The organism is Paenibacillus faecis, assembly GCF_008084145.1.
GTDB classification, from domain to species: domain Bacteria; phylum Bacillota; class Bacilli; order Paenibacillales; family Paenibacillaceae; genus Fontibacillus; species Fontibacillus faecis.
Genome location: NZ_VSDO01000007.1, coordinates 1 through 56206 on the forward strand (window position 1 = coordinate 1; position 56206 = coordinate 56206).

Here is a 56206-nt window from a genome sequence, read left to right on the forward strand (position 1 = left end):
CCTCCAGCGCCGATGGTACTTGGACCGAAGGGTCCTGGGAGAGTAGGACGCCGCCAAGCAACTGAGAAAGAGCACTACCGTATGATGCGGTAGCGCTCTTTTTCTATGCTCACAGAAGTATGCTCTATAAAATACCTGCAAATCTGCAGGAATTTCCGAGCGTTTCAGCCTCGAAAAGTGAAAAAGATGCAAAAGTGCAGGAATTTTCGGCCCGTCCGCCCGAATGGAGCCCCTGCAGCAAAAAAGCCTGCAGATTTGCAGGAATTTCGCTTAGCAGGGGCTATCTCCCCAAAATTTCCTGCATATTTGCAGGAATTCACATTTTACAGGAAGTTCTATATAACAGAGTGAGGACGAATAAGCTACTTTTACGGGGCATCCAAACACCGAATCGTTCCCTCTTGGCAAATCGGGAAAATGTGTTATAATGAATTTAAAGTCAAAGAAAGTCAAAGTCAACATATCATGACCATCCCATATTCAAACCGTCGCATACGGTTAATACTATTCATACATGTGAAGCATAGTCACTGCGGATCCTGTTAACGGTGGCGCGGTATGTTGCAACGATTAAGTAATGGAGGATGGGTGATGCGCAATATCTCCGACATTATCGAGAAATACCTTAAGAGCATTTTGCATGAAAGCCCTGAAGGGGCGATAGAAATACAGCGTAACGAACTCGCCGAGCAATTTTCCTGCGTTCCTTCCCAAATTAATTACGTTATTAGTACGCGCTTTACGTTGGAAAAGGGGTATTTGGTGGAGAGCAAGCGTGGCGGAGGCGGGTACGTTCGCATCAGGCGAATCGAATTGCCGGGTGCCAATAGCCTGCATACGTACCTCCATCAGATGATAAGTGACGAAATCGGCCAGACTGCTGCTGAAGGACTTATTTATCAACTGGAGGAGGCTCGTTTTCTAAGTAGGAGGGAAGCGGCGCTGATGAGGGCGGCGATTTCCAGGGAAGCGCTGATGGTGAAGCTGCCTTACCGGGATCAGATCCGCGCCAGAATTATGAAGGCGATGCTGATTTCCTTACTCGGCTAATGACAGCAAGCGACGAAACCAAGGCAATCCATTGTTGGAGGAGGGACAACTATGCAATGCCAAGAATGCGGTAAACGCCCTGCTACACTACATTTTACAAAAATCGTCAACGGCGAGAAGACCGAGTTTCACATCTGTGAGGCATGTGCGCGGGAGAAGGGAGAGATGATCCCGGGTACGAGCGGAGGCTTCTCGATCCATAACCTGCTCTCGGGATTAATGGATTTCCATCCTGGCATCCCCGGAGCCGCAGCGGCGGCGAAACCGAAAGAGAGTATCCGTTGTGAGGAATGCGGCCTGACGTATTCTCAGTTCAGTAAAATCGGGCGGTTTGGCTGCAGCTCCTGCTATAAATATTTTAACGACCGTCTGGATCCTCTGTTCAAAAGAGTGCACGGCAACACGGTCCATGTCGGGAAAGTGCCGAAACGGGCCGGAGGCCACATCCAAGTGAAGCGGAAGCTGGATGACCTTCGACGCGAGCTGCAATATCGGATTTTGCAGGAGGAGTTCGAAGAAGCGGCCGCGCTTCGGGATCAAATTCGCGAGCTAGAGAAGCAAATTTCCGCAGAGTAGGAGGAGTGCAGAATGCCTAATATTCGTTTTACACAGCAACCGTTAAGCGAATGGATGAGCCGGGGCGGCAAGGAATCGGAGATCGTGATCAGTACCCGCGTGCGCATCGCCCGCAACCTGATTCATCATCCTTTTCCGATGCTGGCGACCAACCAGCAATCCGAAGAGGTGCTCAGACTGCTGCAGGGCGCATTAAGCGACGAGCGTCTGCTGGGCTACGGCAAGCTGCATCCGGTGCTGCTGGCGGATTTGGATGAGCTCGACAAGAAAATTCTGGTGGAGAAGCATCTGATCAGTCCGAACCTGGCGGGGGAATCCCGGAAAGGGGCCGCCTTCATCAGCGAGGATGAGAGCTTGAGCATTATGGTCAATGAAGAGGATCATTTGCGAATTCAGTGCCTGTATCCGGGACTTCAAGTTCAGGAGGCTTGGGAAAAAGCTACCGCGATCGACGATATTTTCGAGGATCATGTCGATTATGCGTTCGACGCCAACCGGGGCTTTTTGACCAGTTGTCCGACCAATGTAGGGACGGGGCTTCGGGCTTCGGTCATGATGCACCTGCCCGCTCTGGTGCTGACGCAGCAGATCAACCGGATTCTCTCCGCCGTGTCTCAAGTGGGATTGACGGTGCGGGGGATTTACGGTGAAGGCAGCGAAGCGATGGGCAACTTGTTTCAAATCTCAAATCAGATTACACTAGGACAAAGCGAGGCGGAAATTATTGAGAATTTGTATGGCGTGGTCCTGCAAATTATCGAACATGAGAAGAACGCCCGCAACAAGCTGCTTACCGAATCCCGGCTGCGGATGACCGACCGGGTGATGCGATCGTACGGGATATTGTCCTATGCGTCGATCATGGATTCAAAGGAAGCGGCACAGCGGCTGTCGGATGTTCGGCTTGGGGTGGATCTCGGGTTAATAGATAACGTGCCTCCCCAAGTGCTCAATGAACTTAACGTCATGACCCAGCCCGGCTTTTTGCAAAAGATGTTCGGCGAGAACCTTTCGCCTGGGGAGCGGGATATGTACCGCGCCAAGCTGATTCGCGAGAAAGTGGGTAAATAACGGAAGCGGACTTAATTTATGGAGGTGCAGAAGACATGATGTTTGGAAGATTTACGGAGCGTGCCCAGAAAGTACTGGCCTTGGCTCAAGAAGAAGCCGTTAGATTGGGGCACAACAATATCGGAACGGAACATATTTTGCTCGGTCTCATTCGGGAAGGCGAAGGGATTGCCGCTAAAGCGCTGATCGGTTTGGGATTGGGCCTGGAAAAAATCCAGGACGAAGTGGAAACGCTGATCGGCCGCGGCCAGGAGCAGCCTTCCAATATCGCTTATACGCCCCGTGCCAAGAAAGTCATCGAATTGTCGATGGATGAAGCCCGGAAGTTGGGTCATACCTATGTCGGCACCGAGCATATCCTGCTTGGCCTGATCCGGGAAGGCGAAGGCGTCGCTGCCCGTGTGCTGAACAACCTCGGCATCAGCCTGAACAAGGCGCGCCAGCAAGTGCTCCAACTGCTCGGCAGCAGTGAAGCCGTCTCGAGCCACCATGGGGCGCCCGCCAATGTGAACACACCGACCCTGGACAGCCTGGCCCGCGACTTGACTGCCTCGGCCAAGGAAGGCAATCTGGATCCGGTAATCGGACGCAGCAAGGAAATCGAACGGGTCATCCAGGTGCTCAGCCGCCGGACGAAGAACAATCCGGTGCTGATCGGGGAACCGGGCGTCGGGAAAACCGCGATCGCCGAAGGGCTGGCCCAGAAGATCATCAACAACGAAATTCCGGAGACGCTGCGGGATAAACGAGTCATGACGCTGGATATGGGTTCGGTGGTAGCCGGAACGAAATACCGCGGTGAATTCGAAGACCGTTTGAAGAAAATCATGGATGAAATCCGCCAAGCGGGGAACATCATCCTTTTCATCGACGAGCTGCACACCTTGATCGGTGCCGGCGGCGCGGAAGGCGCGATCGACGCCTCCAACATTCTGAAGCCGGCTTTGGCCCGCGGTGAGCTTCAGTGCATCGGGGCGACGACTCTGGACGAATACCGGAAGTACATCGAGAAGGATGCCGCACTGGAACGCCGCTTCCAGCCGATTACGGTTGACCAGCCGTCGGTGGACGAAGCGATCCAAATCCTGCACGGGCTGCGCGACCGCTACGAAGCGCATCACCGGGTGAAGATCACCGACGAGGCGATTGAGCAGGCGGTGAAGCTGTCGGACCGCTACATTCAGGACCGGTTCCTGCCGGATAAAGCGATCGACCTGATCGACGAGGCGGGCTCCAAAGTAAGGCTGAACTCTTACACGGTACCGCCGAATCTGAAGCAACTGGAGAGCCGCCTGGAGGATATCCGCAAAGAGAAGGATGCCGCGGTGCAAAGCCAGGAATTCGAAAAAGCGGCCGCCCTGCGCGACACGGAGCAAAAGATCCGCGAAGAGCTGGACGTCACCAAGAACCAGTGGAAAGAAAAACAGGGCCGGACCGACTCGGAAGTAACGCCGGAGGATATCGCCCAGGTCGTTGCGAGCTGGACGGGAATCCCGGTGAGCAAGCTGAAGGAAGAAGAGACCGAACGCCTGCTGAATATGGAGCAAATTCTGCATGAGCGCGTCATCGGCCAAGATGAAGCCGTCAAGGCGGTCAGCCGGGCGATTCGCCGGGCGCGTGCCGGCCTTAAGGATCCGAAGCGGCCGATGGGCTCGTTCATCTTCCTTGGACCAACCGGGGTAGGTAAGACGGAGTTGGCCCGCGCCCTCGCCGAATCGATGTTCGGCGACGAGAACGCCGTGATTCGCATCGACATGTCGGAATACATGGAGAAGCATTCCACGGCCCGGCTCGTCGGCGCGCCTCCGGGATACGTGGGGTATGAGGAAGGCGGCCAACTGACCGAGAAAGTACGCCGCAAACCTTACTCCGTCGTGCTCCTCGACGAAATTGAAAAGGCGCATCCGGAAGTGTTCAACATCCTTCTGCAAGTGTTGGAGGACGGCCGTTTGACCGACTCCAAAGGCAGGGTCGTCGACTTCCGCAATACGCTGATCATCCTGACCTCCAACGTGGGGGCCGACGCGATCAAGCGGAATACGCGGCTCGGCTTTACCGCCGTGGACGACGCCGGGGCGGATTACGACAACATGAAGGGCAAAGTGATGGAAGAACTGAAGAAGAGCTTCCGTCCGGAATTCCTCAACCGGATCGATGAAATCATCGTCTTCCACTCGCTCGAGGAAGCGCATATCGGTCAAATCGTGACCCTCATGTCCGAGGAGCTTCGCAAGCGGCTGCGCGAGTACGATGTCGATTTCGAGCTGACCGACAAGGCTAAAGCCTTCCTGGCCAAAGAAGGATTCGACCCGGCCTACGGGGCGCGTCCGCTCCGCCGGGCGATTCAGAAGCATATCGAGGACCGTTTGTCCGAGGAGCTGCTGACCGGCCACGTGAAGAAAGGCGATTCGCTCACAATCGACGAGCAGGATGGCTCGCTGACCGTGGAGAGAACCGGAACCTTTTCAAAGAACGCCTAATGCCGCAAGGCTATAAAATTTGGATACGGACCTGCCATTGCCGCAGGTCCGTTTTTATTTTCGAGCGATTTCAACACGGTTTTGCAGCAAACGCGGAGGAAAGGAAGCCTTTTTGACGAAATGGTATGATAGTGATCAAGGAGGCTTGTTTGTTGTGAGAGAAAAGATACTTTTGGTAGATGACGAGAAAGAGATTATCAAGCTAATGGAAATCTATATGCGGAACGAAGGCTATGAACTGCTGACGGCCTCGGACGGCCAGGAAGCGCTGGAACTGCTTCAGTCTCACGAGGTGGACCTGATCATCCTTGACGTGATGATGCCGAGACTAGACGGACTTGAAGCTTGCATGCGTATTCGCGAAGCGCGCGACACCCCGATCATCATGTTGTCGGCCAAGAGTCAGGATATGGATAAAATTGCCGGGCTCAGCATCGGGGCGGACGATTATGTCACCAAGCCGTTTAATCCGTTGGAGTTGATTGCCCGGGTGAAATCGCAGCTCAGGCGCTACAACCGATTTGCCAAACAAGCCTGGCCTCCGGCACAAGACGAGATTGTGATCGATGATCTGGTGATCAATACCGCCATGCACAAAGTAACGGTGGATCAGAAGGAAATCAAGTTGACGCCGCGGGAATTCGAGGTTCTGAAGCTGCTGGCCTCCAATCGGGGCATCGTGCTTAGCATGGACCGAATCTATGAGGAAGTATGGAAGGAACAATATATGGAGTCAAAAAATACAGTCATGGTGCATATCCGCAGGCTGCGCGAAAAAATCGAACAGGATCCGCAGCATCCCCGATTCATCAAAACGATTTGGGGCATCGGTTACAAGATGGAAAACCTTGAGTAGGCAGGGGTCCGGACGATGAACATGAAACGCTTGATGTCGCTGCGTTTGAAGTTTTTGCTGGTTGCCGTGGGCAGTTTTTTGCTTACGGTGTCCACGCTGTTCATATGCCATCAATTGGCGGCGTACATTCTTGAACTGCCGGAGTCCCCGTTCGTTTCGCCATTCCGCTGGGCGATCCGTGAAGTGATCCGGCAAATCGGATCCGTGTCGGCCATGGCCATCGTAGGTATCGTGGTATTCGTTATGATCTATATGTGGTTAACGCGGGGAACGACCCGATATTTAAAGGAGCTTGACCAGACTTTAGTGGAAGTCGGCCTGGGCCGTTTCGATGTGCGAATCCCGGTGCGTACCTCCGATGAGTTGGGGAATATGGCAGAAAATTTGAACAGGGCGATGGAAGGGCTCCATTCGTCGCTGCGGGAAATAACTAGCGGGCTTGAGGAAATCGCCGAAGGGCGGCTGGACCGAAAAATCCCCCTTCAGACCGGAGAGCTGGCCAGGGTTGCCGAGAGCATCAACCATATGGCGGATCGGCTCAACCGCTCCATCGAGGAGGAGCGTCTGGCGGAGCGATCCAAGAACGACCTGATCACGGGAGTTTCCCATGATCTTCGGACGCCTCTTACTTCAATCCTGGGATTTCTCAAAGCGATTGAAGAAGACCGCTACAAGGATGAGACCGAACTGCGTTACTATGTCAACATTGCCTATGAGAAATCGCTGGATCTTAAAAAGCTGATCGACCAGCTGTTCGAGTACACCCGGATCCGAAACGGGCTGCCGCTGAAGCTATCGGAGCTGGATCTGGTCGGGTTCATCTGCCAGCTTGCCGAAGAATTTGTACCCAGTCTGGAACAGGCGGGGATGGTCTGCCGAGTTACGGTGGACCGGATGGAAGTGCCCATTCTGGCCGACGGCGATTTGCTGGTTCGTGCCTTCGAAAACCTGATGAGCAACGCCATTCAATACGGGGCCGAGGGAAAATACGTCGACGTTCAGGTCGATGCGGCGGAGGGATGGGCCAGCGTCAAGTTTACCAATTACGGGGAAGAGATCCCCTCCAGCAGCCTGCCTTTTCTGTTTGACCGCTTCTACCGCGTCGAAGGCTCACGCTCGAAATCGACGGGTGGAACGGGGCTGGGGCTGGCCATCGCCAAGAGCATCGTCGAAGTTCATGAAGGACAAATTTCGGTAACGAGCAACCCTCAACGCACCGTGTTCGAGGCACGTTTTCCCTTAGCCGGGGTGTAATTTATGAAAAAAAAGCGTTCGGGGTGTTAGGAAAAGCGTTATAATAGAATGCGGTCACCGCAATCGTCAGGAATGCGAATTAGCGGGTTTGCTAACCTTTTAAGCAGCTTGTCCGTCTAATTCTATGGAGAGGGATAAAAGAAGATATCGCCGTTTTTTATATCACAAGCAAATTGTAAGAGTTTATTAAGATTTGCTGTAAAGAATGTTAAGCTTCCTCTTTTATACTTCTCCTCGGGTGTCTAAAGATAGAGGGGAGCTACGAAGTACTATGGTTTTTTCAAGCTTGATTTTTTTGTATCTGTTCCTGCCAATTCTATTGGCGGCTTACTTTATCTCCAAACATGCGGGATACCGGATTTGGGTATTGATTATATTCTCCTATGTTTTTTATGCGTGGGGAGAACCGCTTTGGGTCATTTTGCTGCTATTGGCCTCATTGATCGGGTACGTGTTTGCGCTCGGCATCGAGCGGACGAGAGGGACTTGGGCGTCCAAAGGGCTCTATGTCGCCTCTATCGTCGTGAACATAGGTTTGCTGGGATTTTTTAAATACGCCGGGTTCCTGGTTGATAACTTGAATCTGTTGCTGCCGGTGGACATTCCGGTTCCTGAAGTGAAGCTGCCGATCGGCATCTCCTTCTTTACCTTTGAATTGATTTGTTATTTGACCGACGTCTATAAAGGAACGATCAGCGCTCCACGATCGCCGAAAAAAGTGCTTTTTTATGTTTCCTTCTTTCCGCATCTGGTAGCCGGCCCGATTATTCGTTATACGGATATCGAAAAACAGATCGAGCGTCCGCAAGTCACCCTGGCGGGATTCAGCGCGGGGATATCCCGTTTCATGGTGGGACTGGGGAAAAAGGTGCTGCTGGCCAATCTGCTTGGGGAGACGGCCGCGCAGCTGCTAACCCCGAGTTCGGCGTCATCTTCCGTGCTGGGCATATGGTTCGGAATCATTCTTTTCGCCTTGCAGATTTATTTTGATTTCTCGGGCTATTCGGATATGGCGATCGGTCTGGGCAAAATGTTCGGCTTTAATCTGAGGGAAAATTTCAATTATCCCTATGTCTCCAAGTCCGCGGGGGAATTCTGGCGGCGCTGGAACATGTCTTTGGGAGGATTTTTCCGCGATTATGTGTATATCCCGTTGGGCGGGAACCAGAGGTTTTATCTGCGCAACCTGTTTGTCGTATGGTTTCTGACCGGTTTCTGGCACGGGGCGAGCTGGAATTTTATCATTTGGGGACTTTATTTCGGGATGTTGATTTATATCGAGCGCCAATTTCTCGGAAAATGGCTGGCCCGCATTCCTGCGTTTTTCTCCCATATTTATGCGGTCATCGTGATATTGGTGGGCTGGGTATGGTTTTATTTCACCGACCTTTCCCAGGGGATTCAGGCGCTTCTGACGATGTTCGGACTCAACCACCGGGATTTCGCCAATCTGGAGTTGGAATTTTATATCCGCGACAATCTGCTGCTGGTTCTCGCAGCAATCCTGCTTTCGACGCCGTTGGTTGCACGGGGACTTGAAAAGCTGGCGGCCTCTTCCTCAAAACTCGGGAGGGGACTGGTCGTCGCCGGAAGCCAGGTGTTTAATGTGGCGGTTTTGATTCTCGCCACGATTTTACTTGTCGGAAGTTCGTATAATCCGTTTCTATACTACCGGTTTTGACGAGGAGGATCAGGATGAAATTTCGTTATATTTGGAATACTCTTTTCTTTTTGCTGGTCATCTTCGGCTTAGGTATCCTCAATCTGGCTTATCCCCAATCCGGGGACGTATCCTCGTTGGAACAGCGGACGCTGACGAAGTGGCCCGCTTTTTCATGGGAAAGATTTTTTTCGGGAGAATTCACGAGGGAATTCGATGATTATTTCTCGGATCATTTCGCGTTTCGCACGCCGATGGCCAAAGCTGGCGCAGCTCTTGTGGAATATAAAGGACTGCCGGACAATGAGGCGAAGATTATTCAGCAGGGCGGCGATAACACGGCCCAGAAGCTGGATACAGCGGCTAAGGATGGCAGTGCGGCCGCCGGGGCGGGGCAAGAGGTGCAATATTTGATTTATAAGGATCGGGCTTACACGCTTTTCGCATATTCTCAAGAAGCGGCCGAGGCGTACGCCAAGGCGTTAAACCGCTTTAAGGCGGCGGTGGATCCGAAGGTTGGGGTGTATTCCATGCTGGCGCCTACCTCGTCCGAATTTATCGGGAAGGCGTCTTACCAGAAGCTTTCCGATTCGCAAAAGAACGCTTTCCATCACGTTAATGCATCGCTGGATCCCGAGATCCGCCGGATAGACGTTTACGGAGCGTTGGATCGGCACAAACAGGAAGAGATTTACTTTGGGACCGACCATCACTGGACGGCCTTGGGCGCCTATTATGCGTATGCCGAGCTGATGAAAGAGCTGGGTGAAACTCCCGTGCCGCTCGATTCCTACGCCAAAGGGCGGATAGAAGGCTTTTTGGGCACGGCCTACAAGGCTACGTTAAGCCCTAAACTAAAAGCACATCCCGACACCATTGAATATTATGAACCCGGTTCAAAATACGAATACACCCGATACTCCACCAAGGGGCAGCCTCTTCCGGGAAAAATCGTCGATCCGCGTTACGCCAAGGCGAGCGGCGGATATGCCGTTTTTTTGGGAGGGGACTTTCCCTGGGGCGAGATTCAAACGGAACGGAACAACGGCCGAAAAATCGCCGTGATTAAAGACTCCTATGCCAATGCCTTCATTCCGTTTCTGATCCCGCATTTTGAATCGATTTATTACATCGATCCCCGTTTCTATACGGGGAGTCTGACCGAGTTTGTGAAGGAGCACGAAATTACCGATGTCCTGTTCCTGAACAACTCGACGGTCGCCCGAAGCACGGGGATCGCTCAACTGATCGATAAGCAAATGTAAAATGGAAAAAACAAAAGTGCCCCGATTGCTACAAAATTCCAACGTTTTCGCCGATGAATAGGGTAAAGGCAGCTTGCAAAGCTTGTGCTTTGGGCTGCTTTTTTCCGCTTTATAACCTTTCCCGATCTGCCCGGAAATGCTTCCAGTTCACCTCAAAGAATGGTAAACTTTTAATATCGCCTCTGCGGCGCGGCCTGCAAGGTTTGTCAAATTTTGCAGTGCGGAGAAGGAGAGATAAATGGTTAAAGTAAAAACAAAGTTTTTCTGTACCGAATGCGGTTACGAATCGCCGAAATGGTACGGAAAATGCCCGGGCTGCGGGTCTTGGAACACGATGGTGGAGGAAACGGAGAAAGTGGTGAAAACCCAGGGCCTTACTTCGGGTTTATTTCATACGAAAGAAAAACCGCTTCCGATCATAAATATAGAGAGCGGCCAAGAGCCGCGGATCCAAACCGGGATAGCCGAGCTGAACCGCGTACTGGGCGGTGGAGTGGTCCCCGGATCCTTGATTTTGGTAGGCGGGGATCCGGGGATCGGGAAATCCACGCTTTTGCTGCAGACATCCCATGAAATGGCGAAGGCGGGGCTGCGGGTGCTGTATATCTCCGGGGAGGAATCGACCCGGCAGACCAAGCTGCGGGCGGAACGGCTCGGGGCGCTGTCTCCCGAGCTTTACGTGCTTTGCGAAAGCAGCATGGACGGGATCGAGGAGGCCATCGATCAGGTGAAACCCGATTTTCTGGTCATCGACTCGATTCAAACGGTTTATTTGCCGGAAGTGACGAGTGCGCCCGGCAGTGTTTCACAAGTACGGGAATGCACCGCCCGTTTTATGCGCATCTCCAAAGGGCAGGGGATCGCCACGGTATTGGTAGGTCACGTTACCAAAGAAGGGGCGATCGCCGGTCCGCGTATGCTGGAGCACATGGTGGATTCCGTTCTGTATTTCGAAGGAGAGCGGCATCATTCTTACCGTTTGCTGCGCGCCGTGAAGAACCGCTTCGGATCGACCAATGAAATCGGGATCTTTGAAATGAAAGAAGCGGGGCTGGATGAGGTGGCGAACCCGTCCGAATTGTTCCTGTCCGAACGCCCTCTGGGCGTCGCGGGATCTACGGTGGTGGCTTCGATGGAGGGAACCCGGCCGATGCTGGTGGAACTCCAGGCGTTGATCGCCTCAACCCAATTCCCTTCCCCGCGGAGAATGGCTACCGGAGTGGATCACCACCGGATGAATCTGATTATTGCGGTATTGGAGAAGCGGATGGGCATGTTCCTGCAAAATCAGGATGCCTACGTGAATCTGGCCGGAGGCGTCAAACTGGATGAGCCGGCCGTCGATTTGGCGATTGCCGTCAGCATCGCTTCCAGTTTCCGCGATCTGCCGACCAAGCCGTTCGATGTCTTTTTCGGCGAGGTGGGGCTCACCGGTGAAGTCCGGGCCGTATCCCGGGCGGAACAGCGGGTGAAGGAAGCGGCCAAACTGGGCTTCAAACGGGTCATCCTTCCCGAGAAGAGCATGAAGGGCTGGAAGGGGCCCAAGGAAATTCAATTAATCGGTGTGAATACCGTTGCAGATGCGCTAGCGGTTGCGTTAGATTAGGGGGCACTAAATGATGAAAGAATCAACCCAAGCGGAGAAAATGAATGAACTGCTTAGGCTCGTTGCGCCGGGTACCGCTTTTCGCGACGGGCTTGAGAACGTGCTTCGGGCCAAGACGGGCGGTCTGATCGTCGTCGGTTACAGCCCGGAAGTGATGGAGGTCGTCGAAGGCGGATTCTCCATCAACTGCGATTTCTCGCCAAACTACTTGTATGAGCTTGCCAAAATGGACGGGGCAATCATCCTGAGCGAGGACTTGAAACGGATTTTATACGCGAACACTCAATTGATCCCCGATTCCTCCATCTCTTCGTCGGAGACCGGCATTCGCCACCGGACGGCCGAACGGGTAGCGAAGCAGACCGGGAAACTGGTCGTTTCGATTTCCCAACGCCGGAACATCATCACGTTATATCAGGGCGGGTTAAGATACGCGCTCAAAGAAATCGGCGTCATTCTGACGAAAGCGAATCAGGCGATTCAAACGCTGGAGAAATATAGGGCGGTTCTCAATCAAACCCTGACCAATTTGACTGCGTCAGAGTTCGAAGAACTGGTTACAATACCGGAAGTCATCAATGTCATTCAGCGGGTGGAAATGGTCATCCGCATCAAGATGGAAATCAAACGGTTTATTAACGAACTGGGTACCGAAGGACGGCTGATCAGCATGCAGATGGAAGAGCTGGTCAGCAACATGGAAGAAGAGGCCTGGCTGCTCTATAAGGATTATGCGAAGGATGACAGCGATGAAGCGATCCGTGAAATCATCCTGGGACTTAAACGTTCCACCGACGACGAACTGCTGGACGATAACCATATTACGCGGCTGCTCGGTTATCCCACTTCGGCGGCTACATCGGAAGAGCTGATTTCTCCACGGGGATATCGGGTGCTGAACAAGATCCCCCGCCTTCCGAATGTCATCATTCATAACCTGGTGGAGCGATTCGGCGAACTGCCGAACATCCTGACGGCTACGATCGAGGAACTGGATGAAGTCGACGGCATCGGCGAGGTGCGTGCCCGGGCAATCAAGGAAGGATTGAAGCGGCTTCAAGAACAGGTATTCATTGACAGGCAAATTTAATTCTCCTACAATCAATGGATGTATGTTAGAGCAATATCAATTGAGGTGAAAAAATGATCACGAAATCAATTCCGAACCTGTTTACCTTGGGTAACCTGTTTCTCGGAATGTTGGCCATGATGCTTGCGCTTGACGGTAGATACAGCTTGGCTGCGATCATGGTCATTGTCGCCATGCTGCTTGACGGATTGGATGGCCGGGTCGCCAGAGCGCTGAATTGTCAGAGCGAATTCGGCAAGCAGTTGGACTCCTTATCGGATATCATTTCTTTCGGCATTGCGCCCGCACTTATCATGTATGTGATTTCCTTCCACAGCTTGCCGCAAACGGGATTGGCCTGGGCGGTCACCGCGATTTTTCCGATGTGCGGGGCACTGAGGCTGGCCCGATTCAACGTACAAAAAGGGATCCCCGGCTATTTCATCGGTTTGCCCATTCCGGCCGCCGGCGGAGTCGTGGCGACGCTGTCTTTGTTCCATAAGGATATTACGGCACCTTACTTCATCATTTCCATGCTGCTGTTATCCTACCTGATGGTCAGCTCGGTCAGATACCCGAACTTCAAGAAGCTCGGCCTTCCGAAGAAAGCCGTGATCGCGACTCCTTTTGTCGTCGTTCTTGCGGTCGTGATCGCCGTTCTTTTTCCGGATGAAACCTCCAAGCTGATCTTCGTCCCCCTGGTGATCTATGCGGGATACGGTTTGAAACAGAATATCGACAGGCTGCTGCGCCGGAAACGGCGGGAAGAGGACGACTCCGAAAGGCTGTTCGGGCCCAAAAGATAACCGCCTAAACCATAAAGAGCACTGCATTCCACAAAGGAATGGCAGTGCTCTTTGGCGTTATGGGCGTAAAAAGAGATCAAGACATATTGAACAGCCCCAGGGTGGAGCATTTCTGCGACTCCTTTTCCAGGACTTCCTCCAGTTGAATTCCCAGCAAATTGCAAAGCGCGGACGTATAAAATAAGCTGCGTCCAAGTTCGTTGCTGATGACATCGCGGCAGTTCTCGCACAATTCCCCTTGGACGTGCCGGCCGATTCGTTCTTTGGCCTCTTCGAGGCTTAAACCCGGTTCGAATTCCTGCTTGGTGGCGTGAAGTTCAATACAGCCGCATTCCGTGATCGCCTTGGTTACGGAGCGGACGGCTGCGGCGTTGGTTTGTCCCAATTTCGACATGACATCCAGCAGACTGCGGTGACGGAGCAACAGTTCGGAAACTTGGTCTTGAAAAGATTGAAGGCTTGGTGCGCTCATTTTCCATCCACCTCAATATTATGAATTGAATTCATTATATGCCACCTTTTCCCCGGGATCAACCAGAAATGCCGCACCACACGGCTTCTCTCCGGGTTTGGATGGGATTTCCATACTGAAAAAAAGTTGACGTTCCCCCGATTACGCCGCCAAAAATTGGATCATACTGGATAAAGAGGATATCTATCAGGAGGTGAAGAGCGTCATGCTAAAAAAATGGTTATTGATCGTGGCGGGGCTTTGCGGCGCATGGTTCGGGTACACGACGAAAGGGGCGTCAGGCGCATTTCCCGAACCGCTGCGGAGCTGGATTGACGGAATGGGTCCGGTCGCGGGTTCGCTGCTGCTGGCCGCTGCGGGTGCGGGTCTGTTTCTGCTCGCATTCTCGCTTGCCGCGGATGCCGTCTCCGCCAGAGTGCGGAAATGGATTGCTTCCTTAACCCAAATCCCTATGAAGGACATGGCGGCCGGAGCGGCCGGACTGACTGCAGGACTTCTTCTTTCTTTAATGGTCTACCCCGTTTTGTCCTGGCTTGGCTCTTTGGAGAGCTTTGCCCGGTTTGCGGTTTCCACCCTGCTCGGCTATATCGGGTTGTATGTGGCTCTGGAGAAAAAAGAAGAGCTCTCTTCCATGTGGGTTTCGGGAAAATGGGCGACCGGCGGCAAGGAGGAAGAACGCCGTCTGGAGGAGCACAAAATTTTGGACACCAGCGTCATTATCGACGGCCGGATCGCCGACATATGCAAAACCGGGTTTATCGAGGGAACGGTCGTGATCCCCGAATTTGTGCTTGAGGAGCTTCAGCATATCGCGGATTCCTCGGATCTGTTGAAACGGAACCGCGGCCGGCGGGGGCTGGACATTCTGAACAAAATCCAAAAAGAGCTCGACGTTAAAGTGCTGATCTATGAAGGGGATTTCGAGGAAATCTCCGAGGTCGACAGCAAACTGGTCAAGCTGGCCAAAGTGCTGCAGGGAAAAGTCGTCACCAACGACTTTAACCTGAACAAAGTATGCGAGCTCCAAGGGGTCTCGGTACTGAACATCAACGATTTGGCCAATGCGGTCAAACCGGTGGTCCTGCCGGGCGAGGAAATTATGGTTCAGGTGATCAAGGACGGGAAGGAACATGGACAGGGCGTCGCTTATCTGGATGACGGCACGATGATCGTCGTCGAGGGGGGGCGCGATTTTATCGGCAGCGTCACCGAAGTGCTCGTCACGAGCGTCCTGCAGACTTCGGCGGGCCGCATGATCTTCGCCAAACCGAAACTGTTGGAAAAAGCCCAGTAAATTCGGTATGATGGGAATACATGGGGCGAAAAAGAACGGGAGTTGACCCCTATTTTCCTTATCGGGGTGAGGCAGAACTTATGGAGACAACGACCATCCCGGACGCCGGGGTGATTATCGTGGCGGCAGGCCGGGGGACGCGCATGGGGACGAAGGAGAGCAAGCAGTTTCTCTCGCTTCGGGACAAGCCGATTATCGTTCACACGCTGGAGGTCTTCGACCGCCATCCTTTGATTCGCGAAATGGTGCTGGTGACCGGGGAGCAGGATGTGGAACGGTGCCGAGCCTGGATCGACGAGTACGGCATAACGAAAAAGGTAAAAGTCATACCGGGCGGGGCGGAACGTCAGCATTCGGTATACCGGGGATTGCGGGAAATCGGCACGCCCTGGGTACTGGTGCATGACGGCGTCCGCCCTTTTGTCACGAGCGGGCAGGTGACCTCCTGCTATGAGGCGGCCGTCCGGCACGGGGCGGCGATTTTGGCCGTATCGGTGAAGGACACGATCAAGCAGGTTGATGCGCGGGGACAGGTTACGGGCACGCCGGATCGTACGAGCTTGTGGGCCGTACAGACGCCCCAGGCTTTCCGGCGGTCGGACCTGCTGCGGGCGCATGAGGATGCGGAAGCCGACGGGTTCATCGGGACGGACGATGCGATGTTGATCGAACGGCTCGGCCTTCCCGTGTTCGTTGCGGAGGGCAGCTATCGCAATATCAAAATCACCACGCCGGAAGATCTGGATGTGGCGGAAATTTTCATCAAACGACAAGAAATCCAGGGGAGAGATAATTCATGATCGCGGTTGGACAAGGATTTGATGTGCATCAGTTGGTAGAGGGCAGGCCCTGCATCATCGGCGGCGTCACCATCCCGTACGAGAAAGGACTGCTCGGCCATTCGGACGCCGACGTGCTGCTGCATGCGGTGAGCGACGCTATTCTGGGGGCGCTCGCGCTGGGCGATATCGGCCGGCATTTCCCGGACACGGACCCGGCCTTTAAGGACGCCGACAGCCTTGTGCTGCTGCGCCGCGTATGGGACATGGCCGGCGAGCGCGGATACCGGCTCGGCAATCTCGACGCGACCATCATCGCGCAGGCGCCTAAAATGGCGCCGCACATTCCGCGGATGGTGGAAATTATCGCGGAAGCGCTGGGAGCGGACGCACGGCGGGTCAATGTGAAGGCGACGACGACCGAGCATCTCGGATTTGCCGGGCGCGGCGAGGGGATTGCGGCGCAATGTATTGTATGCCTGGTCTCCGATGTGCTATCATCATAGGATTGTAAGGGTATCTCTGATGCCGGAAGAAGGATAAATACGGGAGGGGATTGCAATGACGGAGGTTCGCGTGCGTTATGCGCCGAGTCCTACGGGGCATTTACATATCGGCAATGCCAGAACGGCGTTGTTTAATTACTTGTTTGCCAGACATCACGGAGGCAAATTCATCATCCGTATCGAGGATACGGACGTAAAGCGGAATATCGCCGGCGGGGAAGAGAGCCAGTTGACCTATTTGAAATGGCTCGGCATCGACTGGGATGAGAGCGTGGACGTCGGCGGGGAGTACGGGCCGTACCGCCAGACGGAACGCCTGGAGATTTACCGCAAATACTGGCAGGATCTGCTCGACCGCGGTCTGGCCTATCGTTGTTACTGTACGGAAGAAGAGCTGGAACAAGAGCGCGAGGAGCAGATCGCCCGCGGCGAAACGCCGCGTTATTCCGGGAAGCACCGGGATTTGACGCCGGAGCAATGCGCCGCTTTCGAGGCGGAGGGCCGGGTGCCGAGCATCCGTTTCCGCGTTCCGGAAGGCCGCACTTACACGTTCGATGATTTGGTCAAAGGACCGATCACCTTCGAATCGGATATCAGCGGCGACTTCGTTATCGTCAAAAAAGACGGCATCCCGACTTATAATTTCGCGGTGGCGCTCGATGACCATTTGATGAAAATCACGCATGTGCTCCGGGGGGAAGACCATGTCTCGAACACCCCGCGCCAGCTGATGATTTACGAGGCTTTCGGCTGGGAGCCGCCGCGGTTCGGGCACATGACCCTGATCGTCGGGGAGAACCATAAGAAACTGAGCAAACGCGACGAATCGGTGATCCAGTTTATCGAGCAATACGATAAGCTGGGCTATTTGCCGGAAGCGATGTTTAACTTTATCGCGCTGCTGGGCTGGTCGCCGGAAGGGGAAGAGGAAATCTTCTCCCGTGAAGAGCTGATTTCGATCTTTGACGCGAATCGCCTGTCGCGCAGCCCGGCGGTCTTCGACAAGCATAAGCTGGCTCACCTCAACAATCATTACATCAAAAACGCCGATCCGGAACGGGTGGCCGCTCTGGCCATTCCGCACCTTCAGTCGGCGTCCCGCCTGCCGGCGGAATTGACGCCGGAGCAGGAAACCTGGGCGAAGGCGCTCGTCGCCCTGTACCAGGAGCAGATGACGGCGGCTTCGGACATCGTGGAGCTGTCGGATCTCTTCTTCCGCACCCATCTGGAGATGGATGCGGAGGCCGCCGCCGTACTGGCGGAGCCGCAAGTGCCGGAAGTCATGAACGCTTTCCTGGGCAAGGTGGAGGCTTCCTCCGCCGCCGAGTTCAAGCCTGAGCAAATCGCCGCCTGGATCAAGGAAGTACAGAAAGAAACCGGCGCCAAGGGCAAAGGGCTCTTTATGCCGATCCGCGTGGCCTTGACCGGACAAACGCATGGCCGCGATTTGAATCAGACGATTTATTTGCTCGGCCGCGACCGCGTCATCGACCGGTTAAAAGCGCAAATCCGCGGGGCGTAGCATGAAATCTTTATTGTCAGTTTTACAGGCAATCATGTAAGATAAGGACAAAGGCAGAGATCGGGAGAAGTACGCATCGCGTACGTATTGGCCAGAGAGGATAACCGGAAGCCGCGCTTAAGGCGCGGCCGAGGCTGAGAGTTATCCCAATACGCGCGGCGGAAATGCACCCGTGAGCCGCAGCGTCGAGCGCGCCATTATTGGGGCGGGTAGAGGCTGACGTATCGTCCGCGTTAAGGGCGAGAGTGAGGGATAGAACCCGGGAATCCGCGTTCGGCATGCCGGACGAAGCGACAGACCGCGGGAAGACGCCGGCATATTGTCGGCGGAACCAAGCCACGCGGGCAGATCTGCGGCATATTTCAAGCCGCTCGATCCAAGCGGGGGCTCCGGTCAAACCGTCTATCCGAAGCAGAGTGGAACCACGCACATAAGCCGGCGTCTCTGCAGCGAAAGCTGCAGGGGCGCTTTTTTGTCGAAGAAAACCCCCAGTTTGACTGGGGGTTCAGGAAAGCTTATAGCTATGAGTAAAAATCCCTTGACCTTTATGATAAAATGATAGCCGGTCTGCCAACCGCATCATGAAATCAAGGAGGACAAGGGAAATGGATAAGAGCAGTCTAGCACATACACGCTGGAACTGCAAATACCATATCGTATTTGCGCCAAAGTACAGACGACAAGTGATCTATGGGAAATTAAAAAGAGAAATCGGAAAAATCATTCGAGAGCTATGTGAGAGAAAAGGTGTGGAGATTCATGAGGCGGAGGCATGCCCAGACCATATTCACATGCTGGTAAGTATCCCTCCTAAGTTAAGTGTGTCGGAATTTATGGGATACTTGAAGGGAAAAAGTTCGCTGATGATCTTCGATAAGTTTGCGAATCTAAAGTATCGGTACGGAAATCGACAGTTTTGGTGTAGAGGATACTTTGTGGATACGGTAGGACGTAACAGGAAAGTGATCGCCGAATACATTCGGAATCAGCTAACAGAAGATAAGAACTACGAACAACTCACGATGAAAGAACTGTTCGACCCGTTTACGGGTGAGTCGGTAGGAAAGGGCAAGTAAAAAAGCCCCTTTAAGGGGCATGCCCGAGACCGCTCGCGGTTGGCAGACTTTCAGTGCGCCTTCTTAGGCGCTTGCTAGTACCATGCCCTTATAGGGCTGATGGAAGCCACCGGCTAAGCCGGTGGTTATGACTTGTAGGCGGCAAATTCCAGGAATCCGGCTTTTGCCGGGGATGACCGGGATGACCGAGATGACCGAGGGCCGGGCTGAGTACCGGGATAACGGATTCAGGCAAATACCGGGAGGAATCCGTGCGAATAGAGACAAGGGGTAAGACCGGCCCGGCGCGTACGACGGGCCGCGGGGGAAATTTGCAGGCGTCGGCGACGCCGCCCCTTAGCAGAGTAGGAGCCAGGGCAGGGCGGCGAGCTTCGATAGCCAGCCAGCTTCCGTCGGAAGCCAGTCAGGTGAATAAGGGTCTTTTAAGGCGCTATTTTGTCGAATTTGGCTTTTCGGTGTGAAATAGAGGTCATTTGGGGCCTTATTTTAGAGAAAGTCGGGCAAAAACCGGATTTTTGAGCTCACGCCAGAGAAATAAGGCCGTTTTTGACCGCTATTATGCCCGTGGAGCCGAATCGGGCCCAAATAACGGCCCAAAAGACCGCTAATGCGGCCGAGGAGTTTCCTCAACTTACCGGGGTGGGGGTTAGCGTTACACGGACCAGGAAAAGACGTAAGCAGAAAGAGGGGGAACGCTTATGTTTAAAAGAATGAAATCCGATATCCAGGCGGTATTCGAAAACGATCCCGCGGCCAGAAGCTGGTTTGAGGTGGTGTTCACCTACTCCGGCCTGCACGCCATCTGGAGCCACCGGATCGCTCACGCCTTGTACCGCAGGCGGTGGTTTACGCTGGCTCGCATCGTTTCCCAGGTCAGCCGGTTTTTCACGGGTATCGAAATTCACCCTGGTGCCCAAATCGGGAACAGGCTGTTCATCGACCACGGCATGGGTGTGGTCATCGGGGAGACCTGTGAAATCGGCGATGATGTGGTGATTTATCAGGGGGTTACGCTGGGCGGGAGCGGCAAAGAGAAAGGCAAGCGCCATCCGACCATCGGCAACAACGTCGTGATCGGGTCCGGAGCGAAGATACTGGGCTCGTTTAAGGTGGGAGATCAGAGCAATATCGGAGCCAATTCGGTCGTTTTGAAGGAAGTCCCCGCCGACAGCACGGTCGTCGGCATCCCGGGCAAAGTGGTCCGGCAGGGCGGTAAACGTCTGGACCGCCTCAGCCACCAGCTTCCGGATCCGGTCGTCGATGCGCTGCGCTCGCTTCAATTGGAGATCGAACGGCTCCAGAGTGAAGTGGAGCGCCTGCGGGGAGAACGGCAGGGTGAGCACAGCGGGATCTATGGGACGAAGGAGATGCATAAGGAGCCGGAGCAACAAGAGCAACCAGAGCAACAAGAGAAGCAAGAGAAGCCGGAAGAAGCGCTGGAGAGAAAACGCTAGTCTTGAATTCAGCTCGGGCGGCCGACAGAACGGCGGTGCCAGCAGGGAATCCAGGGTATAATAACTATAACCATAGGAACTTAATGCGGAAAGGAATCGTGATTATGGCGCTGCAAATCTATAACACGCTGACGCGAATGAAGGAGAATTTCGTCCCGCGGGAACCGGGAAAGGCCAGCATGTATGTGTGCGGCCCGACCGTATACGGGTATATCCATATCGGTAACGCGCGGCCGGTGATTTTTTTCGACGTCGTTCGCAGCTATTTGGAAAATCAAAACTATGAGGTCAATTACGTGGTCAATTTCACGGATGTGGATGACAAATTGATCCGAAAAGCCGAAGAAATGAAATTGACCGTACCTGAGGTCGCCTCGCTGTTTATCGATGCCTACTATGAAGATCTGGAGGGGCTCGGCATTCCCAAAGCGACGGCCAACCCGCGGGTTACGGAGAACATGGATCTGATCATCGCGTTTATCCGGGAGCTGGAAAGCAAAGGCTATGCTTATGAAAGCGGCGGGGACGTCTTTTTCCGGACCAAAAAATTCGACGGATACGGCAAGCTCTCGGGCCAAAACATCGAGGAATTGCAGTTCGGCATCCGCATCGAAGTGGACGAACGCAAAGAAAATCCGGAGGACTTCGTACTTTGGAAAGCCGCGAAACCGGGGGAAATTCATTGGGACAGCCCTTGGGGCAAAGGACGGCCGGGATGGCATATCGAATGCTCGGCGATGGCGCGCCACCATTTGGGGGAGACGATGGATATCCACGGCGGCGGACAGGACCTGCAGTTCCCGCATCATGAATGCGAGGTGGCCCAATCGGAGGCGTTGACCGGCAAGCCTCTGGCCAGCTATTGGATGCATAACGGCTACGTTAACATCGGCGGGGAAAAAATGTCGAAGTCGCTCGGCAACGGCGTTCTGGTCAAGGACCTCCGCGGGCGCTACAAACGCGAAGCGATCCGTTACTTCATGCTGTCGAACCACTACCGCAATCCGCTGAACTTCTCGGATGAAGCGATGCTGCAAGCCGAGCGGAGCGTGGAGCGGATCGAAAACGCCCTGAACAACTTGCGCTACCGGATGAAAGAGTCCGCAGACGCGCAGGACGGCGGTGCAGCGACTCCGGAATGGGAGAAGAAGCTGCGCGAAATCTGGCTGACGTTCCACGCCAAGATGCAGGACGACTTCAATACGCCGGACGCCATTACGGCGGTGTTTGAATGGGTGAGCGAGGTCAACGCCTTGCTGCAGCGACAGGAGGTGTCCCGCGCCGATCTGGAGGCGGCGCACAAGCTGTTCGCGGAGATGAACGGCGTGCTGCGCATCGCCGGGGAAGCGGAGCAGGAGCTGCTCGACGAGGACATCGATGCGCTGATCGCGGAGCGGGCGGAAGCGCGGAAGAACAAAAATTGGGCCCGGGCCGACGAAATCCGCGATCTGCTGAACGAGCAGGGCATCCTGCTCGAGGATACGCCGCAGGGCATGAGATGGCGGCGCAAATGACGGGCCCGGGACCAACCGGCGGCGAGCCGGAGCGGTCCGCCGCCGCAGGCCCCGGCGCCCCGGCGGATGCGCAGCCGGCCGCGCCCGAACCGGCGGCGCTCTGGTTCCCGGAGCCGCCGGCTAAGCCGGCCCGGCTGCTGCCGCCGCTCGCGCTGGCTTATATCGGCGACGCCGTCTATGAGGTCGCCGTCCGCCAGCATGTGATGGCCCGGCCGAATCTCCGGCCTCACCACCTGCACGGGCAGTCGACCAAATACGTCTCCGCCAAGGCCCAGGCCAAGCTGCTGGCCCTGCTGGAGCCGCAGCTGACCGAGGAGGAAAGGGACGTTGTCCGGCAGGGCCGCAACGCCAAATCCGGCACCGTTCCCAAAAACGCGAACGTGCAGGATTACCGGCACGCGACCGCCTTGGAATGCCTGGTCGGATATCTGTACTACACGGGAGCGCATGACCGCATGCGGGATTTGCTTGCACAGGGCTTTGCCAAGCTGGAGCAGGATCGAACTTGAGCGGGTTAACATATTTTTTGCACAGGAGGATACGGTTATGGAGGATCAGGAATGGATCGCCGGCAAGCATTCGCTGCTTGAAGCGCTGAGGGCGGGACGAACAATCAACAAAATTTGGGTGGCCGAGGGTGCCCAGAAGCATTTGACCCAGCCGATTCTGGCCGAAGCCAAAAACCGCGGCATCGTGGTTCAGTTTGTGGACAAGCGGAAGCTGGACCAAATGGCGCCGGGCATGCAGCATCAGGGCGTAGTGGCCCAAGCGGCCCCTTATGCCTATGTCGAGGTGGAGGAGCTGCTGGCTAAGGCCGCCGAGCGGGAGGAGCCACCGTTTTTGCTGATTTTGGACGAAATCGAGGATCCGCATAATTTGGGCTCGATTTTGCGGACGGCGGAATGCACCGGGGTGCATGGCGTTATTATCCCTAAACGGCGTTCGGCTGCCGTGACGGCCACCGTCTCCAAAACCTCCGCCGGGGCCGTTGAATACGTCCCGGTTGCGAGGGTGACCAATCTGGTTCAGACGATGGAGCAGTTGAAAGAGGCGGGGGTCTGGATCGTCGGCACCGACGTTGCGGCCAAGGAAGAAATCTATGGCGGCGGCGATATTTTGTCAGGCTCGGTAGCGGTGGTCATCGGGAACGAAAACCAGGGGATGGGCCGGCTGGTTCGTGAAAATTGCGATGTGCTGCTGAAACTTCCGATGAACGGAAAGCTGAATTCCCTGAACGCCTCGGTCGCCGCGGGCGTTGTGATGTATGAAGTGCTGCGCAGACGCCGGGCGCAGGGATAAACACTTATGCGCGATATGCGCGACGTTCTTCTGGTGGACGGGTACAACATGATCGGCGGGTGGCCCGAGTTGGCCGCTTTGTCCAAAAACGATTTGGAGGAGGCCAGGAATCGCCTGCTGGCGAGGCTCGCCGATTATCAAGCCTTTTCGGGGAGAAAGGTGATTGTGGTATTTGACGCCTACCGGGTACCCGGCCTCGGAAAATCGTTCGCTCAATACAAAATCGATATCTATTACACCAAAGAGAAAGAGACGGCGGACGAATGCATTGAGCGGCTGGTGGGCGAACTTTGGCACCGCCGCAGGCAAATTTATGTGGCTACGAGCGATATGGTGGAGCAGCACGTGATTTTTGGACAAGGAGCTCTGCGGATTTCGGCAAGGGAATTGTTGACGCAAGTCGAACAAAGCGAGAAAGAGATTCAGACGAAATTGACGGAACGCAGCAGTAATACCGCCCGCAATACGCTGGACGGAAAGCTAAGCCCGGAGATGCGCCAGATGTTCGAGAGATGGCGAAGGGAATAGGCGAGAATTCTGTCGGATTCCTCCTAAATGCCCTTGACAAAGTTCGACTTTACATCTTTTGGTACTTTTTTTGTTGACGCTCATATGCGGCATCATATATACTGTTCGTATTACTTGACTGAGTGACGGGGCACCGTGCGTTGCAGCCGGAGGGATTTGTGGTGAGTGTCAACCTCGAGACATGGGTTAGATCCGACTATGAGGTTTTAAATGACGAAGACATTGTCGAAGCCGTGCGTAACGGTGACAGTGAAGCTCTGGAGTACTTGATCAACAAGTACCGCAGTTTTGTGCGGGCCAAAGCTAGATCTTATTTCCTGATTGGGGCTGACCGCGAGGATATTATCCAGGAAGGCATGATCGGTCTTTACAAATCGATCCGGGATTTTCGGGGAGACAAGCTGGCTTCGTTCAAGGCATTCGCCGAGATTTGCATCACGCGGCAGATTATTACCGCGATCAAGACGGCGACGAGGCAGAAGCATATTCCGTTAAATTCCTATGTTTCTTTGGACAAGCCGATTTACGACGAAGATTCCGATCGTACGCTGCTGGATGTGATCTGCGGTTCCCGGGTTTGCGACCCCGAAGAGCTGATCATCAACCAGGAGGAATTTACCGGCCTTGAAGACAAGATGTCCGAGATCCTAAGCGATCTCGAACGCAAGGTTTTGATGCTCTATTTGGATGGCCGCTCTTATCAGGAGATTGCGGTAGATCTGAAGCGGCACGTCAAATCCATCGATAATGCGCTGCAGCGGGTTAAGAGAAAGCTGGAACGTTATCTGGAAGTGCGTGACGGAGGAATTTGAAATTTTGGTTTCTCTATTATTCCACGGAAACAAGGGACGAGGGCTTGCGGTCGTCCTTTTTTGCTATTCCGGGAACTCTTCCATATGCGGCGGGAAGGAAGTTTATCCTTCGAGAAGTTGAGCAATACTAGAACAAGTACGCATTCGATTCCAGCACTTTCCTGGCGACCCATTTTTGACTCGGATCCCTCGGTAAATTACCTCAATTTAACGACGCGAGAAGCTTGTTTGGCTCGTTGACACGGGTATTGGCATGTGATAAAGTGTTTTAGGTAGGCCTAAATTTGCGTTTTTTTGAATTTCAGGTCAATTCATGAGACTTTCTCATAAAAGAAATGTCTTCGGGAGGTGCACATCATGCGGGTAATTATTACGTTGGCTTGTACGAATTGCAAACAAAGAAACTACACGACAACGAAAAACAAGCGTAACCACCCCGACCGCATGGAGATGAAGAAATTTTGCAAGTTTTGTAACGAGCAAGTTCCTCATCGCGAAACCAGATAGTCTTTGGAGGTGTAGTCGCGGATGAAACGAAGTTTCAAGTCGTTGTTCTCTTTTTTCTCTGAAAGCTGGGCTGAGCTTAAAAAGGTTCGCTGGCCTAATCGTAAAGAGCTGACCAATTATACGCTGATTGTGCTGGGTACAATTGTGGCTGTCGCGATTTATTTTTGGGTTCTTGATATCGGCATCTCTGCTGTGATCGAAGCGATAATTTAAGAAGGGTCCTTAGGTGGCTTGATATGGAGAAAAGATGGTATGTAGTTCATACCTATTCCGGGTATGAGAACAAAGTCAAAGCCAATTTGGAGAAGCGTGTCGAGTCCATGGGCATGGAAGACAAGATATTTCGCGTTCTTGTTCCGATGGAAGAAGAAGTGGTAAACAAAGACGGCAAGAAGAAAACCGTCATGCGTAAAGTTTACCCGGGATATGTCTTGGTCGAGATGATCCAAACCGACGATTCTTGGTATGTTGTCCGCAACACGCCGGGCGTCACTGGATTTGTCGGCTCTACGGGATCGGGATCCAAACCTACGCCTCTGCTCCCTGAAGAAGTGGAACAGATTTTGCAGCATATGGGCATGGAAGAACCGAAGCCGGTTATCGAGTTCGATCTGAAAGAATCCGTACGCATCAAGGTTGGTCCGTTTGCCAATTTTGTCGGGTCGATTGAAGAAATTCTGGTCGACAAAAGCAAGCTTAAGGTTCACGTCAACATGTTTGGACGAGAAACCCCGCTTGAGCTGGACTACACTCAAGTGGAAAAGATATAGGTTTCTTAGGGTTTCTAAGTGGGAGGAGCCAAGCTCCGTCTACCACCATTAGGGCAAGGAGGTGTTTTACATGGCGAAAAAGGTTATCAAAGTGGTAAAACTGCAAATTCCTGCAGGGAAAGCGAATCCTGCGCCTCCGGTAGGTCCGGCATTGGGTCAAGCGGGTGTCAATATCATGGCATTCTGTAAAGAATTCAACGCTCGTACTGCCGATCAAGCAGGTTTGATCATTCCGGTTGAACTTTCGGTGTTTGAAGACCGTTCTTTTACTTTCATCACCAAAACTCCTCCGGCAGCCGTTCTGCTTCGCGTTGCCGCGAAGATCGAGAAAGGTTCCGGCGAACCGAACAAGAAGAAAGTGGCTACCGTGAAGCGCGACGTCGTTCGTCAAATCGCGGAGCAAAAAATGCCTGACCTGAACGCGGCTTCCGTTGAATCGGCGATGCGTATGGTTGAAGGTACGGCCCGCAGCATGGGCATCACGATCCAAGACTAATTCTTGGGCGTGTACAAGCGATGGAGTTGCATGACAGCTAAGAATGACTAGACATTAAGCAACTGAAGTTGCCTTTGATTCACAAGCTAGCCTTAGGGTAACTGGTGAATCAAAGACCAGTGGGAGGATATTCCGCTAATACCACAAAGGAGGAACAATTTCATGGCTAAACACGGTAAGAAATACCTGGAAGCCGCTAAGCTGATTGACAGCGAAGCGACATATGAGCCTTCTGAAGCCGTTGAACTGGTGAAGAAGGCAGCGACTGCGAAATTCGACGAAACCGTTGAAGCTGCAGTTCGTTTGGGTGTTGACCCTCGTAAACAAGACCAAGCCGTTCGTGGTGTCGTTGTCCTGCCTCATGGCACGGGTAAGACGCAACGCGTTCTGGTATTCGCCAAAGGCGAAAAAGCTAAGGAAGCGGAAGCTGCCGGTGCTGATTACGTCGGCGATCAAGATATGATCAACAAAATCCAACAAGGCTGGTTCGAGTTCGATGTCTGCGTAGCGACTCCGGACATGATGAGCGAAGTTGGTAAACTGGGTCGTCTGCTCGGTGGTAAAGGCCTCATGCCTAACCCTAAAGCAGGTACGGTTACGTTTGACGTAGCCAAGGCCGTTCAAGAAATCAAAGCGGGTAAAATCGAGTATCGTCTGGATAAAGCAGGTCAAATCCATGCGCCGATCGGTAAAGTTTCCTTCACTGCGGAGCAGTTGAACGAGAACTTGAAAGCTCTGATCGACGCGTTGAACCGGGCTAAACCGGCTGCCGCCAAAGGCGTATACTTGAAGAATATCGCCATTTCTTCGACGATGGGCCCTAGCGCTCGCGTGAATACAGCCGTTTACAGATAATACCGCCGTCTTTGACGGAGAAAGAGATTGACTTGAGGTTGATCTCCTGGTAAACTAAACGAGTTGTTTCCACAGCGAAGTATTAAATTTGAATATGCTTACCGTAGACAGTAGGTGCCGAAGAGGCTTAATTTCCTACCGAGGTGTTGTGATAGAATATCAGTGTACTGCAGGTTTTCTGTGGTTGATGATTCATCAGGCCTTCGTGATTCTACGGAGGCTTTTTTCATGGACATGAAGAGAGCCGAGTAAATCTATCAGGAGGTGTACAGGTTGGCAAACGCAAAAGTGATTCAAGCAAAACAAGAAGCCGTTGATGTCGTAACTGCGAAATTGCGCGAAAGCGCGACGACTGTAGTAGCGGACTATCGCGGTCTGAACGTTGCACAAGTTACGGAATTGCGCAAACAGCTTCGTGAAGCTGGCGTCGAATTCCAAGTGCTGAAGAACACGCTCGTTCGTCGTGCTACGGCGGCTGCTGAACTGACTGAGCTGGACGAAGTATTGACCGGTCCTACGGCAATCGCGTTCAGTGCGGAAGATGCGGTAGCACCAGCTAAAATTCTGAGCGATTTCGCGAAGAAGAACGATGCGTTGAAAGTGAAAGGTGGCGTGGTTGAAGGTCGCGTTGTAGGCGTGGACCAAATCAAAGCGCTGGCGGATCTTCCTTCCCGCGAAGGTCTCCTTTCGATGCTCCTCAGCGTGCTTCAAGCTCCGGTTCGCAACTTTGCTTTGGCTGTCAAAGCCGTTGCAGAGAAAGAAGAAGGCAGCGCAAGCGCGTAAGACTTTCTTCAAACCAGTCATTTAAAAACAATCAAATTCAAATAATGGAGGTTCTACCATGAGTAAAGAACAAATCTTGGAAGCAATTAAAGGCATGACCGTTCTTGAACTGAACGATCTGGTTAAAGCAATTGAAGAAGAATTCGGCGTAACTGCTGCGGCTCCTGTAGTTGTAGCTGGTGGCGGCGGTGGCGCAGCCGAAGCGGCTGAGCAAACTGAGTTCGATGTAATTCTGACTAACGCTGGCGCATCCAAAATTAACGTTATCAAAGTGGTTCGCGAAATCACTGGCCTCGGCTTGAAAGAAGCCAAAGACCTGGTTGACAACGCACCAAAACCGCTGAAAGAAAAAGTAGGCAAAGAAGAAGCCGATTCCGTAAAAGCAAAATTGGAAGAAGCAGGCGCAACTGTAGAAGTGAAGTAATTCCCTTCCGGCAAAAAGCAAACCCCTTGAATATGATTCAAGGGGTTTCTTTTAACCTTGGGTTATGAATGGGAGTATGCGTTTTTGGGCCTGGTGCTCTTTTGCTCGCGGACCCGATGGTAAGATAGATTGGCAAGGGAACCCCAGTCCCAAAAGCACTTTAATAGCCTTTAACGGAGGTAGTTCTGGAACGATGCCTGATCACTATTACACGAATGAACCAACTGCGGCGCATGATCGAAAAACGTGGGAGACTACGCTGCGCGGACAATCCTTCCGGTTTACGAGCGACGCGGGCGTTTTCGCCAAAGGCGGCGTTGATTTCGGAAGCCGCACATTGATCGAAGCGATGGATATTCCGAAAGAGGCCCAAGTGCTGGATGTCGGTTGCGGTTACGGACCGATCGGGCTTGCGGCGGCTAGACTGGCGAGTCAGGGGCATGTCACGATGATCGACGTCAACGGCAGGGCTGTGGAATTGGCTAGGGAGAATGCCGCGGCGAACCGGATTTCCAACGTTACCGTCCTGCAAAGCGATTTGTTTGCGGCGCTGGGCGATCGGGAATTCGATGTGGTATTGACCAATCCGCCGATCCGGGCAGGTAAAGAAACGGTTCATGCCATTTTTGAAGGAGCCCATGCAAGATTGAAAAGCGGTGGAGCGTTGTGGATCGTGATTCAGAAAAAGCAGGGGGCGCCGTCGGCCAAGCAGAAGCTTGAGACATTGTTCAGTCAGGTGGAGGAAGTTACGAAGGATAAAGGGTACCGCATCTATAAGGCTGTAAAATAGAGTTTGACTTGCGTGGTCCGTTGTGTTATTATTATAAAATGTCAGTATTAGGATGCCCTCTGTGGCTTTACTTAACCAAAAAGTCATGTTTTGCACAGGCGATGTATAAAATCACATCGCTTAACGTATAATATGTACATTTTGGGTAAATCTACTGAATACGGGGACATCAGGCTGGAAATGACACGGATAATGATGCTCTTTTTTCGAAAGCATTCGATAAGGGCTTTTCTTTATTTGTGGATGAATTCGTATGGTCCTATTATAAGGGCACAAACACGGGTTCGCAATAAAATTTTTAAGTGAGTAGACATGAGGGGTGAGTATAAGTTGGCAGGACATCTTGTTCAATATGGTCGACGCACTCGGCGAAGTTATGCACGAATTAACGAGGTACTCGAAGTTCCGAACCTGATCGAAATCCAACAGAAATCCTATGATTGGTTCTTGGAAGAAGGCCTTCGGGAGATGTTCCAGGATATTTCGCCGATTCAGGATTTCACCGGAAATCTGGTGTTGGAATTTATCGATTACAGTCTCGGGGAACCGAAGTATACGGTAGACGACGCGAAGGAACGCGATGTAACGTATGCTGCGCCGCTTCGGGTAAAAGTCCGGCTCATTAATAAAGAAACCGGCGAAGTCAAAGAGCAGGAAGTTTTCATGGGGGATTTCCCGCTGATGACGGAAACCGGCACCTTCATTATTAATGGTGCGGAACGGGTTATTGTCAGCCAGTTGGTTCGCTCTCCTAGCGTCTATTTCAGCACTAAAGTAGATAAGAACGGTAAGAAGACCTATACCGCTACTGTGATTCCGAACCGTGGCGCATGGCTGGAATTGGAGACGGACGCGAAGGACATCATTTACGTCCGGATCGACCGTACCCGTAAAATTCCTGTGACCGTGCTGCTTCGCGCGCTCGGTTTCGGCACGGATGCCGAGATTCTGGATCTCCTCGGTAACGATGAATATATTCGTAATACGCTTGATAAGGATAACACGGATTCGACGGAGAAAGCCCTCATCGAGATTTACGAGCGTCTTCGTCCGGGCGAACCGCCGACACTTGAAAATGCCAAGAGCTTGCTGGTAGCCCGTTTCTTTGATCCGAAGCGCTACGATCTGGCCAATGTCGGCCGCTATAAAATCAATAAGAAGCTGCACATCAAGAACCGTCTGTTCAACCAACGCCTGGCGGAAAGTTTGATCGACACGAATACCGGTGAAATTATCGCCGAAGCCGGTCAAATGGTGGATCGTCGTCTGCTGGATCAAATTCTTCCGCACCTGGAGAATTCGGTAGGGTTTAAGAACTACCATGTTGCCGGCGGCGTTCTTGATGCCAATGATGTGCCGCTGCAAACGATCGACGTCTTCTCGCCGATCGAGGACGGCAAAGTGGTGAAGGTGATCGCGAACCGCAACATCGATAAATCGGTGAAACATATTACACCTGCGGATATCATCTCGTCGATCAGCTACTTCCTGAACCTGCTTCACGGCATCGGCAGCACGGACGATATCGACCACTTGGGCAACCGCAGACTGCGTTCCGTAGGCGAATTGCTGCAGAACCAGTTCCGCATCGGGTTGTCCCGGATGGAGCGCGTCGTGCGCGAGAGAATGTCGATTCAGGACGCCAATGTGATCACGCCCCAGGCTTTGATCAACATTCGTCCCGTTATCGCTTCGATCAAAGAGTTCTTCGGCAGCTCCCAGCTGTCCCAGTTCATGGACCAGACGAACCCGCTTGCCGAACTTACGCATAAGCGCCGTCTCTCCGCGCTCGGTCCTGGGGGTCTGACCCGGGAACGCGCCGGCTTTGAAGTGCGTGACGTTCACCATTCGCACTACGGCCGGATGTGTCCGATCGAGACGCCGGAAGGTCCGAACATCGGTTTGATCAACTCCTTGTCGACGTTCGCGCGGATCAACGAATACGGCTTTATCGAAGCGCCTTATCGTTGGGTCGATCCGAACACCGGTAAAGTCACCGATCAAATCGCGTACCTGACTGCGGACGAGGAAGATAACTACATCATCGCCCAGGCGAACGCGGTTCTCAATGAGGACAATACGTTCCGCGACGCGAACGTTATCGTTCGTTACAATAAGCAGTCTGACAACATTCTGACGATGCCGAGCGATCGCGTCGACTACATGGACGTATCGCCGAAGCAGGTGGTATCCGTCGCTACCGCGCTGATTCCGTTCCTTGAGAACGATGACTCCAACCGCGCGCTGATGGGTTCCAACATGCAACGTCAGGCTGTTCCTTTGCTGATTCCTAAGGCTCCGCTCGTCGGAACCGGGATGGAACACAAGGCCGCTAAAGACTCCGGTGTATGTATCGTTTCGAAGTACGACGGGGTTATTGAGCGGTCGGCCGCCAACGAAATCTGGCTTCGCCGGATCGAGACGGTGGATGGCAAAGAAGTGAAGGGCGATCTTGTTAAGTATAAATTACACAAATTTATGCGTTCGAACCAAGGAACATGCATCAACCAGCGTCCGATCGTCAAACGCGGCGACATCGTCAAGAAGGGCGATATCCTCGCGGACGGGCCGTCCACGGAAATGGGCGAATTGGCGCTTGGCCGCAACGTGGTCGTTGCGTTCATGACTTGGGAAGGCTATAACTACGAGGATGCGATCCTCCTTAGCGAGAAGCTCGTGAAAGAGGACGTTTATACTTCGATTCATATCGAGGAATACGAATCCGAAGCCCGCGATACGAAGCTCGGGCCTGAGGAAATCACCCGCGATATTCCGAACGTCGGGGAAGAAGCGCTTCGCAATCTTGACGAGCGCGGCATCATCCGGGTCGGTGCGGAAATCGGCGCAGGCGACATCCTTGTCGGCAAGGTAACGCCGAAGGGCGTTACCGAGTTGACCGCGGAAGAGCGTCTCCTTCATGCGATCTTCGGGGAGAAGGCCCGCGAAGTGCGCGATACTTCGCTGCGCGTGCCTCACGGTACGGACGGGATCGTCGTGGACGTGAAGGTCTTTACCCGGGAGAACGGCGACGAATTGCCGCCGGGCGTAAATCAGCTCGTTCGGGTATATATTGCCCAGAAACGTAAGATTTCCGAAGGCGACAAGATGGCCGGACGTCACGGTAATAAAGGGGTCGTAGCCCGGATTTTGCCGGAAGAAGATATGCCGTTTATGCCGGACGGCACGCCTGTTCAAGTCGTCCTGAACCCGCTGGGCGTTCCTTCGCGGATGAACATCGGTCAGGTGCTGGAAATTCACCTGGGTATGGCCGCGCTGAAGCTCGGTATCCATGTGGCCACGCCGGTATTCGACGGCGCGAACGAGTACGACGTGTTCGATACGATGGAAGAGGCCGGTATGCAGCGCAACGGCAAGACCATCCTGTACGACGGCCGTACCGGAGAACAGTTTGAACGTGAAGTAACCGTCGGCGTCATGCACATGATCAAGCTGGCGCACATGGTTGACGATAAAATTCACGCCCGCTCCACGGGTCCTTACTCGCTCGTTACGCAGCAGCCTCTCGGCGGTAAAGCCCAGTTCGGCGGACAGCGTTTCGGGGAAATGGAAGTGTGGGCGCTGGAAGCTTACGGCGCCGCTTATACGCTGCAAGAGATTTTGACCGTCAAGTCGGACGATGTGGTCGGCCGGGTGAAAACCTACGAATCCATCGTTAAAGGCGAGAACGTGCCAGAACCTGGTGTGCCGGAGTCGTTTAAAGTCTTGATCAAAGAGCTTCAAAGCTTGGGGATGGATGTGAAGATCCTCACCGAGAACGAAGAGGAGATCGAGATGAAGGAAATCGACGACGAAGACGATGCGTCCGGGGACAAACTGAGTCTGAACCTGGAAGGCGCGGAAGTCGGAGTGGAATAAGCATCCCTGGGGCGGCGGCCGGTCCGCCGCCCGGAGATGATTGATAGCCGGAAAATGTCAATATCAGGACTTGGTTAAGGAGGGATGCTCCTTGTTGGACGTCAACAACTTCGAGTATATGAAAATCGGGCTCGCTTCCCCAGATAAAATTCGTTCTTGGTCCCGCGGAGAAGTGAAGAAACCGGAAACGATCAACTACCGTACGCTGAAACCGGAAAAGGAAGGGCTGTTTTGCGAGAAAATCTTCGGTCCGACCAAAGACTGGGAATGTCATTGCGGTAAATATAAACGCGTTCGTTACAAAGGCGTTGTCTGCGACCGCTGCGGCGTCGAAGTAACGAGAGCCAAAGTGCGCCGCGAACGGATGGGACATATCGAGCTGGCCGCGCCGGTTTCCCACATTTGGTATTTCAAAGGGATTCCGAGCCGGATGGGCCTGGCGCTCGACATGTCGCCGCGTTCGCTGGAAGAGATTATTTATTTTGCATCTTATGTAGTTACGGATCCGGGAGAAACCCCGCTGGAGAAAAAGCAGCTTCTGTCCGAGAAGGAATACCGCAGCTACCGCGAGAAGTACGGCTATGGGTTCCAGGCCGGGATGGGCGCCGAAGCGGTGAAGAAGCTGCTTCAGGACCTCGACATCGACAAAGAGCTGGAATTCTTGAAGGAAGAGCTGCGCACGGCCCAAGGCCAACGCCGTAACCGTGCGATCAAGCGCCTGGAAGTCATCGAGGCGTTCAAGAGCTCCGGCAACGAACCGGAATGGATGATTCTCGACGTGCTCCCGGTTATTCCGCCAGAGCTTCGTCCGATGGTACAGCTGGACGGCGGCCGTTTTGCGACGTCCGATTTGAACGACTTGTACCGCCGCGTCATCAACCGGAACAACCGTCTGAAACGCCTACTCGATCTGGGCGCGCCGGACATCATCGTACAAAACGAAAAACGGATGCTTCAGGAAGCCGTTGACGCCCTGATCGACAACGGCCGCCGCGGACGTCCGGTTACCGGGCCGGGGAACCGCCCGTTGAAATCGCTCAGCCACATGCTGAAGGGGAAACAAGGCCGCTTCCGGCAAAACCTGCTCGGGAAACGGGTCGACTATTCCGGTCGTTCCGTAATCGTCGTAGGCCCATACCTCAAGATGTACCAATGCGGCTTGCCGAAGGAAATGGCGCTTGAACTGTTCAAGCCGTTTGTGATGAAGGAGCTCGTAAACAAAGGTCTGGCTCACAACATCAAGAGCGCGAAGCGGAAAGTGGAGCGCGTTAGCCCGGAAGTATGGGATGTCCTTGAAGAAGTCATTAAGGAACACCCGGTTCTGCTGAACCGTGCCCCTACGCTCCACAGACTGGGGATCCAGGCGTTCGAGCCGATCCTCGTGGAAGGCCGCGCAATCCGGCTTCACCCGCTCGTATGTACGGCTTACAACGCCGACTTTGACGGTGACCAAATGGCCGTGCACGTACCGTTGTCCGCGGAAGCTCAAGCCGAAGCCCGCATCCTGATGCTGGCGTCCGGAAACATCCTGAACCCGAAAGACGGCAAGCCGGTCGTTACGCCTTCGCAGGATATGGTCCTCGGATCCTATTACCTGACGATGGACAACAAGGAAGCCAAAGGTTCCGGCATGATTCTCGGTTCGGTCAACGAGGCTTACTCCGCTTATCAACGCGGTACGGCCGCATTGCATGCCCGCGTGGCGATTCCGGTCAAAGCGCTCGGCAAGACCAGTTTTACAGAGAAACAGCAAGATGCTCTGCTTATCACGACGGTAGGGAAGATCATCTTCAACGATATTTTTCCGGCAAGCTTCCCGTACATCAATGAGCCTTCCAGAGCAAACCTGTTCCAAGGCACACCGGAAGATTATTTCATCTATGAAAAAGGCGCCGATATCACCGAGCGGATCCTTGGGGCAAAACAAGCGGGCGGCGTAGGTAAAGAGTATCTCGGCGAGATCATCGGCCGTTGCTTTGAGATTTACCATACGACGGAAACCTCGATTATTCTTGACCGGATCAAGCAAACTGGGTTTACCTACTCGACCCGCGCGGGCGTAAGTATCGCCGTATCCGACGTTATCGTTCCGGATGAGAAGCAGGCGATTCTGAAGGAATCCGACGATAAGGTACAAGTGATTACGACGCAATACCGCCGCGGTCTGATCACGAACGAAGAACGTTATGACCGCGTTATCGATATCTGGTCCAAAGCGAAGGATCAAATTACCGATGTTCTCATGAAATCGATGGACCGTTACAACTCCATCATGCTCATGGTGGATTCCAAGGCCCGGGGTAACAAATCGCAGATCACCCAGTTAGGCGGTATGCGGGGTCTGATGGCCAACCCGTCGGGTCGGATCATCGAACTCCCGATCAAATCGAACTTCCGCGAAGGCCTGACGGTCCTCGAGTACTTCCTTTCGACGCACGGTGCGCGGAAGGGTCTGGCGGATACCGCTCTCCGGACCGCCGACTCCGGTTACCTGACCCGTCGTCTGGTCGACGTGGCCCAGGACGTCATCGTCCGCGAGGAAGATTGCGGTACGGACAAAGGCTTCATGGTCGGCGTTATTCAGGACGGCAAAGAGGTCATCGAAGGCCTGTATGACCGGATTGAAGGACGTTACTCGTTTGAAACCGTCAAGCATCCGCAAACGGGGGAGATTATCGTTCACCGCAACGAATTGATCGATTCCGACAAGGCGCATGAAATCGTCAACGCCGGCGTCGAGAAGCTGCAGATCCGTTCCGTGCTGAGCTGCCGCGCCCGCCATGGCGTATGTAAGAAATGCTACGGCCGCAACCTGGCGACTGGCAAGCACGTTGAAATCGGGGAAGCGGTCGGCATTATCGCCGCGCAATCGATCGGTGAACCGGGAACCCAGCTCACCATGCGTACGTTCCATACCGGGGGCGTTGCCGGCGACGATATCACCCAAGGTTTGCCGCGGATTCAGGAGCTCTTTGAAGCCCGGAACCCGAAAGGTCAAGCCACGATCAGTGAAATCGACGGCGTCATTAAGGAAATCCGCGAGGCCAAAGACCGTCGGGAGATCGAGGTTCAAGGCGAAGCGGAAACGAAAGTGTACTCCGTTACCTACGGTTCCCGTCTGCGCGTAAGCGAAGGACAGGAAATCGAAGCGGGCGACGAGCTCACCGACGGTTCCATCGACCCGAAAGAAATTTTGCGCATCAAGGGGATCCGCGGCGTGCAGAACTATATCCTTCAGGAAGTTCAGCGCGTTTACCGGAACCAGGGCGTAGAAATCAACGACAAGCACATCGAAGTCATGGTAAGACAAATGCTGCGCAAGATCCGCATCGTCGATGCGGGAGATACGCCGCTCTTGCCGGGTTCGTTTGTGGACTTGCACGAATATGAAGTGGCGAACAAGGATGCGATTCTCTCCGGCAAAGAGCCGGCGGTAGCCAAACCGGTCCTGCTCGGGATCACCAAGGCATCGCTTGAAACGGATTCCTTCCTGTCCGCCGCATCCTTCCAGGAGACGACTCGCGTACTTACCGATGCCGCGATCAAGGGCAAAGTGGATAAACTCCTCGGCCTGAAAGAAAACGTCATTATCGGTAAATTGATCCCTGCCGGTACGGGCATGAACCGTTACCGCAGCGTTCAATTCGAAGAGCCGGAAGGCGAAGATACGGCGGAAGAAAGTCTGGAGCCTGTATCTGTAGAGTAGTGAGGTTTCGGCAGCAGCGGCTGTGCTACGGGGAATCCCGCTAGCAGCGGATCGCTGCTGCTCTCTTTTTACTGTCCAGCATGAACTGAATCGGCCGCTCAAAAATTTTATTTTCCGCTTCAAAAACAATGGCTTGACATCGTCTATCCGGGATGCTAATATATCAAAGTGCGTGAGTACGGATATCCCTGTTTCTTTGGAGGACGTAGATATGTCTAATGATAAAGGTTTACAGGACGCTCATGTCAAAATCGGCACCAAGCAAACCATGCGAATGGTGGAATTGGGACGAGCCGACGAGGTTTATGTAGCTGAAGATGCAGATCCGCGCCTTACCTCGAAGATCATTGCCCTATGCAACCAACGCTCCGTTAAGGTGACGATGGTGGATACGATGGTTAATCTCGGCAAAGCTTGCGGGATTGATGTCGGAGCGGCAATGGCTGCGATCGTAAGACAATAGTTGATAGGAATGTTTTTGTTGAAGGGAAGCTTTCGGCAAAAACTTTTCATTTGTTCTTTTATGAACCGCCTGGGTCTGTGGGCTTAAAAAGGGTTTGTAAGAAGCTTGTAAAATTTGAGGAAGGGGGTGGCAACTAACATGCCAACAATTAACCAACTCGTCCGTAAAGGACGTCAAGACAAAGTGTACAAATCGAAATCGCCAGCATTGCAAAGAGGTTTCAACGCCCTGAAGCGTGAAGCGACGGATTTGAGCTCTCCGCAAAAACGCGGTGTCTGCACTCGTGTAGGTACTATGACTCCTAAGAAACCGAACTCCGCACTTCGTAAATATGCCCGTGTTCGCTTGACGAACCGCGTAGAGGTGACGGCTTACATTCCTGGGATCGGTCACAACCTGCAAGAGCACAGTGTGGTGTTGATTCGCGGCGGCCGGGTTAAGGACCTTCCGGGTGTACGTTATCATATCGTACGCGGAGCCTTGGACACAGCTGGTGTGAACAACCGCATGCAAGCTCGTTCGAAATACGGCGCTAAGCGTCCAAAAGCAAAAAAATCCTAAGTTGACCGCAAGGTGACTTATTGAACCACTAGGTTTGGATTAATACTGAAAGGGGGATAACTATGCCACGCAAAGGTCCAGTTACAAAGAGAGACGTGTTGCCAGATCCGGTGTATAACAGCAAACTCGTTACTCGTCTGATCAACCGCATCATGCTCGACGGTAAACGCGGCGTTGCTCAAAGCATTCTGTACAACGCGTTCAACATCATCCAAGAACGTACGGGGAATGACCCGATGGAAGTGTTCGAAGCGGCGCTGAAGAACATCATGCCTGTATTGGAAGTTAAGGCTCGCCGTGTCGGTGGTGCCAACTACCAAGTGCCTATCGAAGTTAAACCGGAAAGACGTACATCCTTGGGATTACGTTGGCTCGTAAACTACTCCCGCAACCGCGGCGAGAAGACGATGGAAGAACGTTTGGCTGCGGAGATCATCGACGCATCGAACAACACAGGCGCTTCCGTGAAGAAACGCGAAGATACGCACAAAATGGCCGAAGCGAACAAAGCGTTCGCACACTACCGCTGGTAGGATCCGGTTTATTCTAATAAACTTCTATTTTGAAGGGAGACAGATTCATGGCAAGAGAGTTCTCCTTGAAAAATACACGTAATATCGGGATCATGGCGCATATTGACGCCGGTAAAACGACCACGACGGAACGTATCTTGTTCTACACAGGCCGTACGCACAAAATCGGGGAAGTTCACGAAGGTGCTGCTACGATGGACTGGATGGAACAGGAGCAAGAGCGCGGTATCACGATTACGTCCGCTGCTACGACCGCTCAATGGAAGGGCCACCGCGTTAATATCATCGATACCCCGGGGCACGTTGACTTCACCGTTGAAGTTGAACGCTCCCTGCGTGTATTGGACGGGGCAGTAGGCGTTTTCAGTGCGAAAGAAGGCGTTGAGCCACAATCTGAAACCGTTTGGAGACAGGCTGACCGTTACGGCGTTCCTCGGATCGCTTATGTTAACAAAATGGATATCATCGGTGCGGACTACCTGAACGTTGTCAATGACATGCGCGATCGTCTGCAAGCGAACGCAGTTGCCATCCAACTGCCGATCGGTGCGGAAAGTGATTTTGTCGGCATTATCGACATCATCGCCCAAAAAGCGTACATGTACAAAGACGACTTGGGTCAAAACATCGAAGAAGCCGAAATTCCAGCCGATTTGGCTGATAAGGTTGAAGAACTGCGTGCTGAACTGATTGAGAAGGTTGCCGAGCTGGACGAAGATTTGACGATGAAATACCTCGAGGGCGAGGAAATCACCGTTGAAGAACTGAAAGCCGCACTGCGCAAAGGCGTTTGCGAAGTTAAGATCTTCCCTGTCGTTTGCGGTTCCTCTTACCGTAACAAAGGGATTCAGCTGATGCTGGATGCCGTCATCGATTACCTGCCTGCGCCGGTCGACGTACCTTCCATCCAAGGTCACTTGGAAGACGGTACCGAAGTGGAACGCCACTCTTCCGACGAAGAGCCGTTCGCAGCGCTTGCATTTAAAATCATGACGGACCCTTATGTTGGTAAACTGACGTTCTTCCGCGTATACTCCGGTATTTTGCAATCCGGTTCTTACGTATTGAACGCAACGAAAGGCAAACGCGAACGGATCGGCCGTATCCTGCAAATGCACGCCAACAGCCGTCAAGAAATCACTGAAGTTTACTCCGGTGATATCGCGGCAGCCGTCGGTTTGAAAGATACGGGCACAGGTGATACACTGTGTGATGAGAAGGCACCGGTTATTCTTGAATCGATGAACTTCCCTGAACCGGTTATCGAAATCGCGGTTGAGCCTAAAACCAAAGCCGACCAAGATAAGATGAGTGTCGCTCTCGGTAAATTGACCGAGGAAGACCCGACGCTTCGTGCTTCGACTAATGAAGAGACTGGCCAAACGATCCTTGCGGGTATGGGTGAGCTTCACCTCGATATCATCATCGACCGGATGCGCCGTGAATTCAAGGTTGAGACGAATGTTGGTAAACCTCAAGTTGCTTATCGCGAAACATTCAAGGCGCCTGCTCGCGTTGAAGGTAAATTCGTTCGTCAGTCCGGTGGTCGTGGTCAATACGGTCACGTCTGGGTTGAGTTCGAACCTTTGGAACCGGGTAGCGGCAACCAGTTCGAAAGCAAGATCGTCGGCGGTTCCGTACCGAGAGAATACATTGCTCCAGCTCAGCAAGGTATTGAAGAAGCCATGAAAAATGGTGTCCTTGCAGGCTTCCCATTGGTAGACGTTAAGGCGACCATCGTCGACGGTTCCTACCATGATGTTGACTCCAGTGAAATGGCGTTTAAGATCGCTGGTTCCATGGCCCTTAAAGCGGCTAAGGAAAAATGTCAACCGGTTCTGCTTGAGCCGATCATGAAAGTCGAAGTAACGGTTCCTGAAGAGTACATGGGCGACGTTATGGGTATGCTGAACTCCCGCCGTGGACGGATCGAAGGTATGGATTCCCGTGGCGGAGCGCAAATTATCCGTGCAAAAGTGCCTCTCTCCGAAATGTTCGGTTACTCGACAACCCTTCGTTCCGGTACGCAAGGACGCGGCGTGTTCTCGATGGAAATCTCTCACTATGAAGAAGTTCCAAGAACGATCGCTGAAGAAATCGTGTCCAAACATAAGGGCGGAGAGTAAATTCAGTATCTGCTAGCCGGGGTCTCCTGCAGCCCGTAAGGGGGAAGGATTCCCTGGTTAGTCCAACATAACAATCCATATTTTAAGGAGGAAATGTTTAAAATGGCAAAGGCTAAATACGAACGTACAAAACCGCACGTTAACATCGGTACAATCGGTCACGTTGACCATGGTAAAACAACTCTGACTGCAGCCATCACGACTGTATTGTCCAAAACATATGGCGGTGCTGCCGTAGCATTCGACCAAATCGACAAAGCACCAGAAGAGCGCGAGCGCGGTATCACGATCTCGACGGCACACGTTGAGTATGAAACAAACAACCGTCACTATGCACACGTTGACTGCCCAGGGCACGCCGACTATGTTAAAAACATGATCACCGGCGCGGCTCAAATGGACGGCGCAATCCTGGTTGTATCCGCAGCTGACGGCCCAATGCCGCAAACTCGCGAACACATCCTGTTGTCCCGTAACGTAGGCGTACCTTACATCGTTGTATTCTTGAACAAATGCGACATGGTTGAAGACGAAGAGCTCATCGAATTGGTTGAAATGGAAGTGCGTGACCTGCTCAACGAATATGAGTTCCCAGGCGACGACACTCCGATCATTCGCGGTTCCGCTCGTGAAGCCCTCAACAACCCTGACGGCGACTGGGCTAAGAAAATCGTTGAAATGTTCGAAATCATCGACGAGTACATTCCGCTTCCAGAGCGTCCAGTGGACAAACCGTTCCTGATGCCTGTCGAGGACGTGTTCTCGATCACAGGTCGTGGTACGGTTGCTACAGGCCGTGTAGAACGCGGTACTGTTAAAGTCGGCGACGAGATCGAAATCGTGGGTATCCGCGAAGAAACTAAGAAATCCGTTGTTACGGGCGTTGAAATGTTCCGTAAATTGCTGGATTCCGCTGAAGCGGGCGACAACATCGGTGCATTGCTCCGTGGTGTAGACCGTAAAGAAATCGAGCGCGGTCAAGTATTGGCTAAGCCAGCTTCCGTTAATCCGCATACTGAGTTCTCCGCTCAAGTATACGTATTGACTAAAGAAGAAGGTGGACGTCATAAGCCTTTCTTCTCCGGCTACCGTCCTCAATTCTATTTCCGTACAACTGACGTAACAGGTATCATCAACCTGCCAGAAGGTACTGAAATGGTTATGCCTGGCGACAACATCGAAGTTACTGTACAACTGATCAGCCCAATCGCGATCGAAGAAGGAACTCGCTTCTCCATCCGTGAAGGCGGCCGTACCGTTGGTTCCGGCGCAGTTGTTACCATCAGCAAATAATAAAGCACTTGCTGCTTGGAGATCCGTCCTTTAGGGCGGATCTTTTTTATATGTGATATAGAGGGAATGAGCATTCCTTGAAGTGACCCCACACCGTAAATCGACCTCCTTTTAAAGGAAAGAAAATTCAGAATAATTCTTTATAGTTTATGCTTGCAATGCGCCGGGCTTTTCTATATAATAATGAATGTTGTTCTGTGACGTTGCGATGATGTGAGAGGTTACTGACACACCCGGCCCCTTTGCCATGGGAGGGCGGTCAGAAAATTTTCACGGAGTATGTCCGATACCAAATTGGGCGATAGAAGGAGGGACTAAAATGGCAAAGCAAAAAATTCGTATTCGTTTGAAAGCTTACGACCACAGAATTCTTGATCAATCCGCAGAGAAGATCGTTGAAACGGCAAAACGTTCGGGTGCCGGTGTTTCCGGGCCGATTCCGCTGCCGACTGAAAAACAAGTGATTACTATTCTCCGTGCGGTACACAAGTACAAGGATTCCCGGGAACAATTCGAACAACGGACGCACAAACGTCTGATCGACATTGTGAACCCGACTCCACAAACTGTGGATGCCTTGATGCGCTTGGACCTGCCGTCCGGTGTAGATATCGAAATCAAATTGTAATTCCAATTAAGCGTTGAAATAGGAAAGGAAAAGAGGTGTCAACATGAAAGGTATCTTAGGGAAAAAGCTTGGAATGACTCAAGTGTTTACTCCGGAAGGGAATGTTATTCCCGTAACGGTTATTGAGGCTAGCGGTAATGTTGTTTTGCAGAAGAAAGATCTGGAGAATGACGGTTATGAAGCGATTCAAATCGGTTACTCCGATAAAAAGGAATCCAGATCCAACAAGCCTGAAGCAGGTCATGCGAAAAAGGCAAACACAACGCCTAAGCGCTACGTTCGCGAAATTCGCGGTGTTGATCTGGCAGGATACGAAGTTGGCCAAGAGGTCAAAGTCGATATTTTTGCAGAGGGCGAATTTGTTGACGTAACTGGTATTTCGAAGGGTAAAGGGTTCCAAGGCGTTATCAAACGCTGGGGACAAAGCCGCGGCCCTATGGCTCACGGTTCCCGTTATCATCGTAGACCAGGTTCCATGGGTTCGATTCAAGCGAACCGCGTTCCTAAAGGCAAACGCCTTCCAGGGCACATGGGTAGCGAAACCGTTACGATCCAGAACCTTGAAGTGGTTCGCGTGGATGCTGAACGCAATGTTCTGCTCGTTAAAGGTTCGATCCCGGGTCCTAAAAACAGCTTTGTAAAAATCAAACAAACGGTGAAGAAATAATCGAACGAAGAAAGGAGGAACAACAAATGCCAAAAGTAGCACTTTTTAATGTCAGTGGTAGCCAGGTGGGCGAAGTTGAGCTGAATGACGCGGTATTCGGTATCGAGCCGAACGTTCATGTTCTTCATGATGCAGTAGTTATGCAGCGTGCTTCCCTGCGTGCGGGTACTCATAAAGTAAAAGGACGTTCTGAAGTTCGTGGCGGCGGCCGTAAGCCTTGGAAACAAAAAGGTACAGGTCGTGCTCGTCAAGGCTCCATCCGTTCTCCGCAATGGGTAGGCGGCGGTACGGTATTCGGACCGACTCCGCGCAGTTATTCTTTCAAATTGCCGAAGAAAGTACGTCGTTTGGCGATCAAATCGGCTCTTTCCTCGAAAGTGATCGATCAGGATATCATCGTACTTGATGCTTTGAGCCTGAACGCTCCTAAGACCAAAGAGTTCGCGGCGATTCTGAACAACCTGAAAGTGGATCGCAAAGCTCTCGTTGTGGCACCAGCTTACGACGACAATGTGGCGCTTTCCGCTCGCAACATTCCAGGCGTGAAGTTCGTAGCAGCTGACGGCATTAATGTTCTTGACGTGCTGACGCACGACAAACTGATCATTACGAAAGAAGCAGTTCAGAAGGTAGAGGAGGTGCTCGCGTAATGAAAGATCCTCGTGATATTATCAAGCGTCCGGTGATTACGGAACGTACGGCTGGATACATGGAAGACCTGAAATATGTGTTTGAAGTGGATATCCGCGCCAACAAAACCGAAATCAAGAAAGCTATTGAAGCGATCTTTAATGTAAAAGTGAGCAATGTGAATACCCTGCGTGTTCCTGCTAAGCCGAAACGTTACGGACGCCACTTCGGATATACTCCGGAATGGAAGAAAGCGTTCGTTACTTTGGCGGAAGGCAGCAAGCCGCTTGAGTTTTTTGAATCGGTATAAAATCGTCTAAAGTAAGGAGGGAAATCTAGTGCCTATCAAAAAGTATAAACCGACATCTCCGGCAAGACGCGGCATGTCCGTGTCGACGTTCGAAGAAATCACTACGGATAAACCGGAAAAATCGTTGTTGGCTCCGCTGAGCAAAACGGCCGGCCGCAACAACCAAGGTAAAATTACGGTTCGTCACCATGGTGGTGGACATAAACGTAAATACCGCATCATCGACTTCAAACGGAACAAGGATGGAATTCCAGGCCGCGTTGCTACGATCGAGTATGACCCGAACCGGACTTCCAACATCGCCTTGATCCACTATGCCGACGGTGAGAAACGCTACATTCTGGCTCCTAAAGGTCTGAAAGTAGGCGACGTGATCGAATCCGGCGTGGGCTCCGACATCAAAATCGGTAACGCTATGCCGCTCGAGAACATCCCGGTAGGTACCGTTATCCACAACATTGAGCTGAAGCCTGGCAAAGGCGGACAATTGGTTCGCGCCGCCGGTACCGAAGCGCAATTGCTGGGTAAAGAAGAGAAGTATGTAACGATCCGCCTGTCCTCTGGCGAAGTTCGTAAGGTTCTGAAGGTTTGCCGCGCTACTATCGGCGCTGTAGGCAACGGAGACCACGAGCTTGTGAAAATCGGTAAAGCGGGCCGCAGCCGCTGGTTGGGACAACGTCCTGAAGTGCGCGGTGTCGTCATGAACCCGAACGATCACCCTCACGGTGGTGGTGAAGGTCGCGCTCCGATCGGTCGTAAATCGCCATTGTCTCCTTGGGGCAAACCGACCCTGGGTTACAAGACGCGTAAGAAGGGCAAAGCTTCTGATAAATATATCGTTCGCCGCCGCACGAAGTAATCCGCGTTTAGCGGATCACTTCACGGTCGTGAATGTCATAAGGAAACAAGCAGCGTAACGAAGGGAGGATAAACAAATGAGTCGCAGTCTGAAAAAAGGTCCATTTATTGATGGTTACCTTCTCAAGAAAGTGGAAGAAGTGAACGCTTCGAACAAGAAAGTCGTGATCAAAACTTGGTCCCGTCGTTCCACAATCTTCCCGCAATTCATTGGCCACACGTTCGGTGTATACGACGGCCGCAAGCATGTTCCGGTTTATGTAACCGAGGATATGGTGGGACACAAATTGGGCGAATTCGCTCCAACCCGTACCTATAAAGGTCATACGGACGACGATAAGAAAACGAGACGTTAATCATAAGTTCTTCGTTTGAGAGGAGGTAACACACATGGAAGCTAAAGCACATGCAAGGTCTATCCGCATTGCCCCACGGAAAGCTCAACTGGTGGTTGACTTGATCCGCGGCAAGCAAGTTGGCGATGCTATCGCGATTCTCCGCCATACGCCAAAGGCGGCTTCCCCGATTGTGGAGAAGCTTTTGAACTCGGCGATCGCCAATGCTGAACACAACTATTCTATGGATGTAAATAAATTGGTTATTACGCAAGCTTACGTAAACCAAGGTCCGACAATGAAACGTTTCCGCCCTCGCGCAATGGGACGTGCAAGCCGGATCAACAAACGCACCAGCCACATCACTTTGGTGGTATCCGAAAAATAAGGAGGGAAAACGTGTGGGCCAAAAGGTAAATCCGGTCGGACTACGAGTAGGGATTATCCGTGATTGGGAATCCAAATGGTACGCAGGCAAAGATTTCGGCGATCTTTTGCTGGAAGACGTAAAAATTCGTGAACACCTGAAGAACAAACTGAAAGACTCCGCGGTATCTCGCATTGAAATCGAGAGAGCGGCTAATCGCGTGAACGTAACGATCCACACTGCGAAACCAGGTATGGTTATCGGTAAAGGTGGTTCGGAGGTTGAAAACCTGCGGGGCGAAATTACGAAAATCGCAGGCGGCAAAAAAGTTCACATCAACATTTCTGAAATCAAACACCCTGATCTTGACGCGATTCTTGTCGCAGAAAGCATTGCACAACAATTGGAACGTCGCGTTTCTTTCCGTCGTGCACTGAAACAAGCGATTCAAAGAACGATGCGTTCGGGAGCGAAAGGGATTAAAACAGCAGTTAGCGGCCGTCTTGGCGGTGCTGAAATTGCTCGTTCGGAAGGCTACAGTGAAGGAACTGTTCCACTTCATACGCTCCGCGCCGACATCGACTACGGTACGGCAGAAGCGCATACGACTTATGGCCGCATCGGCGTAAAAGTATGGATCTATCGTGGAGAGGTTCTTCCTACGGCTAAGAAACAACAAGCTGCTCAGGAAGGAGGCAACTAATCATGTTGGTACCAAAACGTGTAAAACACCGCAAGCAACAACGCGGTAATATGAGAGGCCAAGCAAAAGGCGGCACTGAACTCAACTTCGGTGAATACGGCCTTCAGGCTCTGGAGCCGACTTGGATCACGAACCGTCAAATCGAAGCGGCGCGTATTGCAATGACGCGTTACATCAAGCGTGGCGGTAAAGTATGGATTAAGATTTTCCCTGACAAACCGATTACTCAAAAGCCTCTTGAAGTCCGGATGGGTAGCGGTAAAGGTAACGTAGAAAAATGGGTCGCAGTTGTGAAGCCTGGCAAAATCATGTTTGAGCTTGCCGGTGTTTCGGAGGAAATCGCGCGTGAAGCTATGCGTCTCGCCGCCCACAAACTGCCGATCAAAACGAAGTTTGTGAAACGTGAAGAATTGGGTGGTGAAGCAAATGAAAGCTAATGAACTTCGCAACTTAACCACTGCTGAAATCGAACAAAAAGTCGCAGGTTTTAAAGAAGAACTTTTTAACCTTCGTTTTCAATTGGCTACGGGCCAGCTCGATAACCCGACTCGGATTCGTGACGTGCGTAAGGAAATAGCTCGTGCTAAAACCGTATTACGTGAAAGAGAACTCGGGATCACCAGTTAAGAATGCGCATAGCGTATGCGAAGCGCCTAAGTCCAGGAAGGAGGCTAACCATGAGCGAAGAACGCAATAGCCGTAAAGTGCAAATTGGTAAAGTCGTCAGCGACAAAATGGATAAAACCATCGTTGTAGCTGTGGAAACTTACAAGAAGCATGACTTGTACCACAAGCGCATTAAATACACGAAGAAATTTAAAGCGCATGATGAAAATAACACTGCGAAAATCGGTGACACTGTTAAGATCGCTGAGACTCGTCCGTTGTCGAAAGACAAACGTTGGAGACTGGTCGAAGTTGTTGAAAAAGCGGTTATTATCTGATAGCAGGATAGCTTAGACCGAAAGGAGGACATATCCATGATTCAACCATTTACACGTTTGCAAGTTGCGGATAACTCCGGCGCGAAGGAATTGATGTGTATCCGTGTTCTGGGCGGTACCGGTCGTCGTACGGCGCAAATCGGCGATTTGATCGTTTGTTCTGTAAAACAAGCAACACCAGGCGGCGTTGTCAAAAAGGGTGACGTTGTCAGAGCGGTTGTTGTTCGTACAAAACGTTCCGTACGCCGTAAAGACGGTTCTTACATCGCTTTCGACGAAAACGCAGCGGTTGTAGTTAAGGAAGACAAGAGCCCGCGCGGTACTCGTATTTTCGGACCAGTCGCTCGCGAACTTCGCGACAGAGACTTCATGAAGATCGTTTCCTTGGCTCCGGAAGTCATCTAATCAACACCCCAAAAAGTGAAGCTTCAGGCTGGAAGCTGACTCCGAATACTTTTCGGGGACCCCGATTAACAGGAGGTGTAAAGAATGCCTAGATTGAAAAAAGTTCTGGAATCCCATAACAATAAATTGCACGTGAAAAAGGACGATACGGTCATCGTGATCTCCGGTAAGGACAAAGGTAAGAAAGGCCGCGTTATCGCCGCTTACCCTCGTGAAAACCGCGTGTTGGTGGAAGGCGTGAACATGGTGAAGAAACACCAAAAGCCGAACCAACTGAACCCGCAAGGCGGCATTATCGAGAAAGAAGCTCCGATTCACGTATCGAACGTCATGCATGTTGATCCGAAGAGCGGAAAAGTAACCCGTATCGGTTACAAAGTATTGGACAACGGCAAAAAGGTTCGTGTTGCAAAGAGATCCGGAGAAGTAATCGACTAATCCACGAATGTTAAGAAAGGAGGTCCATGATTCATGGCAGCAAGATTGAAAGAACGCTTTTTGAACGAAGTAACACCTGCTTTGATTCAAAAATTCAACTATACAACAGTTATGCAAGTGCCTAAAATCGAGAAGGTCGTTATCAACATGGGTGTGGGTGACGCCGTAGCCAACTCGAAGGTGCTGGATTCTGCGGTAAACGACATGCAGCTGATCGCCGGACAAAAACCGGTTATCACTCGCGCGAAGAAGTCGATCGCAGGCTTCAAACTCCGTGAGAACATGCCGATCGGTGTGAAGGTAACCCTTCGCGGCGAGCGCATGTACTATTTCCTCGACAAGCTGTTCAACGTTACGCTTCCGCGTGTCCGTGACTTCCACGGGGTATCGACGAAAGCGTTCGACGGACGCGGTAACTACACGCTCGGTCTCAAGGAACAATTGATCTTCCCTGAAATCGAGTACGATAAAGTTGACAAGGTACGCGGTATGGACATCGTTATCGTAACGACGGCAAAAACCGACGAAGAGTCCCGCGAACTGCTGGCCGGACTCGGAATGCCTTTTGCGAAGTAAGCATTGTTTCTATTCTCCGAAACTATCTAGGAGGTGTCAGGCTAAGTGGCAAAAACTTCGATGAAAGTTAAACAGCAACGCACTCCGAAATTCAAAGTACGGGCTTACACCCGTTGCGAGCGTTGCGGTCGTCCACATTCGGTATTGCAAAAGTACAAAATTTGCAGAATTTGTTTCCGTGAATTAGCTTATAAAGGCCAGATTCCTGGCGTGAAAAAAGCAAGCTGGTAATCCATCAACAACGGGAAGGAGGTTTACACGTATGACTATGTCAGATCCAATTGCAGATATGCTTACTCGTATTCGTAACGCGAACACGGTTCGCCACGAAACAGTAGAACTGCCTGCGTCCTCGATCAAGAAACAAATCGCTGAAATCCTGAAGCGTGAAGGTTTCATCCGTGACGCAGAATATATCGAAGATAACAAACAAGGGCTCATTCGTATTTTCCTGAAATACGGCCCGAACAACGAACGCGTCATCTCCGGACTTAAGAGAATCAGTAAGCCAGGCCTTCGCGTTTACACGAAGAGCAACGAAGTTCCTCGTGTTCTCGGCGGACTGGGTATCGCGATTATCTCCACTTCCAAGGGAGTCATGACCGACAAGGAAGCTCGTCAGGCGAAAGCCGGCGGCGAAGTTGTCTGCTACGTTTGGTAATTAACGTCACAAAACAAGGAGGTGCAGCAAATGTCTCGTATTGGTCGCAAACCAATTACAGTACCAAGTGGTGTGGATGTCACACTTGATAATAGCGTCATTACGGTAAAAGGACCGAAAGGTACTTTGACCCGTGAACTTCATAAGGACATCAAGGTTTCGGTTGAAGACAACCAAATCCTCGTGGAACGTCCTTCTGACAACAAATTGCATCGTTCCCTGCACGGCACGACCCGCAGTGTAGTGAGCAACATGGTGAGCGGAGTAACCGAAGGTTTCTCCAAATCCCTCGAACTGGTTGGCGTCGGTTACCGCGCAAGCAAATCCGGCGAGAAACTGGTTCTTAACGTGGGATACTCCCATCCGGTAGAAATCACTCCGGAACCGGGCATCGTATTTGAAGTTCCTACGAATACGAAGATCGTCGTAAGTGGGATCAACAAAGAGCGCGTAGGCGAATATGCTGCAAAAATTCGCTCCGTGCGCGAACCTGAGCCGTACAAAGGCAAAGGGATTAAGTACGAAGGCGAACGCATCATTCGTAAGGAAGGTAAAGCCGGTAAGAAGAAATAAACCTCTTCTTAGCGGACCCATCCTTTTGGCGTCTTGATTGGAACGGCTTGTGAAGGTAAACCGAAGGGAGTGAAATGGAAGTCATGATTACTAAAGGCGATAAGAACAAAGCCCGTCTGAAAAGACATTTGCGTGTACGGAAAAAAATCCAAGGAACGGCTGAACGTCCAAGACTTAACGTATACCGTTCTTCCAAACATATCTACGCTCAACTGATCGACGATGTAGCAGGTGTGACCATCGCATCCGCTTCGACGATCGACAAAGAGCTGAGCAGTGAAATCGGCAACGGCGGTAACGTAGAATCCGCTCGTAAGGTTGGCGAATTGATCGCAAAACGCGCTCAAGGCAAAGGCGTTAAGAACGTAGTATTCGACCGCGGGGGATATCTGTACCATGGACGGATTCAGGCACTGGCTGACGCAGCCCGTGAAGCAGGCCTGGAATTCTAAAATATTTTAAAAGGAGGTTAACGACTTGCGTGTAGATCCGAACACTTTAGAACTGACTGAAAGAGTTGTAAACATTAACCGCGTAGCTAAAGTAGTTAAAGGCGGACGCCGTTTTAGCTTCAGCGCGCTCGTGGTTGTCGGCGACGGCAATGGCTGGGTTGGCGCCGGTATCGGTAAAGCAGGCGAAGTTCCTGATGCGATCCGCAAAGGAATTGAAGATGCTAAGAAAAATCTTGTGCATGTTCCACTCGTAGGAACGTCGATCCCTCACCAAGTAGTTGGTCATTTCGGTGCTGGCCGTGTGCTTCTGAAACCGGCATCCGAAGGTACCGGGGTTATCGCTGGCGGTCCTGTTCGTGCGGTACTCGAACTGGCAGGCGTTGGCGACATTTTGACAAAATCTTTAGGTTCTTCGAATTCCATCAACATGGTCAACGCGACTCTGGAGGGCTTGTCCCGTCTGAAACGCGCTGAGGATGTTGCGAAATTACGCGGTAAATCCGTCGAAGAACTTCTCGGTTAAGGAGGGAATCTCATGGCTAAACTGCAAATTACCCTCGTGCGTAGTTTGATCGGTCGTCCGGAGAACCAACGTACTACCGTGAAAACTTTGGGACTTCGCAAAATTAACCAATCCGTGGTTCACAACGACAATCCGGCCATCCGTGGCATGGTGAATCAAGTAAGCCACCTGGTTTCGGTTCAAGAAATCGCGGAATAATTCCAAGCACAAGCTGCGAAACGTCGCTTTGAGTCGATCAAGATAATCCGTCTATCGGATTATCGAGATGCTCAAATGCCAACAATATATAAGGAGGTGCAACGAACGATGAAGTTACATGAGCTCTCCCCAGCTCCAGGATCCCGCCAAGAGCGTAAGCGTGTGGGCCGCGGTACTGGTAGCGGTATGGGTAAAACATCTACGCGTGGTCACAAAGGTCAAAACGCTCGTTCCGGCGGTGGTGTGCGTCCGGGCTTCGAAGGCGGTCAAAACCCGTTGTATCGTCGCTTGCCAAAACGCGGATTTACAAATCCTACGCGGAAAGAGTACGCGATCGTGAACATCGAGGAACTGAACAGCTTTGCAGCGGGTACGGAAGTAACTCCTGAACTGTTGTTTGAACAAGGAATCGTGAAGAACGCGAAAAGCGGAATCAAGGTTCTGGGTAACGGTGAAGTTACTGTCAAACTGACAGTTAAAGCGAATAAGTTCTCTCAATCTGCGGTAGAGAAAATCGAGGCTGCCGGCGGTAAAACCGAGGTGATCTAATGTTTAAAACCATGAAGAACATTTGGCACGTTCAGGACCTGCGCAACCGAATTCTCTTCACCTTGTTCGTTTTCATTATTTTCCGGATCGGATCTTTCGTTCCGGTTCCGGGCGTTAACGCTTCGGTTTTTGAAAACATGAACGGTGCAGGGAGCGAATTGTTCGGGCTCTTGAACACTTTCTCGGGCGGCGCTCTTCATAACTTCTCGATTTTTGCGCTCGGGATTATGCCGTACATCACGGCGTCCATTATCGTTCAGCTGCTCTCCATGGACGTTATTCCGAAGTTTGCGGAATGGGCGAAACAAGGGGAACACGGCAAGAAGAAAATGGCCCAGGTTACCCGTTACGGTACGGTCATCCTGGCGATCATTCAAGCCTTCGCGACATCGATCGGCTTCAACCGGATGTATAATGTCGAAATGGTGCCTAACGCCACTTTCGCCGATTATCTGGTCATTGCTATCGTGTTGACGGCCGGTACGTCGTTCTTGATGTGGCTTGGTGAGCAAATCACCGAGAAGGGGATCGGCAACGGGATCTCGCTCATTATCTTTGCGGGGATCGTTGCAGGGATTCCGGGTCATATTCAATCGATTGCCCAGTCGGAGTTTATCGTGGAAGGCCAAACCTTCATGAACGTGGTGAAGTCGATTGCGATCGTGCTCGTTTTCGTGTTGATCGTAATTGGGGTTATCTACATCCAGCAGGCGATCCGGAAAATTCCGGTTCAATATGCCAAACGGGTGGTAGGTAACAAAATGTACGGTGGCCAGAACACTCACATTCCGCTGAAGATTAACGCAGCGGGCGTGATTCCGGTTATCTTTGCGGTATCGCTCCTCCAGTTCCCGGTCGTGATCGCCAGCTTCTGGGCGACGCAGCCTTGGGCTCGCTGGATCAGCAGTAACTTGTCCCACGACCGTCCACTCGGTATGGTGCTTTATGTGATTATGATCATCGGCTTTACGTTCTTCTATACATTCGTACAGATGAACCCGCAGCAGATGGCGGATAACATGAAGAAAAACGGGGGATACATTCCGGGGATTCGCCCGGGGAAAACAACCGCCACGTATCTCACTCGGGTGCTCACCCGTTTGACGATGACGGGAGCGATCTTCCTTGCGGCTATCTCGATTCTTCCGGTAGGCCTTGGCGCTTTGGCTAATTTGCCGCGTACCGTTCAAATCGGCGGCACCTCGATCCTCATCGTGATCGGCGTTGCGCTGGATACGATGAAGACGATCGAAAGCCAATTGATCAAACGCCACTATAAAGGTTTTATCAATAAGTAAGCGATAGGTTCCAGGGACGAGCTCGCAAGTAGAACTCACCTGGCGCCTATTGTTCTGTTTTTGCAGTTCAGTGAGTCTTGGAGGGAGTGATAGACATGAACATTCTATTCATGGGACCTCCTGGAGCAGGAAAAGGAACACAAGCAGAGGTCATCGTCAATGAATTCGGCATTCCACACATCTCCACCGGTGATGCGTTCCGCCTTGCGATCAAACAGCAAACGCCTGTAGGGATCAAGGCGAAGGAATACATGGATCAAGGGCTTCTGGTGCCTGATGATGTTACGGTCGGTATCGTTCGCGAGCGTCTTCAGCAGTCCGATTGCGAAAAAGGTTTCTTATTGGACGGATTTCCAAGAACCCTTTCGCAAGCGGAAGCGCTGGAAGAACTGCTCGGCGGATTAGGTAGAAAACTGGATCATGTCATCAACCTGAAGGTGGACCGTAACAAACTGCTGGCGCGTCTTACGGGACGTCGCATTTGCAAATCTTGCGGATCCACTTATCATGTGATCTTTAATCCTCCTGTTCAGGAAGGTGTTTGTGATAAGTGCGGCGGCGAGCTGTACCAGCGTTCCGACGATAACGAAGAGAGCGTGGGAACTCGACTCGACGAATATATCAACAAAACGGCACCTCTCCTCACGTTCTATGAAGATAAGGGCCTGCTGCGTCAAGTAGATGGTGAACAGGAAATTGGAACGGTTTCGAAAGAAATCGTATCTATACTGCGAGGTTAGGTGTAATGATCATTTGTAAATCCGAAACGGAACTGGGCTTTATGAGAGAAGCAGGGCGGATCGTAGCGGAAACGCACAGGCTCATGGCGCAATCGATCGAGCCTGGGATTACGACCGGAGAACTCGATCAAATCGCCGACAAGTTCATTCGCAGTCAAGGCGCTGTGCCGTCTTTTAAAGGTTATAACGGTTTTCCTTACAGCATTTGCGCTTCGGTCAACGAAGAATTGGTACATGGATTTCCCGGCAAACGCAAATTGAATGAGGGCGACATCATCACACTTGACATCGGCGCTGAGTACCGGGGATATCACGGAGATTCGGCTTGGACCTATCCGGTCGGTACGATTTCGGAGGAAGCCCAGCGGCTTCTGGAAGTCACCGAAGGATCGCTGTATGCCGGTCTTGCGCTCGTCAAACCGGATGTACGCTTGTATACCATTTCGCATGCGATCCAGCAGCATATTGAAAATGCCGGTTTCTCGGTAGTTCGGGAGTATGTCGGTCACGGCATCGGCTCCGAGCTGCACGAAGAACCGCAAATTCCTAACTACGGCACCCCGGACCGCGGGCCGCGGCTGAAGCCTGGCATGGTCCTGGCCATCGAGCCGATGGTCAACGCCGGCAAGCGGTACGTTAGAACGCTGGAAGATGATTGGACGGTCGTTACAGTGGACGGTTCATTGTGTGCTCATTTTGAGCATACCGTTGCGGTAACCTCGGATGGTCTGGAAATTTTCACAAAACTGGATGCGTAGGTGATGGCAGTGAAACAGCTTCCGGAACCTCAAATCGGGCAAATCGTGAAAACGTTGAAGGGAAGAGACGCCGGATCCGCTTATGTCATCGTCGGGATCGTGGATGAGAGATTCGTCCTGATCGCGGATGGGGACAAACGAAAGTTTGACCAGCCTAAGCGGAAAAATGTACAGCATCTTGAACTTCAATCGATGATCAGCAGCGAGGTCATTCATAGTTTGCAGGAAAGCGGACGGGTCACCAACGGGAAATTGCGGCATGCCGTGAACGTTTATATGGAATCCGCCAAACCGAATGCTGAAGAGAAAGGAGAATGACAGTGGCCAAAGAAGATGTCATTGAAGTCGAAGGTACGGTGATCGAACCGTTGCCGAACGCTACTTTTCGAGTAGAGCTGGAGAACGGACATCAAATTCTCGCTCACGTTTCCGGGAAGCTGCGCATGCACTTTATCCGGATTCTGACGGGAGACAAAGTGGTAGTACAATTGTCCCCTTATGACCTTACTAAAGGTCGTATTACGTATCGTAAATAGATTCCAATACCAATTGGAACAAATATGTGTTATGATATTCAGGTTGAGTAATCGATGAGTTGAGAAATTCGTTTTACATCTGTAAAACTTAGTTCATAGTTCATCCTTGCAAGAGAGTTTTGCTTCGCAAAGCTGGGCATATGCTCTCGAAGTCAGTTTTACATCCGTAAAACTTAGTTTATCCTTACGAAGAGAGTTTTGCTTCGCAAAACTTAGCAAATGCTCTCGAAGTCAGTTTTACATTCGTAAAACTTTTAGGAGGTAATCAACATGAAGGTAAGACCTTCTGTAAAGCCCATTTGCGAAAAATGCAAAGTCATTCGTCGCAAAGGCAATGTCATGGTGATTTGCGAAAATCCGAAGCACAAACAAAAACAAGGTTAAAGAAGGGGGTGTAGCGTAAAATGGCACGTATAGCTGGTGTGGATTTGCCACGTGATAAACGCGTTGAGATCGCCTTAACTTACATTTTCGGAATCGGTAAAACGACTTCTCAGAAAATCCTGGCTGAAACAGGCATCAATCCGGACACTCGTGTTCGTGATTTGACGGAAGATGAGGTTAGCAAACTACGCGAAACGATCGACAAGACGGTCAAGGTGGAAGGTGACCTGCGTCGTGAAATTTCCTTGAATATTAAACGTTTGATTGAAATCGGCTGCTACCGTGGTGTGCGTCATCGTCGCGGATTGCCGGTTCGCGGACAACGTACTAAGACGAATGCCCGTACTCGTAAGGGTCCTCGTCGTACTGTAGCGAACAAGAAGAAATAAGAAGGGGGGATAACAGACAATGGCTAAACCAAAAAAAGTCGTACGTACGAAACGTCGTGACCGTAAGAACATTGAATCTGGTGTGGCACATATCCGCTCCACCTTCAACAACACGATCGTTACAATTACGGATCCGCACGGTAACGCAATTT

At 52.1% G+C, this 56206-nt stretch carries 67 protein-coding genes and 1 other annotated feature (1 of these 68 cut by a window edge); of the genes, 66 read left to right on the top strand and 1 reads right to left on the bottom strand.

Annotation, left to right across the window (positions count from 1 at the left end; genetic code table 11):
* Positions 1–591 precede the first annotated feature (591 nt).
* The 11 genes from FRY98_RS27900 (at position 592) to pssA (ending at position 13693) form a co-directional block, all read left to right on the top strand.
* Positions 592–1050 (top strand): CtsR family transcriptional regulator, encoded by a 459-nt coding sequence (locus tag FRY98_RS27900; protein WP_148457998.1) that lies wholly within the window; start codon positions 592–594, stop codon positions 1048–1050.
* Between the two features lie 51 nt (positions 1051–1101).
* A complete protein-coding gene (locus FRY98_RS27905; RefSeq protein WP_148457999.1) occupies positions 1102–1626 on the top strand; it encodes a protein-arginine kinase activator protein McsA in 525 nt (174 codons plus the stop codon).
* 12 nt (positions 1627–1638) lie between these two features.
* Entirely contained in the window at positions 1639–2697 is a 1059-nt protein-coding gene (locus FRY98_RS27910) for a protein-arginine kinase McsB (RefSeq protein WP_148458000.1), read from the top strand.
* Between the two features lie 35 nt (positions 2698–2732).
* Positions 2733–5177: an ATP-dependent protease ATP-binding subunit ClpC gene (clpC, locus tag FRY98_RS27915; RefSeq protein WP_148458001.1), complete on the top strand. Its 2445-nt coding sequence runs from the start codon at positions 2733–2735 to the stop codon at positions 5175–5177.
* A gap of 154 nt (positions 5178–5331) precedes the next feature.
* Positions 5332–6033, top strand: coding sequence for a response regulator transcription factor (locus FRY98_RS27920; protein ID WP_420819716.1), 702 nt, complete (start codon positions 5332–5334; stop codon positions 6031–6033).
* A gap of 15 nt (positions 6034–6048) precedes the next feature.
* A complete protein-coding gene (locus FRY98_RS27925) occupies positions 6049–7287 on the top strand; it encodes a sensor histidine kinase (protein WP_148458002.1) in 1239 nt (412 codons plus the stop codon).
* 271 nt (positions 7288–7558) lie between these two features.
* Entirely contained in the window at positions 7559–8968 is a 1410-nt protein-coding gene (locus tag FRY98_RS27930; protein WP_148458003.1) for an MBOAT family O-acyltransferase, read from the top strand.
* A 14-nt stretch (positions 8969–8982) separates the two neighbouring features.
* Positions 8983–10212, top strand: coding sequence for a DHHW family protein (locus tag FRY98_RS27935; RefSeq protein WP_148458004.1), 1230 nt, complete (start codon positions 8983–8985; stop codon positions 10210–10212).
* A gap of 238 nt (positions 10213–10450) precedes the next feature.
* A complete protein-coding gene (radA, locus tag FRY98_RS27940; RefSeq protein WP_148458005.1) occupies positions 10451–11818 on the top strand; it encodes a DNA repair protein RadA in 1368 nt (455 codons plus the stop codon).
* A 13-nt stretch (positions 11819–11831) separates the two neighbouring features.
* A complete protein-coding gene (gene disA / locus FRY98_RS27945) occupies positions 11832–12908 on the top strand; it encodes a DNA integrity scanning diadenylate cyclase DisA (RefSeq protein WP_148458064.1) in 1077 nt (358 codons plus the stop codon).
* A 53-nt stretch (positions 12909–12961) separates the two neighbouring features.
* Positions 12962–13693, top strand: coding sequence for a CDP-diacylglycerol--serine O-phosphatidyltransferase (gene pssA / locus FRY98_RS27950; protein ID WP_148458006.1), 732 nt, complete (start codon positions 12962–12964; stop codon positions 13691–13693).
* 76 nt (positions 13694–13769) lie between these two features.
* Here pssA and FRY98_RS27955 read toward each other — a convergent pair whose 3' ends face one another.
* Positions 13770–14165: a nucleoside triphosphate pyrophosphohydrolase family protein gene (locus FRY98_RS27955; RefSeq protein WP_148458007.1), complete on the bottom strand. Its 396-nt coding sequence runs from the start codon at positions 14163–14165 to the stop codon at positions 13770–13772.
* A gap of 205 nt (positions 14166–14370) precedes the next feature.
* Between FRY98_RS27955 and FRY98_RS27960 the strand changes: the two genes are divergently transcribed.
* The 55 genes from FRY98_RS27960 to rpsK form a co-directional block, all read left to right on the top strand.
* Positions 14371–15459 (top strand): PIN/TRAM domain-containing protein, encoded by a 1089-nt coding sequence (locus tag FRY98_RS27960; protein WP_148458008.1) that lies wholly within the window; start codon positions 14371–14373, stop codon positions 15457–15459.
* Between the two features lie 80 nt (positions 15460–15539).
* Complete coding sequence (ispD, locus tag FRY98_RS27965; protein ID WP_148458009.1) at positions 15540–16259, top strand: 2-C-methyl-D-erythritol 4-phosphate cytidylyltransferase; 720 nt, start codon at positions 15540–15542, stop codon at positions 16257–16259.
* The gene (gene ispF / locus FRY98_RS27970) at positions 16256–16744 is read left to right on the top strand and encodes a 2-C-methyl-D-erythritol 2,4-cyclodiphosphate synthase (protein ID WP_148458010.1); all 489 of its coding nucleotides are present in this window, start codon (positions 16256–16258) and stop codon (positions 16742–16744) included. The genes ispD and ispF overlap by 4 nt, the downstream gene beginning before the upstream one ends.
* Positions 16745–16799: 55 nt before the next feature.
* On the top strand, positions 16800–18266 hold the full coding sequence (gltX, locus tag FRY98_RS27975) for a glutamate--tRNA ligase (RefSeq protein WP_148458011.1): 1467 nt from the start codon (positions 16800–16802) through the stop codon (positions 18264–18266).
* A gap of 605 nt (positions 18267–18871) precedes the next feature.
* The gene (gene tnpA / locus FRY98_RS27980; protein ID WP_148458012.1) at positions 18872–19342 is read left to right on the top strand and encodes an IS200/IS605 family transposase; all 471 of its coding nucleotides are present in this window, start codon (positions 18872–18874) and stop codon (positions 19340–19342) included.
* A gap of 698 nt (positions 19343–20040) precedes the next feature.
* A complete protein-coding gene (gene cysE, locus FRY98_RS27985) occupies positions 20041–20796 on the top strand; it encodes a serine O-acetyltransferase (RefSeq protein WP_148458013.1) in 756 nt (251 codons plus the stop codon).
* Between the two features lie 104 nt (positions 20797–20900).
* A complete protein-coding gene (gene cysS / locus FRY98_RS27990) occupies positions 20901–22310 on the top strand; it encodes a cysteine--tRNA ligase (protein ID WP_148458014.1) in 1410 nt (469 codons plus the stop codon).
* Complete coding sequence (locus tag FRY98_RS27995) at positions 22295–22819, top strand: Mini-ribonuclease 3 (protein ID WP_249043550.1); 525 nt, start codon at positions 22295–22297, stop codon at positions 22817–22819. The genes cysS and FRY98_RS27995 overlap by 16 nt, the downstream gene beginning before the upstream one ends.
* 37 nt (positions 22820–22856) lie before the next feature.
* The gene (gene rlmB / locus FRY98_RS28000; protein WP_148458015.1) at positions 22857–23609 is read left to right on the top strand and encodes a 23S rRNA (guanosine(2251)-2'-O)-methyltransferase RlmB; all 753 of its coding nucleotides are present in this window, start codon (positions 22857–22859) and stop codon (positions 23607–23609) included.
* Positions 23610–23615: 6 nt separating this feature from the next.
* Positions 23616–24137: an NYN domain-containing protein gene (locus FRY98_RS28005; RefSeq protein ID WP_148458016.1), complete on the top strand. Its 522-nt coding sequence runs from the start codon at positions 23616–23618 to the stop codon at positions 24135–24137.
* Positions 24138–24295: 158 nt separating this feature from the next.
* Positions 24296–24949, top strand: coding sequence for an RNA polymerase sporulation sigma factor SigH (gene sigH / locus FRY98_RS28010; protein ID WP_373317771.1), 654 nt, complete (start codon positions 24296–24298; stop codon positions 24947–24949).
* A 357-nt stretch (positions 24950–25306) separates the two neighbouring features.
* Complete coding sequence (gene rpmG, locus FRY98_RS28015) at positions 25307–25456, top strand: 50S ribosomal protein L33 (RefSeq protein WP_071784256.1); 150 nt, start codon at positions 25307–25309, stop codon at positions 25454–25456.
* 21 nt (positions 25457–25477) lie between these two features.
* Positions 25478–25669: a preprotein translocase subunit SecE gene (gene secE, locus FRY98_RS28020; RefSeq protein ID WP_148458018.1), complete on the top strand. Its 192-nt coding sequence runs from the start codon at positions 25478–25480 to the stop codon at positions 25667–25669.
* A 23-nt stretch (positions 25670–25692) separates the two neighbouring features.
* Positions 25693–26226 carry a transcription termination/antitermination protein NusG gene (gene nusG, locus FRY98_RS28025; protein WP_044482538.1) on the top strand — a complete coding sequence of 178 codons (534 nt, stop codon included), beginning with the start codon at positions 25693–25695 and terminating at the stop codon, positions 26224–26226.
* Between the two features lie 70 nt (positions 26227–26296).
* Positions 26297–26722 carry a 50S ribosomal protein L11 gene (gene rplK / locus FRY98_RS28030; RefSeq protein WP_148458019.1) on the top strand — a complete coding sequence of 142 codons (426 nt, stop codon included), beginning with the start codon at positions 26297–26299 and terminating at the stop codon, positions 26720–26722.
* Between the two features lie 162 nt (positions 26723–26884).
* Complete coding sequence (gene rplA, locus FRY98_RS28035; protein ID WP_148458020.1) at positions 26885–27577, top strand: 50S ribosomal protein L1; 693 nt, start codon at positions 26885–26887, stop codon at positions 27575–27577.
* 83 nt (positions 27578–27660) lie between these two features.
* Positions 27661–27813: a sequence feature (ribosomal protein L10 leader region), on the top strand.
* A gap of 37 nt (positions 27814–27850) precedes the next feature.
* Positions 27851–28360 carry a 50S ribosomal protein L10 gene (gene rplJ / locus FRY98_RS28040; RefSeq protein WP_148458021.1) on the top strand — a complete coding sequence of 170 codons (510 nt, stop codon included), beginning with the start codon at positions 27851–27853 and terminating at the stop codon, positions 28358–28360.
* A 58-nt stretch (positions 28361–28418) separates the two neighbouring features.
* Positions 28419–28784, top strand: coding sequence for a 50S ribosomal protein L7/L12 (gene rplL, locus FRY98_RS28045; protein ID WP_148458022.1), 366 nt, complete (start codon positions 28419–28421; stop codon positions 28782–28784).
* 193 nt (positions 28785–28977) lie between these two features.
* On the top strand, positions 28978–29574 hold the full coding sequence (locus FRY98_RS28050) for a class I SAM-dependent methyltransferase (protein WP_148458023.1): 597 nt from the start codon (positions 28978–28980) through the stop codon (positions 29572–29574).
* A gap of 330 nt (positions 29575–29904) precedes the next feature.
* Positions 29905–33450: a DNA-directed RNA polymerase subunit beta gene (rpoB, locus tag FRY98_RS28055; protein WP_148458024.1), complete on the top strand. Its 3546-nt coding sequence runs from the start codon at positions 29905–29907 to the stop codon at positions 33448–33450.
* A 91-nt stretch (positions 33451–33541) separates the two neighbouring features.
* Positions 33542–37156, top strand: a complete 3615-nt coding sequence (rpoC, locus tag FRY98_RS28060; RefSeq protein ID WP_148458025.1) for a DNA-directed RNA polymerase subunit beta' — start codon at positions 33542–33544, stop codon at positions 37154–37156.
* A gap of 211 nt (positions 37157–37367) precedes the next feature.
* On the top strand, positions 37368–37619 hold the full coding sequence (locus tag FRY98_RS28065; protein WP_148458026.1) for a ribosomal L7Ae/L30e/S12e/Gadd45 family protein: 252 nt from the start codon (positions 37368–37370) through the stop codon (positions 37617–37619).
* 138 nt (positions 37620–37757) lie between these two features.
* Complete coding sequence (gene rpsL / locus FRY98_RS28070) at positions 37758–38180, top strand: 30S ribosomal protein S12 (RefSeq protein ID WP_018753998.1); 423 nt, start codon at positions 37758–37760, stop codon at positions 38178–38180.
* Positions 38181–38242: 62 nt separating this feature from the next.
* Positions 38243–38713: a 30S ribosomal protein S7 gene (rpsG, locus tag FRY98_RS28075; RefSeq protein ID WP_148458027.1), complete on the top strand. Its 471-nt coding sequence runs from the start codon at positions 38243–38245 to the stop codon at positions 38711–38713.
* 47 nt (positions 38714–38760) lie between these two features.
* The gene (gene fusA, locus FRY98_RS28080) at positions 38761–40839 is read left to right on the top strand and encodes an elongation factor G (RefSeq protein ID WP_148458028.1); all 2079 of its coding nucleotides are present in this window, start codon (positions 38761–38763) and stop codon (positions 40837–40839) included.
* Between the two features lie 102 nt (positions 40840–40941).
* Entirely contained in the window at positions 40942–42132 is a 1191-nt protein-coding gene (tuf, locus tag FRY98_RS28085; protein ID WP_148458029.1) for an elongation factor Tu, read from the top strand.
* 319 nt (positions 42133–42451) lie between these two features.
* Positions 42452–42760, top strand: coding sequence for a 30S ribosomal protein S10 (gene rpsJ, locus FRY98_RS28090; RefSeq protein WP_009226637.1), 309 nt, complete (start codon positions 42452–42454; stop codon positions 42758–42760).
* Positions 42761–42803: 43 nt separating this feature from the next.
* Entirely contained in the window at positions 42804–43427 is a 624-nt protein-coding gene (rplC, locus tag FRY98_RS28095; protein WP_148458030.1) for a 50S ribosomal protein L3, read from the top strand.
* 26 nt (positions 43428–43453) lie between these two features.
* Positions 43454–44077, top strand: a complete 624-nt coding sequence (gene rplD, locus FRY98_RS28100; protein WP_148458031.1) for a 50S ribosomal protein L4 — start codon at positions 43454–43456, stop codon at positions 44075–44077.
* A complete protein-coding gene (gene rplW, locus FRY98_RS28105) occupies positions 44077–44367 on the top strand; it encodes a 50S ribosomal protein L23 (protein ID WP_148458032.1) in 291 nt (96 codons plus the stop codon). Before rplD ends, rplW begins: the two co-directional genes overlap by 1 nt.
* Before the next feature lie 28 nt (positions 44368–44395).
* Positions 44396–45226 carry a 50S ribosomal protein L2 gene (gene rplB, locus FRY98_RS28110; protein ID WP_148458033.1) on the top strand — a complete coding sequence of 277 codons (831 nt, stop codon included), beginning with the start codon at positions 44396–44398 and terminating at the stop codon, positions 45224–45226.
* Positions 45227–45302: 76 nt separating this feature from the next.
* A complete protein-coding gene (rpsS, locus tag FRY98_RS28115; protein WP_044482519.1) occupies positions 45303–45581 on the top strand; it encodes a 30S ribosomal protein S19 in 279 nt (92 codons plus the stop codon).
* A gap of 34 nt (positions 45582–45615) precedes the next feature.
* Entirely contained in the window at positions 45616–45948 is a 333-nt protein-coding gene (rplV, locus tag FRY98_RS28120) for a 50S ribosomal protein L22 (protein ID WP_009226643.1), read from the top strand.
* A gap of 13 nt (positions 45949–45961) precedes the next feature.
* Entirely contained in the window at positions 45962–46630 is a 669-nt protein-coding gene (gene rpsC, locus FRY98_RS28125) for a 30S ribosomal protein S3 (protein ID WP_148458034.1), read from the top strand.
* A 2-nt stretch (positions 46631–46632) separates the two neighbouring features.
* Positions 46633–47067 carry a 50S ribosomal protein L16 gene (gene rplP, locus FRY98_RS28130; protein ID WP_059040326.1) on the top strand — a complete coding sequence of 145 codons (435 nt, stop codon included), beginning with the start codon at positions 46633–46635 and terminating at the stop codon, positions 47065–47067.
* On the top strand, positions 47057–47257 hold the full coding sequence (gene rpmC, locus FRY98_RS28135; protein ID WP_148458035.1) for a 50S ribosomal protein L29: 201 nt from the start codon (positions 47057–47059) through the stop codon (positions 47255–47257). Before rplP ends, rpmC begins: the two co-directional genes overlap by 11 nt.
* A 50-nt stretch (positions 47258–47307) precedes the next feature.
* Complete coding sequence (rpsQ, locus tag FRY98_RS28140; protein ID WP_148458036.1) at positions 47308–47574, top strand: 30S ribosomal protein S17; 267 nt, start codon at positions 47308–47310, stop codon at positions 47572–47574.
* Positions 47575–47610: 36 nt separating this feature from the next.
* Complete coding sequence (gene rplN / locus FRY98_RS28145) at positions 47611–47979, top strand: 50S ribosomal protein L14 (RefSeq protein WP_148458037.1); 369 nt, start codon at positions 47611–47613, stop codon at positions 47977–47979.
* Between the two features lie 84 nt (positions 47980–48063).
* Complete coding sequence (rplX, locus tag FRY98_RS28150; RefSeq protein WP_211373384.1) at positions 48064–48417, top strand: 50S ribosomal protein L24; 354 nt, start codon at positions 48064–48066, stop codon at positions 48415–48417.
* Between the two features lie 33 nt (positions 48418–48450).
* Positions 48451–48993: a 50S ribosomal protein L5 gene (gene rplE / locus FRY98_RS28155; protein ID WP_148458038.1), complete on the top strand. Its 543-nt coding sequence runs from the start codon at positions 48451–48453 to the stop codon at positions 48991–48993.
* 45 nt (positions 48994–49038) lie between these two features.
* Entirely contained in the window at positions 49039–49224 is a 186-nt protein-coding gene (locus FRY98_RS28160) for a type Z 30S ribosomal protein S14 (protein WP_009226651.1), read from the top strand.
* Positions 49225–49255: 31 nt separating this feature from the next.
* Complete coding sequence (gene rpsH / locus FRY98_RS28165) at positions 49256–49654, top strand: 30S ribosomal protein S8 (protein ID WP_148458039.1); 399 nt, start codon at positions 49256–49258, stop codon at positions 49652–49654.
* 30 nt (positions 49655–49684) lie between these two features.
* The gene (gene rplF, locus FRY98_RS28170) at positions 49685–50227 is read left to right on the top strand and encodes a 50S ribosomal protein L6 (RefSeq protein WP_148458040.1); all 543 of its coding nucleotides are present in this window, start codon (positions 49685–49687) and stop codon (positions 50225–50227) included.
* Positions 50228–50310: 83 nt separating this feature from the next.
* A complete protein-coding gene (gene rplR / locus FRY98_RS28175; RefSeq protein ID WP_148458041.1) occupies positions 50311–50679 on the top strand; it encodes a 50S ribosomal protein L18 in 369 nt (122 codons plus the stop codon).
* A 25-nt stretch (positions 50680–50704) separates the two neighbouring features.
* The gene (rpsE, locus tag FRY98_RS28180) at positions 50705–51202 is read left to right on the top strand and encodes a 30S ribosomal protein S5 (protein ID WP_018753978.1); all 498 of its coding nucleotides are present in this window, start codon (positions 50705–50707) and stop codon (positions 51200–51202) included.
* Positions 51203–51214: 12 nt separating this feature from the next.
* A complete protein-coding gene (gene rpmD, locus FRY98_RS28185) occupies positions 51215–51400 on the top strand; it encodes a 50S ribosomal protein L30 (protein WP_148458042.1) in 186 nt (61 codons plus the stop codon).
* Between the two features lie 108 nt (positions 51401–51508).
* On the top strand, positions 51509–51949 hold the full coding sequence (gene rplO / locus FRY98_RS28190) for a 50S ribosomal protein L15 (RefSeq protein ID WP_148458043.1): 441 nt from the start codon (positions 51509–51511) through the stop codon (positions 51947–51949).
* Entirely contained in the window at positions 51949–53247 is a 1299-nt protein-coding gene (gene secY, locus FRY98_RS28195; RefSeq protein ID WP_148458044.1) for a preprotein translocase subunit SecY, read from the top strand. Before rplO ends, secY begins: the two co-directional genes overlap by 1 nt.
* Positions 53248–53342: 95 nt before the next feature.
* Positions 53343–53987 (top strand): adenylate kinase, encoded by a 645-nt coding sequence (locus FRY98_RS28200; RefSeq protein ID WP_148458045.1) that lies wholly within the window; start codon positions 53343–53345, stop codon positions 53985–53987.
* Positions 53988–53992: 5 nt separating this feature from the next.
* The gene (gene map / locus FRY98_RS28205) at positions 53993–54745 is read left to right on the top strand and encodes a type I methionyl aminopeptidase (protein WP_148458046.1); all 753 of its coding nucleotides are present in this window, start codon (positions 53993–53995) and stop codon (positions 54743–54745) included.
* A gap of 3 nt (positions 54746–54748) precedes the next feature.
* Complete coding sequence (locus FRY98_RS28210; protein WP_148458047.1) at positions 54749–55063, top strand: KOW domain-containing RNA-binding protein; 315 nt, start codon at positions 54749–54751, stop codon at positions 55061–55063.
* A gap of 2 nt (positions 55064–55065) precedes the next feature.
* The gene (gene infA, locus FRY98_RS28215) at positions 55066–55281 is read left to right on the top strand and encodes a translation initiation factor IF-1 (RefSeq protein ID WP_007132547.1); all 216 of its coding nucleotides are present in this window, start codon (positions 55066–55068) and stop codon (positions 55279–55281) included.
* A gap of 270 nt (positions 55282–55551) precedes the next feature.
* Positions 55552–55665, top strand: coding sequence for a 50S ribosomal protein L36 (gene rpmJ, locus FRY98_RS28220; protein ID WP_003333770.1), 114 nt, complete (start codon positions 55552–55554; stop codon positions 55663–55665).
* A gap of 20 nt (positions 55666–55685) precedes the next feature.
* Positions 55686–56054 carry a 30S ribosomal protein S13 gene (gene rpsM, locus FRY98_RS28225; RefSeq protein ID WP_148458048.1) on the top strand — a complete coding sequence of 123 codons (369 nt, stop codon included), beginning with the start codon at positions 55686–55688 and terminating at the stop codon, positions 56052–56054.
* A 19-nt stretch (positions 56055–56073) separates the two neighbouring features.
* On the top strand, positions 56074–56206 hold the beginning of the coding sequence (gene rpsK / locus FRY98_RS28230) for a 30S ribosomal protein S11 (RefSeq protein ID WP_018753969.1). Its footprint extends 263 nt past the window's final position; 133 of the gene's 396 nt are visible here — the first part of the coding sequence; its start codon is at positions 56074–56076; its stop codon lies beyond the right edge, outside the window.

Excerpts from the sequence above, each read along its gene's own strand:
- FRY98_RS27995 (WP_249043550.1), top strand. The coding sequence starts at position 22,295 with ATGGCGGCGCAAATGACGGGCCCGGGACCAACCGGCGGCGAGCCGGAG.
- FRY98_RS28050 (WP_148458023.1), top strand. The coding sequence starts at position 28,978 with ATGCCTGATCACTATTACACGAATGAACCAACTGCGGCGCATGATCGA.
- FRY98_RS27900 (WP_148457998.1), top strand. The coding sequence starts at position 592 with ATGCGCAATATCTCCGACATTATCGAGAAATACCTTAAGAGCATTTTG.
- FRY98_RS27930 (WP_148458003.1), top strand. The coding sequence starts at position 7,559 with ATGGTTTTTTCAAGCTTGATTTTTTTGTATCTGTTCCTGCCAATTCTA.
- rpsG (WP_148458027.1), top strand. The coding sequence starts at position 38,243 with ATGCCACGCAAAGGTCCAGTTACAAAGAGAGACGTGTTGCCAGATCCG.
- rplW (WP_148458032.1), top strand. The coding sequence starts at position 44,077 with ATGAAAGATCCTCGTGATATTATCAAGCGTCCGGTGATTACGGAACGT.
- rpsM (WP_148458048.1), top strand. The coding sequence starts at position 55,686 with ATGGCACGTATAGCTGGTGTGGATTTGCCACGTGATAAACGCGTTGAG.
- FRY98_RS28065 (WP_148458026.1), top strand. The coding sequence starts at position 37,368 with ATGTCTAATGATAAAGGTTTACAGGACGCTCATGTCAAAATCGGCACC.
- rpsJ (WP_009226637.1), top strand. The coding sequence starts at position 42,452 with ATGGCAAAGCAAAAAATTCGTATTCGTTTGAAAGCTTACGACCACAGA.
- FRY98_RS27960 (WP_148458008.1), top strand. The coding sequence starts at position 14,371 with ATGCTAAAAAAATGGTTATTGATCGTGGCGGGGCTTTGCGGCGCATGG.
- rpmJ (WP_003333770.1), top strand. The coding sequence starts at position 55,552 with ATGAAGGTAAGACCTTCTGTAAAGCCCATTTGCGAAAAATGCAAAGTC.
- cysS (WP_148458014.1), top strand. The coding sequence starts at position 20,901 with ATGGCGCTGCAAATCTATAACACGCTGACGCGAATGAAGGAGAATTTC.
- rplF (WP_148458040.1), top strand. The coding sequence starts at position 49,685 with ATGTCTCGTATTGGTCGCAAACCAATTACAGTACCAAGTGGTGTGGAT.
- rplO (WP_148458043.1), top strand. The coding sequence starts at position 51,509 with ATGAAGTTACATGAGCTCTCCCCAGCTCCAGGATCCCGCCAAGAGCGT.
- cysE (WP_148458013.1), top strand. The coding sequence starts at position 20,041 with ATGTTTAAAAGAATGAAATCCGATATCCAGGCGGTATTCGAAAACGAT.
- rpmD (WP_148458042.1), top strand. The coding sequence starts at position 51,215 with ATGGCTAAACTGCAAATTACCCTCGTGCGTAGTTTGATCGGTCGTCCG.
- rplN (WP_148458037.1), top strand. The coding sequence starts at position 47,611 with ATGATTCAACCATTTACACGTTTGCAAGTTGCGGATAACTCCGGCGCG.
- rplR (WP_148458041.1), top strand. The coding sequence starts at position 50,311 with ATGATTACTAAAGGCGATAAGAACAAAGCCCGTCTGAAAAGACATTTG.
- rplL (WP_148458022.1), top strand. The coding sequence starts at position 28,419 with ATGAGTAAAGAACAAATCTTGGAAGCAATTAAAGGCATGACCGTTCTT.
- gltX (WP_148458011.1), top strand. The coding sequence starts at position 16,800 with ATGACGGAGGTTCGCGTGCGTTATGCGCCGAGTCCTACGGGGCATTTA.
- rplV (WP_009226643.1), top strand. The coding sequence starts at position 45,616 with ATGGAAGCTAAAGCACATGCAAGGTCTATCCGCATTGCCCCACGGAAA.
- rplA (WP_148458020.1), top strand. The coding sequence starts at position 26,885 with ATGGCTAAACACGGTAAGAAATACCTGGAAGCCGCTAAGCTGATTGAC.
- nusG (WP_044482538.1), top strand. The coding sequence starts at position 25,693 with ATGGAGAAAAGATGGTATGTAGTTCATACCTATTCCGGGTATGAGAAC.
- FRY98_RS28200 (WP_148458045.1), top strand. The coding sequence starts at position 53,343 with ATGAACATTCTATTCATGGGACCTCCTGGAGCAGGAAAAGGAACACAA.
- FRY98_RS27925 (WP_148458002.1), top strand. The coding sequence starts at position 6,049 with ATGAACATGAAACGCTTGATGTCGCTGCGTTTGAAGTTTTTGCTGGTT.
- rplD (WP_148458031.1), top strand. The coding sequence starts at position 43,454 with ATGCCAAAAGTAGCACTTTTTAATGTCAGTGGTAGCCAGGTGGGCGAA.
- rpmG (WP_071784256.1), top strand. The coding sequence starts at position 25,307 with ATGCGGGTAATTATTACGTTGGCTTGTACGAATTGCAAACAAAGAAAC.
- rpsH (WP_148458039.1), top strand. The coding sequence starts at position 49,256 with ATGACTATGTCAGATCCAATTGCAGATATGCTTACTCGTATTCGTAAC.
- rpsS (WP_044482519.1), top strand. The coding sequence starts at position 45,303 with ATGAGTCGCAGTCTGAAAAAAGGTCCATTTATTGATGGTTACCTTCTC.
- rplE (WP_148458038.1), top strand. The coding sequence starts at position 48,451 with ATGGCAGCAAGATTGAAAGAACGCTTTTTGAACGAAGTAACACCTGCT.
- rlmB (WP_148458015.1), top strand. The coding sequence starts at position 22,857 with ATGGAGGATCAGGAATGGATCGCCGGCAAGCATTCGCTGCTTGAAGCG.
- secE (WP_148458018.1), top strand. The coding sequence starts at position 25,478 with ATGAAACGAAGTTTCAAGTCGTTGTTCTCTTTTTTCTCTGAAAGCTGG.
- ispF (WP_148458010.1), top strand. The coding sequence starts at position 16,256 with ATGATCGCGGTTGGACAAGGATTTGATGTGCATCAGTTGGTAGAGGGC.
- rplX (WP_211373384.1), top strand. The coding sequence starts at position 48,064 with ATGCCTAGATTGAAAAAAGTTCTGGAATCCCATAACAATAAATTGCAC.
- disA (WP_148458064.1), top strand. The coding sequence starts at position 11,832 with ATGAAAGAATCAACCCAAGCGGAGAAAATGAATGAACTGCTTAGGCTC.
- FRY98_RS28210 (WP_148458047.1), top strand. The coding sequence starts at position 54,749 with ATGGCAGTGAAACAGCTTCCGGAACCTCAAATCGGGCAAATCGTGAAA.
- tnpA (WP_148458012.1), top strand. The coding sequence starts at position 18,872 with ATGGATAAGAGCAGTCTAGCACATACACGCTGGAACTGCAAATACCAT.
- rplK (WP_148458019.1), top strand. The coding sequence starts at position 26,297 with ATGGCGAAAAAGGTTATCAAAGTGGTAAAACTGCAAATTCCTGCAGGG.
- secY (WP_148458044.1), top strand. The coding sequence starts at position 51,949 with ATGTTTAAAACCATGAAGAACATTTGGCACGTTCAGGACCTGCGCAAC.
- rpsL (WP_018753998.1), top strand. The coding sequence starts at position 37,758 with ATGCCAACAATTAACCAACTCGTCCGTAAAGGACGTCAAGACAAAGTG.
- FRY98_RS28005 (WP_148458016.1), top strand. The coding sequence starts at position 23,616 with ATGCGCGATATGCGCGACGTTCTTCTGGTGGACGGGTACAACATGATC.
- clpC (WP_148458001.1), top strand. The coding sequence starts at position 2,733 with ATGATGTTTGGAAGATTTACGGAGCGTGCCCAGAAAGTACTGGCCTTG.
- rplC (WP_148458030.1), top strand. The coding sequence starts at position 42,804 with ATGAAAGGTATCTTAGGGAAAAAGCTTGGAATGACTCAAGTGTTTACT.
- rpsQ (WP_148458036.1), top strand. The coding sequence starts at position 47,308 with ATGAGCGAAGAACGCAATAGCCGTAAAGTGCAAATTGGTAAAGTCGTC.
- tuf (WP_148458029.1), top strand. The coding sequence starts at position 40,942 with ATGGCAAAGGCTAAATACGAACGTACAAAACCGCACGTTAACATCGGT.
- radA (WP_148458005.1), top strand. The coding sequence starts at position 10,451 with ATGGTTAAAGTAAAAACAAAGTTTTTCTGTACCGAATGCGGTTACGAA.
- FRY98_RS27910 (WP_148458000.1), top strand. The coding sequence starts at position 1,639 with ATGCCTAATATTCGTTTTACACAGCAACCGTTAAGCGAATGGATGAGC.
- fusA (WP_148458028.1), top strand. The coding sequence starts at position 38,761 with ATGGCAAGAGAGTTCTCCTTGAAAAATACACGTAATATCGGGATCATG.
- FRY98_RS27905 (WP_148457999.1), top strand. The coding sequence starts at position 1,102 with ATGCAATGCCAAGAATGCGGTAAACGCCCTGCTACACTACATTTTACA.
- FRY98_RS27955 (WP_148458007.1), bottom strand. The coding sequence starts at position 14,165 with ATGAGCGCACCAAGCCTTCAATCTTTTCAAGACCAAGTTTCCGAACTG.
- rplP (WP_059040326.1), top strand. The coding sequence starts at position 46,633 with ATGTTGGTACCAAAACGTGTAAAACACCGCAAGCAACAACGCGGTAAT.
- map (WP_148458046.1), top strand. The coding sequence starts at position 53,993 with ATGATCATTTGTAAATCCGAAACGGAACTGGGCTTTATGAGAGAAGCA.
- ispD (WP_148458009.1), top strand. The coding sequence starts at position 15,540 with ATGGAGACAACGACCATCCCGGACGCCGGGGTGATTATCGTGGCGGCA.
- pssA (WP_148458006.1), top strand. The coding sequence starts at position 12,962 with ATGATCACGAAATCAATTCCGAACCTGTTTACCTTGGGTAACCTGTTT.
- rpmC (WP_148458035.1), top strand. The coding sequence starts at position 47,057 with ATGAAAGCTAATGAACTTCGCAACTTAACCACTGCTGAAATCGAACAA.
- FRY98_RS27935 (WP_148458004.1), top strand. The coding sequence starts at position 8,983 with ATGAAATTTCGTTATATTTGGAATACTCTTTTCTTTTTGCTGGTCATC.